This window comes from Neobacillus niacini (genome assembly GCF_019749295.1).
GTDB lineage: Bacteria > Bacillota > Bacilli > Bacillales > Cytobacillaceae > Neobacillus > Neobacillus niacini_D.
In genome coordinates this window covers 173,015-230,685 of the sequence record NZ_JACWFG010000005.1, presented here as the reverse complement: position 1 = coordinate 230,685, position 57,671 = coordinate 173,015, and the positions used below count along the sequence as shown (strand labels likewise).

Annotated in this window: 56 protein-coding genes, 13 tRNA genes and 1 riboswitch (2 of these 70 running past the window's edge); of the genes, 10 read left to right on the top strand and 59 right to left on the bottom strand. The window is 37.9% G+C overall.

Features of this window, described 5'->3' with window-relative positions; genetic code table 11:
• A protein-coding gene (locus H0184_RS27985; protein WP_221823939.1) for a hypothetical protein crosses the window boundary here: on the bottom strand, positions 1–107 show its 5' portion. It extends 88 nt beyond the left edge of the window; only the first 107 of its 195 coding nucleotides appear in the window; the start codon lies at positions 105–107; its stop codon lies beyond the left edge, outside the window.
• Between the two features lie 265 nt (positions 108–372).
• Between H0184_RS27985 and H0184_RS10000 the strand changes: the two genes are divergently transcribed.
• The 3 genes from H0184_RS10000 to H0184_RS09990 all read left to right on the top strand — a co-directional run bounded on the left by H0184_RS10000 (position 373) and on the right by H0184_RS09990 (position 2,130).
• Positions 373–834 (top strand): SRPBCC family protein, encoded by a 462-nt coding sequence (locus tag H0184_RS10000; protein WP_221823937.1) that lies wholly within the window; start codon positions 373–375, stop codon positions 832–834.
• A gap of 15 nt (positions 835–849) precedes the next feature.
• Positions 850–1,260, top strand: a complete 411-nt coding sequence (locus H0184_RS09995) for an acyl-CoA thioesterase (RefSeq protein WP_221823934.1) — start codon at positions 850–852, stop codon at positions 1,258–1,260.
• A gap of 138 nt (positions 1,261–1,398) precedes the next feature.
• On the top strand, positions 1,399–2,130 hold the full coding sequence (locus H0184_RS09990; protein WP_221823932.1) for a hypothetical protein: 732 nt from the start codon (positions 1,399–1,401) through the stop codon (positions 2,128–2,130).
• 69 nt (positions 2,131–2,199) lie between these two features.
• Here the strand turns inward: H0184_RS09990 and H0184_RS09985 are convergent, their stop codons facing one another.
• Positions 2,200–2,925 (bottom strand): CBS domain-containing protein, encoded by a 726-nt coding sequence (locus H0184_RS09985; RefSeq protein WP_221823930.1) that lies wholly within the window; start codon positions 2,923–2,925, stop codon positions 2,200–2,202.
• Positions 2,926–2,989: 64 nt separating this feature from the next.
• Entirely contained in the window at positions 2,990–3,823 is an 834-nt protein-coding gene (locus tag H0184_RS09980) for a deoxyribonuclease IV (RefSeq protein WP_221823928.1), read from the bottom strand.
• A gap of 160 nt (positions 3,824–3,983) precedes the next feature.
• Here H0184_RS09980 and H0184_RS09975 point away from each other — a divergent pair, with 160 nt between their 5' ends.
• Entirely contained in the window at positions 3,984–4,262 is a 279-nt protein-coding gene (locus H0184_RS09975; RefSeq protein WP_221823926.1) for a toxin-antitoxin system YwqK family antitoxin, read from the top strand.
• 1 nt (position 4,263) lies between these two features.
• On the top strand, positions 4,264–4,704 hold the full coding sequence (locus H0184_RS09970) for a YaiI/YqxD family protein (protein ID WP_221823924.1): 441 nt from the start codon (positions 4,264–4,266) through the stop codon (positions 4,702–4,704).
• 426 nt (positions 4,705–5,130) lie between these two features.
• Here the strand turns inward: H0184_RS09970 and dacB are convergent, their stop codons facing one another.
• The 7 genes from dacB to H0184_RS09935 form a co-directional block, all read right to left on the bottom strand.
• Positions 5,131–6,588 carry a D-alanyl-D-alanine carboxypeptidase/D-alanyl-D-alanine endopeptidase gene (gene dacB, locus H0184_RS09965; protein WP_221823922.1) on the bottom strand — a complete coding sequence of 486 codons (1,458 nt, stop codon included), beginning with the start codon at positions 6,586–6,588 and terminating at the stop codon, positions 5,131–5,133.
• A 216-nt stretch (positions 6,589–6,804) separates the two neighbouring features.
• The gene (locus H0184_RS09960) at positions 6,805–8,070 is read right to left on the bottom strand and encodes a glycosyl hydrolase family 18 protein (RefSeq protein WP_221823920.1); all 1,266 of its coding nucleotides are present in this window, start codon (positions 8,068–8,070) and stop codon (positions 6,805–6,807) included.
• Positions 8,071–8,169: 99 nt separating this feature from the next.
• Entirely contained in the window at positions 8,170–10,770 is a 2,601-nt protein-coding gene (locus H0184_RS09955) for a polynucleotide kinase-phosphatase (RefSeq protein WP_221823918.1), read from the bottom strand.
• Complete coding sequence (locus H0184_RS09950; protein WP_221823916.1) at positions 10,770–12,113, bottom strand: 3' terminal RNA ribose 2'-O-methyltransferase Hen1; 1,344 nt, start codon at positions 12,111–12,113, stop codon at positions 10,770–10,772. Before H0184_RS09950 ends, H0184_RS09955 begins: the two co-directional genes overlap by 1 nt.
• A gap of 139 nt (positions 12,114–12,252) precedes the next feature.
• Positions 12,253–13,296 (bottom strand): ATP synthase beta subunit C-terminal domain-containing protein, encoded by a 1,044-nt coding sequence (locus H0184_RS09945; RefSeq protein ID WP_221823914.1) that lies wholly within the window; start codon positions 13,294–13,296, stop codon positions 12,253–12,255.
• Positions 13,297–13,420: 124 nt separating this feature from the next.
• Positions 13,421–15,997: a helicase-related protein gene (locus tag H0184_RS09940; protein ID WP_221823912.1), complete on the bottom strand. Its 2,577-nt coding sequence runs from the start codon at positions 15,995–15,997 to the stop codon at positions 13,421–13,423.
• 74 nt (positions 15,998–16,071) lie between these two features.
• On the bottom strand, positions 16,072–16,263 hold the full coding sequence (locus H0184_RS09935) for a YbxH family protein (RefSeq protein ID WP_221823910.1): 192 nt from the start codon (positions 16,261–16,263) through the stop codon (positions 16,072–16,074).
• A gap of 153 nt (positions 16,264–16,416) precedes the next feature.
• On the opposite strand from H0184_RS09935, the gene H0184_RS09930 reads away from it, so the two are divergent.
• On the top strand, positions 16,417–17,814 hold the full coding sequence (locus tag H0184_RS09930) for a PQQ-dependent sugar dehydrogenase (RefSeq protein ID WP_221823908.1): 1,398 nt from the start codon (positions 16,417–16,419) through the stop codon (positions 17,812–17,814).
• Positions 17,815–17,879: 65 nt separating this feature from the next.
• On the opposite strand, the gene ppdK is transcribed toward H0184_RS09930, so the two are convergent.
• The 9 genes from ppdK to H0184_RS09885 all read right to left on the bottom strand — a co-directional run bounded on the left by ppdK (position 17,880) and on the right by H0184_RS09885 (position 24,480).
• Positions 17,880–20,549: a pyruvate, phosphate dikinase gene (gene ppdK, locus H0184_RS09925; protein ID WP_221823906.1), complete on the bottom strand. Its 2,670-nt coding sequence runs from the start codon at positions 20,547–20,549 to the stop codon at positions 17,880–17,882.
• A gap of 2 nt (positions 20,550–20,551) precedes the next feature.
• On the bottom strand, positions 20,552–21,367 hold the full coding sequence (locus H0184_RS09920; RefSeq protein WP_221823985.1) for a pyruvate, water dikinase regulatory protein: 816 nt from the start codon (positions 21,365–21,367) through the stop codon (positions 20,552–20,554).
• A gap of 18 nt (positions 21,368–21,385) precedes the next feature.
• Positions 21,386–22,027: a helix-turn-helix transcriptional regulator gene (locus tag H0184_RS09915; protein WP_221823904.1), complete on the bottom strand. Its 642-nt coding sequence runs from the start codon at positions 22,025–22,027 to the stop codon at positions 21,386–21,388.
• A gap of 180 nt (positions 22,028–22,207) precedes the next feature.
• The gene (gene mutM / locus H0184_RS09910; protein ID WP_221823902.1) at positions 22,208–23,017 is read right to left on the bottom strand and encodes a bifunctional DNA-formamidopyrimidine glycosylase/DNA-(apurinic or apyrimidinic site) lyase; all 810 of its coding nucleotides are present in this window, start codon (positions 23,015–23,017) and stop codon (positions 22,208–22,210) included.
• 98 nt (positions 23,018–23,115) lie between these two features.
• Positions 23,116–23,189: transfer RNA gene (locus tag H0184_RS09905), tRNA-Ile, on the bottom strand.
• A 13-nt stretch (positions 23,190–23,202) separates the two neighbouring features.
• Positions 23,203–23,276, bottom strand: a tRNA-Gly gene (locus H0184_RS09900).
• Positions 23,277–23,338: 62 nt separating this feature from the next.
• Positions 23,339–23,614 carry a DUF1450 domain-containing protein gene (locus tag H0184_RS09895; protein WP_396953587.1) on the bottom strand — a complete coding sequence of 92 codons (276 nt, stop codon included), beginning with the start codon at positions 23,612–23,614 and terminating at the stop codon, positions 23,339–23,341.
• A 132-nt stretch (positions 23,615–23,746) separates the two neighbouring features.
• A complete protein-coding gene (locus H0184_RS09890) occupies positions 23,747–23,869 on the bottom strand; it encodes an FbpB family small basic protein (protein ID WP_221823900.1) in 123 nt (40 codons plus the stop codon).
• A 140-nt stretch (positions 23,870–24,009) separates the two neighbouring features.
• Positions 24,010–24,480 (bottom strand): hypothetical protein, encoded by a 471-nt coding sequence (locus H0184_RS09885; RefSeq protein WP_221823898.1) that lies wholly within the window; start codon positions 24,478–24,480, stop codon positions 24,010–24,012.
• 202 nt (positions 24,481–24,682) lie between these two features.
• On the opposite strand from H0184_RS09885, the gene H0184_RS09880 reads away from it, so the two are divergent.
• Entirely contained in the window at positions 24,683–25,054 is a 372-nt protein-coding gene (locus H0184_RS09880) for a VOC family protein (RefSeq protein WP_221823982.1), read from the top strand.
• A 90-nt stretch (positions 25,055–25,144) separates the two neighbouring features.
• Here H0184_RS09880 and H0184_RS09875 read toward each other — a convergent pair whose 3' ends face one another.
• From H0184_RS09875 to H0184_RS09825, 11 genes are all read right to left on the bottom strand, one after another.
• A complete protein-coding gene (locus H0184_RS09875) occupies positions 25,145–26,251 on the bottom strand; it encodes a Ger(x)C family spore germination protein (protein ID WP_221823896.1) in 1,107 nt (368 codons plus the stop codon).
• Positions 26,248–27,345 carry a GerAB/ArcD/ProY family transporter gene (locus H0184_RS09870; protein ID WP_221823894.1) on the bottom strand — a complete coding sequence of 366 codons (1,098 nt, stop codon included), beginning with the start codon at positions 27,343–27,345 and terminating at the stop codon, positions 26,248–26,250. Before H0184_RS09870 ends, H0184_RS09875 begins: the two co-directional genes overlap by 4 nt.
• Complete coding sequence (locus tag H0184_RS09865; protein WP_221823892.1) at positions 27,330–28,829, bottom strand: spore germination protein; 1,500 nt, start codon at positions 28,827–28,829, stop codon at positions 27,330–27,332. Before H0184_RS09865 ends, H0184_RS09870 begins: the two co-directional genes overlap by 16 nt.
• 148 nt (positions 28,830–28,977) lie before the next feature.
• Positions 28,978–30,477, bottom strand: coding sequence for a malate:quinone oxidoreductase (locus H0184_RS09860; protein WP_221823890.1), 1,500 nt, complete (start codon positions 30,475–30,477; stop codon positions 28,978–28,980).
• A 272-nt stretch (positions 30,478–30,749) separates the two neighbouring features.
• Entirely contained in the window at positions 30,750–31,961 is a 1,212-nt protein-coding gene (locus H0184_RS09855; RefSeq protein ID WP_221823980.1) for an acyl-CoA dehydrogenase family protein, read from the bottom strand.
• A 299-nt stretch (positions 31,962–32,260) separates the two neighbouring features.
• Positions 32,261–33,097 carry a cobalamin-binding protein gene (locus tag H0184_RS09850; RefSeq protein WP_221823882.1) on the bottom strand — a complete coding sequence of 279 codons (837 nt, stop codon included), beginning with the start codon at positions 33,095–33,097 and terminating at the stop codon, positions 32,261–32,263.
• A gap of 21 nt (positions 33,098–33,118) precedes the next feature.
• Positions 33,119–33,667, bottom strand: coding sequence for a cob(I)yrinic acid a,c-diamide adenosyltransferase (locus H0184_RS09845; RefSeq protein ID WP_221823879.1), 549 nt, complete (start codon positions 33,665–33,667; stop codon positions 33,119–33,121).
• Complete coding sequence (locus tag H0184_RS09840; protein ID WP_221823877.1) at positions 33,664–35,043, bottom strand: cobyrinate a,c-diamide synthase; 1,380 nt, start codon at positions 35,041–35,043, stop codon at positions 33,664–33,666. The genes H0184_RS09845 and H0184_RS09840 overlap by 4 nt, the downstream gene beginning before the upstream one ends.
• A 28-nt stretch (positions 35,044–35,071) precedes the next feature.
• Positions 35,072–36,415, bottom strand: a complete 1,344-nt coding sequence (locus H0184_RS09835) for an ABC transporter ATP-binding protein (protein WP_221823875.1) — start codon at positions 36,413–36,415, stop codon at positions 35,072–35,074.
• The gene (locus tag H0184_RS09830) at positions 36,412–37,482 is read right to left on the bottom strand and encodes a FecCD family ABC transporter permease (protein WP_221823873.1); all 1,071 of its coding nucleotides are present in this window, start codon (positions 37,480–37,482) and stop codon (positions 36,412–36,414) included. Before H0184_RS09830 ends, H0184_RS09835 begins: the two co-directional genes overlap by 4 nt.
• Positions 37,445–38,443 (bottom strand): ABC transporter substrate-binding protein, encoded by a 999-nt coding sequence (locus H0184_RS09825; RefSeq protein WP_221823871.1) that lies wholly within the window; start codon positions 38,441–38,443, stop codon positions 37,445–37,447. The genes H0184_RS09830 and H0184_RS09825 overlap by 38 nt, the downstream gene beginning before the upstream one ends.
• Before the next feature lie 181 nt (positions 38,444–38,624).
• A riboswitch (cobalamin riboswitch) is annotated at positions 38,625–38,825 on the bottom strand.
• A gap of 294 nt (positions 38,826–39,119) precedes the next feature.
• On the opposite strand from H0184_RS09825, the gene H0184_RS09820 reads away from it, so the two are divergent.
• Positions 39,120–39,494 (top strand): rhodanese-like domain-containing protein, encoded by a 375-nt coding sequence (locus tag H0184_RS09820; RefSeq protein WP_221823870.1) that lies wholly within the window; start codon positions 39,120–39,122, stop codon positions 39,492–39,494.
• Between the two features lie 24 nt (positions 39,495–39,518).
• Here the strand turns inward: H0184_RS09820 and H0184_RS09815 are convergent, their stop codons facing one another.
• The 22 genes from H0184_RS09815 to H0184_RS09710 form a co-directional block, all read right to left on the bottom strand.
• A complete protein-coding gene (locus tag H0184_RS09815; RefSeq protein ID WP_221823868.1) occupies positions 39,519–40,295 on the bottom strand; it encodes a sulfite exporter TauE/SafE family protein in 777 nt (258 codons plus the stop codon).
• Between the two features lie 51 nt (positions 40,296–40,346).
• Positions 40,347–40,574, bottom strand: a complete 228-nt coding sequence (locus H0184_RS09810) for a sulfurtransferase TusA family protein (RefSeq protein ID WP_221823866.1) — start codon at positions 40,572–40,574, stop codon at positions 40,347–40,349.
• A gap of 28 nt (positions 40,575–40,602) precedes the next feature.
• The gene (locus tag H0184_RS09805; protein ID WP_221823864.1) at positions 40,603–41,730 is read right to left on the bottom strand and encodes an MBL fold metallo-hydrolase; all 1,128 of its coding nucleotides are present in this window, start codon (positions 41,728–41,730) and stop codon (positions 40,603–40,605) included.
• A 55-nt stretch (positions 41,731–41,785) separates the two neighbouring features.
• Positions 41,786–42,355, bottom strand: coding sequence for a sulfurtransferase TusA family protein (locus tag H0184_RS09800; protein WP_221823862.1), 570 nt, complete (start codon positions 42,353–42,355; stop codon positions 41,786–41,788).
• Between the two features lie 50 nt (positions 42,356–42,405).
• On the bottom strand, positions 42,406–42,702 hold the full coding sequence (locus H0184_RS09795) for a rhodanese-like domain-containing protein (protein ID WP_221823859.1): 297 nt from the start codon (positions 42,700–42,702) through the stop codon (positions 42,406–42,408).
• Between the two features lie 27 nt (positions 42,703–42,729).
• Entirely contained in the window at positions 42,730–43,092 is a 363-nt protein-coding gene (locus tag H0184_RS09790) for a rhodanese-like domain-containing protein (RefSeq protein ID WP_221823857.1), read from the bottom strand.
• A gap of 27 nt (positions 43,093–43,119) precedes the next feature.
• The gene (locus tag H0184_RS09785; RefSeq protein WP_221823855.1) at positions 43,120–43,599 is read right to left on the bottom strand and encodes a DsrE/DsrF/DrsH-like family protein; all 480 of its coding nucleotides are present in this window, start codon (positions 43,597–43,599) and stop codon (positions 43,120–43,122) included.
• Positions 43,600–43,722: 123 nt separating this feature from the next.
• On the bottom strand, positions 43,723–43,986 hold the full coding sequence (locus H0184_RS09780) for a metal-sensitive transcriptional regulator (protein WP_221823853.1): 264 nt from the start codon (positions 43,984–43,986) through the stop codon (positions 43,723–43,725).
• Between the two features lie 146 nt (positions 43,987–44,132).
• Positions 44,133–44,372, bottom strand: coding sequence for a rhodanese-like domain-containing protein (locus H0184_RS09775; protein WP_221823851.1), 240 nt, complete (start codon positions 44,370–44,372; stop codon positions 44,133–44,135).
• A 150-nt stretch (positions 44,373–44,522) separates the two neighbouring features.
• On the bottom strand, positions 44,523–46,472 hold the full coding sequence (locus H0184_RS09770) for a CoA-disulfide reductase (protein ID WP_221823849.1): 1,950 nt from the start codon (positions 46,470–46,472) through the stop codon (positions 44,523–44,525).
• Positions 46,473–46,727: 255 nt separating this feature from the next.
• A complete protein-coding gene (locus tag H0184_RS09765) occupies positions 46,728–48,284 on the bottom strand; it encodes a glycine betaine uptake BCCT transporter (protein WP_221823847.1) in 1,557 nt (518 codons plus the stop codon).
• Positions 48,285–48,801: 517 nt separating this feature from the next.
• Positions 48,802–48,883: transfer RNA gene (locus H0184_RS09760), tRNA-Leu, on the bottom strand.
• An 8-nt stretch (positions 48,884–48,891) separates the two neighbouring features.
• Positions 48,892–48,965 (bottom strand) — tRNA-Trp (locus H0184_RS09755).
• 32 nt (positions 48,966–48,997) lie between these two features.
• Positions 48,998–49,082: transfer RNA gene (locus H0184_RS09750), tRNA-Tyr, on the bottom strand.
• Between the two features lie 30 nt (positions 49,083–49,112).
• Positions 49,113–49,205: transfer RNA gene (locus H0184_RS09745), tRNA-Ser, on the bottom strand.
• Positions 49,206–49,235: 30 nt separating this feature from the next.
• Positions 49,236–49,312, bottom strand: a tRNA-Met gene (locus tag H0184_RS09740).
• A gap of 72 nt (positions 49,313–49,384) precedes the next feature.
• A tRNA-Ala gene (locus H0184_RS09735) sits at positions 49,385–49,460 on the bottom strand.
• 17 nt (positions 49,461–49,477) lie between these two features.
• A tRNA-Pro gene (locus tag H0184_RS09730) sits at positions 49,478–49,554 on the bottom strand.
• Between the two features lie 7 nt (positions 49,555–49,561).
• A tRNA-Arg gene (locus H0184_RS09725) sits at positions 49,562–49,638 on the bottom strand.
• 42 nt (positions 49,639–49,680) lie between these two features.
• A tRNA-Leu gene (locus tag H0184_RS09720) sits at positions 49,681–49,769 on the bottom strand.
• Positions 49,770–49,774: 5 nt separating this feature from the next.
• Positions 49,775–49,849, bottom strand: a tRNA-Gly gene (locus H0184_RS09715).
• Between the two features lie 27 nt (positions 49,850–49,876).
• Positions 49,877–49,958: transfer RNA gene (locus tag H0184_RS09710), tRNA-Leu, on the bottom strand.
• 279 nt (positions 49,959–50,237) lie between these two features.
• Here H0184_RS09710 and H0184_RS09705 point away from each other — a divergent pair.
• A complete protein-coding gene (locus H0184_RS09705) occupies positions 50,238–50,384 on the top strand; it encodes a hypothetical protein (RefSeq protein ID WP_221823845.1) in 147 nt (48 codons plus the stop codon).
• A 46-nt stretch (positions 50,385–50,430) separates the two neighbouring features.
• Here the strand turns inward: H0184_RS09705 and H0184_RS09700 are convergent, their stop codons facing one another.
• The 7 genes from H0184_RS09700 to H0184_RS09670 form a co-directional block, all read right to left on the bottom strand.
• Positions 50,431–51,201 carry a class I SAM-dependent methyltransferase gene (locus tag H0184_RS09700; protein WP_221823843.1) on the bottom strand — a complete coding sequence of 257 codons (771 nt, stop codon included), beginning with the start codon at positions 51,199–51,201 and terminating at the stop codon, positions 50,431–50,433.
• A 94-nt stretch (positions 51,202–51,295) separates the two neighbouring features.
• Positions 51,296–52,051: an exodeoxyribonuclease III gene (locus tag H0184_RS09695; protein ID WP_221823841.1), complete on the bottom strand. Its 756-nt coding sequence runs from the start codon at positions 52,049–52,051 to the stop codon at positions 51,296–51,298.
• A 187-nt stretch (positions 52,052–52,238) separates the two neighbouring features.
• Complete coding sequence (locus H0184_RS09690; protein ID WP_221823839.1) at positions 52,239–53,024, bottom strand: divergent polysaccharide deacetylase family protein; 786 nt, start codon at positions 53,022–53,024, stop codon at positions 52,239–52,241.
• Between the two features lie 51 nt (positions 53,025–53,075).
• Complete coding sequence (locus H0184_RS09685) at positions 53,076–54,719, bottom strand: recombinase family protein (RefSeq protein ID WP_260631517.1); 1,644 nt, start codon at positions 54,717–54,719, stop codon at positions 53,076–53,078.
• A 300-nt stretch (positions 54,720–55,019) separates the two neighbouring features.
• Positions 55,020–55,460: a peptidylprolyl isomerase gene (locus H0184_RS09680; protein ID WP_221823837.1), complete on the bottom strand. Its 441-nt coding sequence runs from the start codon at positions 55,458–55,460 to the stop codon at positions 55,020–55,022.
• Positions 55,461–55,680: 220 nt separating this feature from the next.
• The gene (locus H0184_RS09675; protein ID WP_260631516.1) at positions 55,681–56,130 is read right to left on the bottom strand and encodes a CBO0543 family protein; all 450 of its coding nucleotides are present in this window, start codon (positions 56,128–56,130) and stop codon (positions 55,681–55,683) included.
• The gene (locus tag H0184_RS09670) at positions 56,057–57,193 is read right to left on the bottom strand and encodes a DUF2515 domain-containing protein (RefSeq protein WP_396953586.1); all 1,137 of its coding nucleotides are present in this window, start codon (positions 57,191–57,193) and stop codon (positions 56,057–56,059) included. Before H0184_RS09670 ends, H0184_RS09675 begins: the two co-directional genes overlap by 74 nt.
• A gap of 80 nt (positions 57,194–57,273) precedes the next feature.
• Here H0184_RS09670 and shc point away from each other — a divergent pair, with 80 nt between their 5' ends.
• Positions 57,274–57,671: the start of a squalene--hopene cyclase gene (shc, locus tag H0184_RS09665; protein ID WP_221823836.1), read on the top strand. 1,468 nt of this gene lie beyond the right edge of the window; the window shows 398 of its 1,866 coding nt (coding positions 1–398); its start codon is at positions 57,274–57,276; the stop codon falls past the right edge of the window.

Genomic DNA, 57,671 nt, shown 5'->3' with positions numbered 1-57,671 from the left:
TCTTCCCCTCCAATTCCAACCAAAGGCGAAGCTATTCCACCAAAGGCAAATGAAATGACACCAAGGAGTGCGGAGGCACTGCCGGTATTTTCACCTTGCTTTTGCATGGCGAGAGAGAATCCAGCGGTATTACAATACCGACACTGGATACGACAAAAAATAATGGGATTAAAATCATCCATAAATTCGCTTGAAACAGCAATAGAATTAGCAAGGCAATACAAAGCTCAGAAAGGTCAAAATATTCCCACGCCTATTCTTAACTTTAGATATGATAATATAGACAGGGTTTTTATCATAAAACTAGAATATGTATTTACCAGTTATTTTTTTCATAAAATTACAATAATTATATAGAAGAGGTGTAACTAATTGAAAGAATGGACAAAAGAAATTGAAATTGATGCTCCCATTGAAAAGATTTGGGCGTTGTTTGATGGTTCTTTAGAAAACATGCAAAAAATTATGCCACAGGTGATTAGTAATATACCTGTAAAAGTGACTGAAGAAGGTGTCGGCAGTATCTATCGTCAGCAATATAAAGAAGGTAAAAGGATTGAGGAGTATGATGTTGAAACATTAGAATATTTGGACACACCCACTCACAAGAAAATGAAGGTAGGATTTAATTTAGCTAACTATTTTGAGATTACCGCTGGCTATGAGGCAACAAAAATAACTGAACATAAGACACTCTTCAAATACACAACCACAAATAAGCCATTAAAAGCTATATTTAAATTATTCTTATGGTTCGCCAGTGATAAGGTGGTAATAAAATTTGTTGAGAAGGTTAAAGAAGTGGCGGAGAAAGATACTGCACTAGTAAAATAAAGAAAGGAGTTTGGTATGTCAGAATTTCGTTTCTCACATCGACTAAAGGTGCGTTATTCCGAAATTGATGGGCAAAAAATTGTTTTTAATTCGCATTACTTAACGTATATTGATGTTGCAGTGACAGAGTATTTCCAGCAGCTTCTACGGCACGATGAAGAGTTTGATTTTGTGCTGGCTAAATCAACAATTGAGTATAAACGATCTGCTTATTTAAATGATTGGCTTACCATTTGGTGCAGGATGGATCGAGTCGGCAACAAAAGTATGACCATGAATTTTATGATTACGAAAGAAGATGAACTGGATCCCGTCCTTCTTGCAGATATTGTTTACGTAAGTGTTGATCACAAAACTATGATGCCATGCCCAGTTCCTGATTTTGTTAGAGAACGAATCGAGGAATTTGAGCTTGAATATAAATGAAGAAATTCCCCATTTTAAAAATGAGGGAATTTTTTCTTTTTAAAGAATCCATGTTTTAACAAAAAAGCATGGATTAAACATATTAGTTAACATGTTGGAGATAATAATTTCGATTACCCTAGAAAGGATGAGATGTTAATGTCGTTAGAATGGTTTGACAGAGTTTGCGGCGAGCTTCAGGATCACCTAGAGTCGATATGTGAAGAGTATGATCAGGTTGGTCAAATGTCAATTGAAAGAGCTGCCAAACACCCGAGGATCGAGTTTTTTGTAGAAACAGAAGACGTCAATACAGAAGAAATCGATAGAGACTATTTTTGCACATTGTTCTTTGATCCTGGGAACGAAGAATTTTACATCGATACCTTTGATGTTGACAGCGGGCATACTGCTAAAGTCATCCTTTCGGACATAGAGGATATAATCGATGAAGTCCACGCTGCACTTCATGATTATATGAACGATGATGATCATTACACTGATGATGGAGTCTACCTAACTTCAGATGAAGTGTATGAAGACGATGAGGACTGTTATGAAATGGACGATGACGATGGTGTAGAGTATTACGAGGCTGAGCAAGTTAATGATGATGATATTTTTGAAGAGATTGATGTGGAATGGAACACGCCTGAGGTAACTGCCTTCAAGCATGAGGATGAAGTCGAAGTAACTTATCAATTTGGGGTTGTGCCAGAAACCGGCGATGGCGTTCTGAAACGTGTTAATCGAATCTGGACAACTGAGGATGAATTAATTAAAGACGAATCCCATTTCATTTTCAGCAAAGAAGAAGCAAGTACCATTATCGCAATGATTGCCAGCCATATGGACCAATTAAGCGAATTCAACTTTGATGACATGCAATAAAAACACTTTTGAGCTGCAGGTAGATAACAAAGGAAGGAGCGTCCCTATATCGGGATGCTCCTTCTTTTATTACTCCACCGTATAATCGATTTCAATTAAGTCCCAAGGTGTAATAATTCCAAGTGGTGTTTCATCTTTTTTTCCATTTTCGGTAATGATCACGGCTTCTAACTTCTTTTTAACCTTATGTGATTTTTCAAATATAGTTTCAACATCAAATATATTCGTACTTTTCGCTACAAAATCAATCGGATGTTCTTTTTCATATTTCATAATATCGAAAATATGGGTATCAGCTAAATTAACAGAGCTGCTTACCATATTTTGTGCCATCCATTTCACGATAGAACCTGCTGTCAAAAGACCAGCAAATTCCTTGTTCTTATATATCGGAAATTTCGAATAATTATACTTACGAATCGCCTCAGTCACTTTTAAAACACTATCATTATAATCAAAGTAGAGTACATTCTTAGTGGCAATCGATAAAGCATAATTAGGACGGTTGAAAACATTGGCAATTTTCTCTATATGCTCCACAACCCTAGCGTTTGGTTCAGCAATATAATAGCCTACTTCCATTTTTTCATGAACAATCGCATTTCGCAGCTTTGCATATTGCTCCAAATCTTTCTTAAACGTTTCGATAATTTGATACTTTTTTGCCCCAACCTTCACCAAGACTACAAATCTCTCATCATTAATTTTAACAATATCTTTCATTGCATCGTGCACCTTATTGAAAGCCACCTCAAAACGTTCTGATAGGATTTGTCCTTTTTTTACTGGTTTCATTCTCTACCCCTGCCAATATTATTACTTATTTATCTCTAATTATATATTCAATGTAAAAATTACACTATCCCCATTTTTTATTGAGCAGGCTTATTTCCTCCTTATGGGTGATTCCTTCATCATCCGGAGTCTCTAACACAAATGGAATATGTTTGAGAATAGATGAAGTAACAATATCCTTGAGAAACTCGTCCCTTATTAAACCATTTTGAAAAATATTAGCGTGACGATCTTTTTTTGACCCTGTGGGATACTTTGAATTATTTAGGTGAATGATTCTCAGATGTTCAAAGTAGTCAAGTTCCTGACCTTTGGAAAAAAACTCGTCTGTATTCTCCCCAGTCCAAAGACCACTTGCAAACATATGACAAGTGTCGAGGCAAAACCCTATTTTCTCGGGATATTCAGCTAGGTTTCGAATCTGCACTAATTCTTCAAAGGTTGTTCCAAGAGCACCCTTCGTACCGGCATTATTTTCGATTAGCAGCAAACAATCGCCTTTCCACAGACTGAGCACAGAATTAAGCATCTCAAGCATTAAATGATAACTTGCGAGCGGGTCAGTTTTGCTAATTTGACTTCCAAAATGGACTACTACGCCAATGGAACCACAGGAGTCTGCAATTTCAAGGTCATTCAATAGAGAGGCAATCGTTAACTCTTTTTTATCCTCTGCAGGAGTTAAACTCGTAGAGTAAGGAGTATGTGCGACAGAAACGATGCCATTCTCTTGGCAAAATTCTTTACAGCTTTCCGCATCTCCTTGGTCAAAATCCTTTACCGAAAGGCTTCGCGGGTTTTTCGGAAAATATTGAAATGCACCTGCTCCAAAAGATGCTGCTCGTTTTGCTGCTCCCGAATAACCATTTCTAATACTAACATGACAACCAAAAATCATTTAGTCCCACCGCTTTTTTAACGTTAGATTTTGCTTTAATTCTATAATCTATTCTTTTTAAAGTGGATGTTGTAAATAATACTGATACCGGATTAGGCTAGCTTTAATCTTATCTTGCAAATGTGATACATTTAAAGAAACTATTTATCGGAGGTAATTCGTGAAAAATGAAAAATGTGACTTGATACACGAAAATGGTGTCAGGGAAAAGAAACTAGATGTGATTGATGACTACACGATCAAGTACCACGCAAACGGAAAAACAATATGGTCAAAGGGAAAAATAATTGATGATAAGCCTGAAGGCTATTGGGAATGGTATCGTCTAGATGGAACAATAAAGCGTTCAGGTTATTTTGACAAGGGCGAGCCTGTTGGTGAATGGATCACCTATGACAGCAAAGGAAAAAAGTATAAAACTACCAATCGGGAGAAATAAGATGAAAATATATGTTGATGCAGATGCATGTCCTGTAAAGGATATTATTATCTCTGAAGGGACCAATGCTGATATTCCTATTATCCTTGTTACTAGCTTCTCTCATTTCTCAAGTGCTGACCAACCCTCAGGAGTAGAGACCATTTATGTTGATTCTGGTGCTGATGCTGCAGATTATCGGATTATGATGTTAGCAGGAAAAGGAGACATAATCGTAACACAGGATTATGGACTTGCTTCGCTAGGCTTAGCAAAGGGGTGTACGGTTCTTCACCATAATGGGTATAGCTATACCAATGAAAACATTGACCAATTATTGCAATCACGTTATCTAAGTGCTATGGCTCGAAAAAGCGGAAAGCGTACAAAGGGGCCAAAGCCATTTACATCTGAAGATAGGGAAAAATTCAGGGAGCATTTTCAAATGATTCTCGGTCGTTAATGACCTTTCGCCCATCTTTTATATAAATTGGACATTCTAGGGCAGCCAGCAAGCTGCCTTTTTACCTTTTTACAACCTTGTGTACCTTTAGAAATAAATCTATATTTAACAGAAAGGCTCTGTTAAGACTGAATGTTGATTCACTGAGATTGGATAATAGGCGGAGTTTTTCCGTTTAAATTGGGAAATACCCATATTTCCTTAAAAATAGGCGGAGTTTTTCCGCTTATTGTATCAAAATCATTGTAATTTGTCTTATTTATAGAAGTTAATCGGAATATCTCCGCTTAAACCTGCTTCTTAAGGTTCCTCTATAAACAATAGCCGGAAATTCTCCGCCTATGAATTCTCACCCTGCACGAAAGTCAACAATGAATAATGACATATCAACAGAAAAAAGAGTTGTATCTAAACGATTACAACTCATCATTGATTGGCTATTACTGTAATTAATTTGTCTTCTATACTCTTTCCTTTTGAGTCATCCACTAGATTATTTAACATGATTGAAAATATCATGTTTTGTCCACTTTTAGTGTTAACATAGCCTGAAATAGTGCTAACGGTAGAAATGGTTCCCGTTTTCGCAAGTACCTTCCCTCTTACTAAAGGACCTTTCATCCGGTGGCGTAACGTACCGCCTTCCATTTTTTCATGAGCACCTGCGATAGGCAGGGATTGAAGAAAGGCCGGAAACCAACTTTGCTGCTGGGCTGTGAATAGTAATTGTGACAGCTGAGAAGCTGGTACTAAATTGACATGAGAAATGCCTGATCCATCCCTCAACACCAACGATTTTGGGTTTATCCCTAATTTGATTAACTCTGCTTCCATGACCTCCAAACCCTTTTCCCAGCTGCCTTCCCCTTTTACAACCTTCCCCATCTCTTTTACCAGAATTTCTGCATGGCCATTATTGCTCAGCTTCATAAAGGGTACGAGTAGTTCAGAAAGTTTTATCGAACTATGGGTATGTAAGATTTCAGCGTCTTCTGGAGTTTGCCCCGTTTTTATCTTTCCGGTAAGATGTATTCCTTTTTCTGCGAGTGATTGTTTGAAGAGGGTTAATGCATATCGCGTAGGATCCCAAACACCAATCCATTCCTTTACAACCTTGGATTTGACTGGCAAGGTGCCCCTTATAGTGACCGTGTTTTTTGCATGTTCCCGCTCAAAAGTAAGTTTCTTGTCCCCATCTTCAGGCAACGTTTCAGTTTGATTGATTATTTTTACAAAGTCAGTATCAGGAGTGACCTTTACCTCAGCCTTATCACCTTTGTTATGTCCAGGTTTCACCTCAATCATGACAGAGCCAGAATCGTAGTCCTTTGTAGGTGAAGCAGTTAATGCAGAAACCTGTGCTCCATAATAGGTTTGTTCATCACTCCAAGGTAAATCCACCGAATATCGTACATCATCATACCAGCTATCATCGCCAATTAAATGGCCATTTATGTTCTTGATGCCGAGTTTCTTTATTTCATCCGCCAACTTATTGAAATCTTCTTTGAGGAGTGTCGGGTCACCCTTCCCCTTTAGGTAGAGGTTACCCCTTAGTGTTTTATTTTTGACTGCTCCGTCAGAGAGTATCTCCGTCTTGAAAGTATAATCTTCCCCTAAAACAGATAATGCTGCTGCCGCTGTTAATAGCTTCATATTAGAAGCAGGACGAAGGCGGACATCTCCTAAATGATCATATATAACTTCACCGGTATCCGCAGAACGTATGCTGATTCCTGCAATAGCCCCCTGTAAATCGGGATCTTTAATAAGCAGTTCATTTAACAGCTGAGTTAGATTATTTTCAGCATGGACTGGATGTGATTGTGGGATTAATCCTGCAATTAAAATAATTAGCACGAATAAATTCAGTCTTTTCAGCAAAATTCTTTTCCAACTTTCCCTTTTTTCATAAAGTCTTTCCCAAAAAACATACTTTTTTCCATTTTCCAATAAAGTTTTCTCGCTATTTTTACACAAAAAAATATATATCCGCGTTGCTGGACAATATATCCGCGTTAAATCAACTATATCCGCGATTAATAAATTATATCAGCGTTAATCTAAATATATCCGCGATGCCCACATAAGATAATTACCTTATTTCGAAACTGCAATATTCTTACTCAAATAAGCCCAATTCTGCGGTGCGGGCAGGCTGATTTGCCAAAATGTAGTCCCAGATAACTGGTACACATCGATTAGCCGATATTTTTCTATGAAGCTTCTAATATCCTCAAACCAAACAATCTGTTCTACCCCTGCGCTCCAATGCCGGTACCATGGGGACATGGAATGCTGGTCGAATTGAATCGGTGATCCTGTTGAAATGGCTTGGTTTTGGGCTGAGACCACTGACATGGCACGGGTAACGTTTGTCCCGACAACCTTGTCATAGCCATAAAGCGGCATCGCAATTTGTAGTTTACGAGGATTGATTTGAGTAAGGGAGTATTGAACAACCTGTTCTATCCACCATATTGGTGCGATTGGATCCGGTGGTCCGCCTGGATATCCATAATCAATCGTCATCACGGCCACGATGTCCGCAATGCTCCCGATTGAGGCATAATCGTAGGCCCCGACAATCCGATTCGTTGGTAAATCTTCCGTTTTCGCATGCACATTCACATGCAGAATCAAATCTCCCAAGGCAGTCTTCAACTCTCTTAAAAATAAATTAAAATCATTACGCTGTGGCGGCGGGATAAATTCAAAGTCGATAGAGACACCGCCAAATCCTCTCTGCCTTGTTAAATTCACAATACTTTGAACCAAATTCCTGCGATAGACTGGGTTCGCCAGTACATGCCCTGCCAGCTCTGCACTAAAATCTACTCCCGTAAAATTACGAATCATCAATAGAGGTGTGATGTTTAATTGTTTACTCCTCGCCACAATCGCTGTATCCTCAATCTCGTTATAAGCATATCCTTCTGCCGTGAACGAATAGGCCACTACCGCTAAATACGTTAATTGTCCGGCGAATGAATCTAATAACGAAAGAACAGCACTCCCACCTGATGGGACAAGAAACCCTAGTGTCGCGATTTTTAATTTTATTCTTGAGGGAATGTTTATGATTTGGCCAATAATAAGTTGGTTTGGATTGACCCCAGGATTTGCTCCTAAAATCGTTGAAACATCAGTATTAAACCTCTGAGCTATTTCCCAAAACTGATCGCCTGGTTTTATTTTATAGGAGCGGATTGGAGGCTGGTTGTCCGGAATATATAAGGCTAGACCTGGGACAAGCGAACTATCAGCCGGAAGTCCATTTAGCTCTACAATGCTTTTCATTGGTATTCCGTACCTATTGGAAATTGCCCACAAATTTTCTCCGGTACTCACCACATGAACACTCATACTCTCACACTCCTTTTATAACCATCATATGGGGATATTACTAGGAATATTGCTCTTAACCGAAAAAAACGAACTGGGTCCTCCAGTTCGTTTGTCCCACTATAATCGGGGGTCGATTGGTTCAGCCTCTAATGCCAAGATTCCTAACACACATTCATGAACACGTTCTAATGATTCTCTTTTGACAAATCGATTAACAGCCTCGACTCCAAGAGAAAATTCCTTCAATGCATTACGCTGTTTCTTGCCTGCATTTCGTTTCTTTAACCGCGACAAATTATCAGGAAGCAGATAATCAATTCCATAAATGATATGCAAATACTTTCGGCCCCTTACCTTTATCGCAGGCTGCAGCAGTTTACCTCTGTGGCGGGTAACATACGACACGGGTTTGACAACAAATCCTTCATGACCATCCTCCGTAATTTCTTCCCACCAATCAATTGCACCCTTCATAGAGGCTTCATCCTGTACAATTAGGTATTCCGTTTCTAAAAACAACCTAGAAATCTCACTGAATTCTTTATTTTTCTCCATATGCCATGTGTGCGGCTTATCAAAAAATGTTTCCGAGCTGTGAGCCAATGTGTGGAATGGTGCAATTTGAATTCCATTCAATCCTTCCGTTTCCCAGCAGTATTTCTGATACACTTCATTGAATACTTCAGCATTTTCAATTCCTGCATCCACTTCCTGAATCCAGTTCAACACATCCCTGCCGCTTTCAAATGCCTGTTGAAGTAAATCCTTTAACTTTTTCCGGTCTAGAAGAGCCGTCTCACCCACATGTGCATATTGGTTTAAAATAAGATCTTTCGCCTTTAAATTCCATGGCAGAATTTCTGCATCAAGCAAGACGAAATCTGTATTGTATTTCTCGAAATAACCACTCTTCACTAAATCCTCGTTCAAAACACTTACAATTTGATCTTGCAATTCTTTTTGAAAAAATGCCCTGCCTGTCCGGGTATAAATGGTTCCTAATGTTTCTCTGCCAATATACTCCTTAGCAATATCTTTATTTCTAAATAAAAATAAAATTCCCCTGCTGCCCATATGCTTCTTTTCGACTACCATCGTTTCTACACCATTCGCTTGATAATAATCAAAAGCTTCCATCGGATGCTCCAGGTACCCTTCTAGTCGGGAGGTTTTTGGTGTCGGACTCATTGTTGGCGGAAGATAGACGATCTCCTCAAGCGGCACGGTATAATGAGATAAATCATCTAATGCCGGTTTCACGCCATCATCATAAATCATGATCTCACCGTACTGTTCCGTTAACACGGAATAACCGTCTAGGAACTTCATGATATTCGGGGGTGCCAGCCTTTTACGTTCCCATTCCTTCAATGGATTGTCAGGAACATTTGCATAATCTTGTTTTGCTATAACCGAAACAAATTGCCTTTCTGGATAGCGGTAAGCAGTTAAACTGCCTCCAAAAACCACTCCCTGGTCAATATTTAGTGTATTGTTGACCAATAAAGGCTGGGGCTTTGGATCGTGTCCCCAAAGAATGAGTTCACTTGATTTATGAGATATGGACCAATCTTTTCGAATGGGCTTACCATATTCATCGAGTCCCTCACTATCGCCGTACCGGCAAAAATCAGAAATCTGGTGAGACTGCTTTCCGATATAGTGATCCTTGATGCCGGCATGAACTGCTACCACTGCATTCACGCCATTCTTTTGAATGATATAGTGTGACTTTGCTTCTAAAAGTAATTCTTTTATTTGTTCCTTTAACACCTGATTAGCTTCACTGCCATATTTTTGTTCATACTCTTCAAACTCAGCAGCCACATTTTCATCACCATGAGCCAACTTTACATTTTTCCCGTCGAGCCAGCGGGCAATTTTCCAGCCGTGGTTGCTGTCAATCATATAGGCATGTCCTGCTGTAACATGCTTATGGAAAAATTGCAGTGTTTGTATAGACCTCGGTCCCCGGCTCAATACATCTCCTAATGAAAGAATTTTCCTGCCTTCTGGATGGATGTAATATCCTTCATCGTCTTCCTTGTATCCAAGTTTGATTAGAATTTCAAGGAATTCTTCAAAACAGCCATGAATATCCCCGATAAAATCGATTCCATTTTCAACATCAATATATAATGGATGTTCTAGACGCTTTACATTTAGCACTTGAAGTTCATCTTCTCCAAGCATGTACACACGGCGATAGGGCTTCTTTTTAATGAAGCGAAGCGTATTTTTAAAATGTTGATACTGCTGCTTGATTCGATTTCTGCCCCGAGGAAAAGTCCGCTCCATATCCCGCCTTAGCAATTCCGTTTCTGATATATTCAAAACCATTGCGATTACTGGGATATGATATTTCTTCCCCATTTCCAGATATTTGTCATGCTCTTCCTCACGTAAATGGGTAGCATCAATGAAGGTTAATTTATTTAGTTGGCAGCGCTTTGAAATTACATAGTCCATTGCATCAAACGCAGCACTTGATATTTGCTGATATTCTTGAAACAGCGCTTCACTTTCATCCTTTGGGCGGCCGTTCCAGCTAATAAATTCAATATCGCTGACAAGGACCCGGAACTGATCAGAACTTACCACTTCAGATGCGAGAATTTGTTCTTCTTGTATCAATTGATTTAATAAGGTAGTTTTTCCAGTATTAGAGGGACCGACTAGCAGGACGATTCCTCCGTGCGGTAAATGGATGGTTGTCATTATTCCCCCTCCCTTCTGAAGATTGCCATTTGTGTAGGATGACCGTATGCCTCATGCTCTTCTCCAATACCTTGAATACTCACTTGATATGGAGTTTGTTCGGTCCATGATTCAACATTTTGAACAAATTGGGCTCTTGTCCATTCAAAGCGATGATCGTCATGACGCATTTCATCATCCATTTCATAAAGCACATTATATTCCTGGTTTGGTGTCGTCACAATTAGTGTCTTTGGACAGTAATCATTTAAGATCGTATCAAAGATTTTTGGGAGCCTATCCTCTTCAATATGCTCAATAACTTCACATAACACAATTACATCTTTATTTTGTAAGCGGCTGTCAAAGTAAAATAAAGATCCTGATAATGACTGTGGTTCCACATACCCTTCATTGGTATTCACTTGTTGAAAGCGCTCAATGGCCCGGATTCGAGATTTGTTTGAAGGCTCAATGGAGAGAATCTCTTTAGCACCTTCTAAGAAACCCAGCTGTACCGAGAGTCGACCTTCCCCAGCCCCTAAATCCACAATTGTTTCTTTCTCGGGCAGCGTTTTTATATAGTTTAATATGTGTTCATAACGAAGATCGTTTAAGCGAACCTTCGGACTCTCATCATAGCCTGAGTTTCGTTGTTTCTTTTCATAGAATTGTGATTGTGAAATTAATGCATTAAAACGGAGTGCCCGTTTAACGATTAGCTGCTTCAATGGATGGTCCTCAAGCCAGCCTTCTCCGTATCGATCAAGCTTTTCAACTTCTCTTTCATCTAAAAAATAATGTTTATAGTTATCGATAACAGGAATGAGTATGGATATATGCTTTAATGCATTCTGAACGCTTTGCCTGCCTGATAGAGTGACATATCGAGCTGAGCTTACTTCTCGAATCGTACTGACTCCGCGCTCAACTTCCACTCTGTACCCGATGGGCTCAAACAAATCAGCAATCTCCTTGTCACTCAAATCCGTTGCCACTGGACCAAATGAAAGCTCAATCTCGAATTCGTGACCCACCCATTCTAGATATTCTTCATCCGGCTTACCATTTAAAGCGGTCCCTAACGCCTTGCGGATGGTAGTGATAAATAAGCTGCTGACAGCAAACTCGCGGTCATTTATGTAATGAGTAATATCATATAAATCGGATGAATTGCGTACTAAATCAATCGGGTCGGGCTTTACATAGATAACAAATTGAATTTCTTCCTTTGAGAATTTAGGATAAACCAGGCGTACCTTAAAGCCTTTCTCATCCCGTTCATATGGGTTATTAGGATTCTTCGCGATTAGATAAGAAACCACATCCGCATTTGAGCCCCTTACCGTTAATGAAAGCTGCATAATTTGCACTCCAATTCCTTATAGTTTTCTCTTATCTAATATGATTACATAAAAAGGGATATTTTAGAAATTTTATTAGATAAAATTTTAAAGGACGTAACTCCATTCAGTTACGTCCTACCATGAAAATAATTATGAATTAAATCGTTCCAATAAAATTTAGGGACGCAATTTCCTTTGAATCTACGACCCCGTCTAAAATTTTCTTAACGTCATTTATTGTATCCTTAAGACTTACCTCTTCACCTTTTATTCCAGTGAAGGTTTCGGCGACATAGAATGGCTGTGTTAAATATGCTTCTAACCGCTCGCCTCGATGAAATGTTTCTATTTCAGTTGAAGGTATCCCGTTAATGCCTTTTACATTGACGAGAGAACGTAATTCACGGTAACGGCGTAATAACTTTTGGGCTTTTTGTTGAATCGTAAGGTGAGTTTGTTCTAGATGTGCACCTTCCAACACAGAAGATGTAGAGTAGATTGGGTTTACTGCAGGGAAACGATGTCTTACTGCTAGATCCATGTCAAACTGCCAAAGTGTTTCTAGCGGTCCATACGGCAGGTCCTCATCCACTGAGGCTCCCTTTAAATCAAGTAAAAAGGTTGTAACTGACTTAATATCAAGATCCTGTAACTTTTCCTGAAGCTCATAGATTTCCCCTGTTAATACATGTGAACGGTCGGCAACGAAAATAATCTCCTTACTTTTTCCAACTACAGACATTTCAGCGATGGCCTTTTCAATGGTCTCAGCAACAATCTCTGTATCCTCAAGAATGTCCTCTAACTCGGGGTGATCATTTTCTGGTTTTAATAAAACCGTTGAGTACCCCTCTCTCTTAAAACGATAAAATAACTCCGCCAATACCACCAGCTGCCCCATACCTGGTCGAGCAACAAGTCCCACGGTTCCGCCCTTTACAATTGGTGCAAACAAATCCAACGCTTTAATTTTCGTTTCAATCATCTCTACATTCTCCCCTCTTAATATCAATTCATCTAGACTACATTGTGCTAATTCTGCTAAAGCTGCGATTGTACGGACTTCAGCGCGTCCCACTGGTATTTTCCCCGTACATAAATTGCTTACGGTTGCCGGCCGCAGCCCTACTTCACGTGCAGCACTTGTCAGGTTGGGCACCCTTCTCCGCAATAATGGAACATTTAATCTTAGGTTTTCCATTATTTTCACCTCCTTACTTTATATAGTAATTTATATTACTTTAAAACGCAACATAAAATTACTCTAAGACGTAATTATTTTTCCTCACAACGTAAAAAAGACGATATGAATGGATCTCATATCGTTAAAAATCATCTGCATATCGAGTTCTTCTATATTTAGCACTATGGCAGGCGTCACAAGTTGGAAACGAGTGATCCCACGGAAGATTTTTACCACAGTTTTTACATTTTTTCACAAATTTCCTAATATCCGTTTTTAACTTATCTTGAACCTTGTCACTCATTTCCTCGCGCAGCCGTTCCCAGTAAATCGCCTCCGTCCGCTCTCCTAATCTATACAAGAAAAGCAGATGCAAGCCGAGCGCTTTGTAGGCTAACTCAAGATCCTCTAAACTTCGTTCCTTGTATGGCGGCTCCGGAAGAGGTGTCCCTTGGATAATTGCATACATGGTATCTTCCCATTGTCTTGTTAAGGCCGGTTCATTTTTTGAAAAAGGAAGGTGCAGGAATCCATATAGATCCATTAACGGTAAACGCGCCTCTATTTCTGTACCGGCTATCAAATTGTAAAGTGATCGCTCCTCTGTTAATGAAGCTTTCTTTGTTCCTGGCGGGCTGTTAAATTTCCCCCAAAGCTCAAAGAATGTTCCTAAATCACGATAATAACGTTGGAACCGCTCAAATACAGAATTGGTTGGAGCGATTGCAAATGTATGAACAGGCTCATCTTCTTGATTAAGCAATTTCTTCATCATTCTAATGTCTTTTGTAAAAGCAACTTTCCCCACATCATATATTCCTTTACGGCCTGCACGTCCGGCAATTTGTTTCACTTCCTGCGAGGTTAACAAACGCCTTCTCGTTCCATCGAATTTCTCATTTTCCAGAAACACAATCCTGCGGATGGGCAGATTTAAGCCCATACCAATTGCATCGGTTGCTACAATGACCTTTGTTCTTCCATTATTGAATTGCTCAATTTGCTTTTTTCTAGTTTCTGGCGGCATGCTGCCGTAAATCATACTGACAGAATGACCATCACTTTGGAGCCTAGAAGCTGTTTCAAGGACGCGTCGCCTAGAAAAACAAATAAGAGCGTCTCCTTTTTTTACATGTTTAATATGGAATTCCTTTGATTCCACTTCAAGAGGGGTATCCCGGCTGTATTCGTGGATTGTTATGTTCGATTCTCCCAACAGCTGCATAAGCATTGGTTTCGAGTTTCTGCTACCGATTATATGGACTTCACGTGCATTTGCTTTTGTAATCGCCTTATACCAAGAAAAACCGCGATCCTTGTCTGTAATCATTTGTGCTTCATCAATAACGACAACATCATAGTTTTCTTTTTCATGGAACATTTCCACTGTGCATGAAAAGTGATTCGCGCCATGTACGATTTTTTCTTCTTCACCTGTCTTTAACGAGCAAGGAGTCCCTTCAGCATTTAACTTATCATAAACCTCCAGCGCTAGAAGCCTAAGCGGGGCTAAGTATAAGCCGCTGTTTGCTTCCTTCATCTGCTCAAGAGCATGGTGCGTCTTCCCTGTGTTGGTCTCCCCAATATGAAGGACATAAGAAACCCGTCTTCCTAACGATGGATTGTATTCCTGGCCGAATATATCCTCCATCATTCGGTCTTCTTCTTCTCTTTTTCTTTGTAATTCAGCCTCTTCTTCAGCCTTCTTACGTTCTCTATCAGCAAAGTCTTTTTCAAAAATTTCCTGATGTACGGTGAAGTCAAATGGAATATCAGCAATTTTCAATAAATCAGATAGGTACTCGTCTTGTATATCTTCAACAAAATAGTCTTCCACCTCATAAAGAAGCTGAGTAATGCTGCCTTTTATGAAAGAAGCTGAAAGTTTTTCTCCGAACGTCTCTTCATATTGCTTTTTCATTTCAGCCGGAAGCTTCTCAAGCACTCTTTGTGGAATCATTTCTGATAGGTAGTCTGAAATTAAGCTTTCGTACACAAAAAAATAGGTTTGATATTCATAGAGGCTTCTTCCCCAGTTGACCGTTTTATGAATATCTCCCGTTAATTCCTCAAAAAACTTACCTACTGTTGTGTAGGATTCTGGGTTAAAATGACCTTCATCCTCTAATTTCTCTTCCAGTGCAAAGGTGTCAACATTTTTAAATTTCACATTATTCTTGATATCTGCAGCTAATTGCTTGGCAGTAAAATGACGAACGTATAGATAAAACTGCGCATATTCCTTCTCAAGTAAATCCCCCGCAGTATCTTCTATCATTGTGCGTATAGTATGCCTTGCTTCCTCAAGACGAGATACTTCTTGTCTTTTTATATAAGCTGCTTTCGCTTGATGGTATCTTTGTTCCCATTCCTCATCATGATCTGCAAAAGTTTTCTTGGTCCATTCCACAATTTGAAAGGGCTGAAATTCTCTCATTTCATCCCGAAAGAGTTTATTAATAAGCTTGCGGTCGACACCTTGGACCTCAAATCCTTTTTCCCGTAAATACTCTTTTTTCTCATTCTTTGGAACATCATTGGTGACCTTATTTAACCAAACATTAATCCAAATTTGCTCAAGATAATGTCCACGATCATTTAAATATTGTTCAAAAGAAGGCAGACTTTCTTTTGTCTCTAAGTAGTGGTTCATATCTTCGATTACCTTATTCTTGGTATGTTCGATCGCTTGAGGGTAAATGGCGTTTAATTTACTCAACTTTTTCCCTCCTTTTCCATTTTATTGCTGTTATAGTATATCAAAAAACAAGAAATCGAACGAATATTCGAACCCTAAATTTCACGTTTATTGCAATATTCATCAACTAAATCCTCAATTTGATCAAGTTCAGGAAAGTCTCCTGAAAACTGGAATTGAATTTCTTCTATTAATCGATCCTTGTTGTAGACATGAATCGCACCATTTTGATGACTGACACTATATTCGGGTACAAAGCGAAATCCGTTTCGTTCAATGGCTCCCATAATATTCTCCTTTTTTTGAGTTTTTTTTAGTATTTACTATTATTCAGTCGTTAATCTCCTAAAAGTGGCACTTCAATCCATAATCGGTACTAATAGAAAAGTTTTAGTCATATTCTTATAGGAAAAATGTACTCAGAAGGGGTGAAAAGTTAGGTGGTTAAAGTTCGTTTGCGGCCCGTTGTTAGTAAGATAAATTTACCCACTGTTATTAAAACGGCAATACTGCCTGGTGATTCAATAGAGAGATTATTTATTGCAACTCAGCCAGGGGAGATTTTTTACATAGGAAACGGAGTGGTAAGAACTTTTTTGGACATTCGCCACCGTATAATAAAACTAGGTGCAACTGGCGGGTATGACGAACGGGGATTACTTGGGCTGGCGTTTCATCCTAAATTTTTTTATAACGGGCTATTTTATCTTCACTATTCAGCAGCTGGATCACAAGGTCCAGGTGCTCTTCCTGAATCTTTTAAACCTGATCCTTGTGATCCCACAACTTTACACCTTAGGTGGACTAAAAGAGAAACTCAATATGACCATATTGATACAGTGGAAGAATGGATTTTACAATCAAATGGTCAACCTCAAAAACGTCGGACATTAATTAACTTGAGAAGACCATTTTCAAATCATAATGGTGTCAATAGCTTAAACTTTTCACCTGAAACAGGAAAACTAGTTTTAACAACAGGAGATGGCGGTTCAGGGTATGATCCTTTTAATTTAAGTCAGGATAATATGGAAATCGCCGGAAAGATAATTGAACTTGATGTAGATATGAATACAATCCTTTCTAATCCACCCGCAGTCACACGTTTTAATGAACTTCCTGTTCCTATTCAGGAAACACTTACTGTTATAGCAAAAGGTGTTCGCAATATATCAGGCATTTCATATCAAAGGTTTTATCATCAGTATATTAAATATGCAGGAAATGTCGGACAGGATTTGGAAGAAGCGATTTTTTCATTTGGACAGTATAAACCGATCCCGGTAACTCAACTTACTCAACCATCTTACATAAATTCCGAACCAGAGGGGATGATTAACTTTGGCTGGAGAGGGTGGGAAGGTGCCTCTCCAACATCCAAGACGCGGGCTTGCTCTACAAATCAAAATTCAGATGAGAAAATAATTGTTTACTACGATGAGGCTATAAAAACATCAGTAAGACGTCTTCACCCTTTAACTAGTTATTATCATAAAGATCCAAGACCTGAAAAATTTAGCGGAACGGCACTTACAGGAGTGCAAGCCTATATGGGCAATAGCATACCTGATTTAACCGGAAGTGTTGTGTTTACCGATCTCGCCCGGAAAGAATCTCAACCCCAGACAAGAGGGGCTTTAGCTTTTACCACAGTAAGACCAGATGGAAAACAAAATGATTTTAGTGTAATTAATACCAATTATGACTTCGGAACCCAGTCTGCTTATTACGTTGGTTTGGGATGTAATCTCGACCAATCCAAACTATATTTAGGAGTCTATGGTTCTATGAAAGTGACCGACCTACACAAAGGTACTATTTTTGAAATTGTTCCGTGACTTGTAAACAGTGAAAAAGCATATCCAATTACAAATGGATATGCTTTTTCATATATAATCTAAAATTAAGCTGTCGTATACACTTCTTTTTTATTGGACTCATGACGAATGGTCGCTTGTGCAGCAGCAAGTCTAGCTAATGGCACACGGTAAGGTGAACAGCTTACATAATCAAGTCCCGTTTTGTAACAGAAATCAATAGATGTCTTTTCGCCGCCATGTTCTCCACAAATACCTGTTTTTAGTGTTGGCTTTGCTTCACGGCCAAGTCGTACACCCATTTCTACTAACTTACCTACACCGTCTTGATCTAGGACAGCAAACGGATTATCAGCTAGCACCTTATTTTCAATATAGTTTTGAAGGAATTTACCTTCTGCATCATCACGGCTGTATCCGAATGTTGTTTGTGTTAAATCGTTGGTACCAAAGGAGAAGAAATCTGCTTCTAGTGCAATTTGATCAGCGGTAATGGCTGCACGTGGTATTTCAATCATTGTTCCAATTGTATACTCAAATTGCTTTTCAGTTTCTTCTTGAACTTTTTCAGCTGAATCAATCACAAGCTGGCGCATTTGTTTTAACTCATTCACATGACCAACGAGAGGAATCATGATTTCAGGTTGAACTTTCATCCCTTTGTCAGCAAGCTTAGCAGCAGCATAAAAGATTGCTTTTGCCTGCATTTCATAAATTTCAGGATATACCATACCGAGACGGCATCCGCGATGACCAAGCATTGGATTGTATTCATCTAATTGGCGGACCTTTTTCAATAGCAATTCCTTTTTCTTCAGCTCAGGTGAAGCAGGATCAAGGATTTGCAGCTTAGTTACTTCAACTAATAGCTCTTCCTTATCTGGTAAAAATTCATGTAATGGCGGATCTAATAAACGAATTGTAACCGGGAGACCCTGCATAGCTTCAAAAATTCCTTCAAAGTCACCTTGCTGCATCGGTAATAGCTCTTCAAGAGCTTCCTTACGTTCGCCATAGCTTTCAGCTAAGATCATTTTTTGAACGATTGGAATCCGTTTTAAATCCATAAACATATGTTCAGTACGGCACAATCCAATGCCGCCTGCACCAAATTCAAAAGCTTTCCCGGCATCCTCTGGATTATCAGCATTCGCACGAACCCCGATTTTTCTTTCTTGGTCTGCCCAAGCAAGTAAAAGCTGGAACTCATCGGAAAGCTGCGGTTCAATCATTGGAATTTCCCCCAGCATGATTTCTCCTGTCGAACCATCAATGGTAATTACATCACCATAATTGATAACCTTCTCTTTTACTGTAAATTGTTTCGCTTTTACATCGATTTTCAGGGCATCACATCCGCAAATACATGCTTTACCCATACCACGAGCCACCACTGCAGCGTGACTTGTCATACCACCGCGGCTAGTTACAATTGCTTGAGCTGCCACGATTCCGTGAATATCATCTGGAGTTGTTTCAGGACGAACGAGAATGACCTTTTTACCAGTATTACCGAGTTCCTCTGCTTCATCTGCATCAAACACGACTTGACCAGTGGCCGCACCTGGAGAAGCTGGCAGACCTTTCGCCAATAATGTCCGTTCATATTTATCATCAATTCGACGGTGTAGGAGCTGATTTAATTGATCTGGATCGACACGAAGCAAGGCAGTCTTCTTATCAATAATTCCTTCTTCAACCATCTCAACCGCAATCCGAATCGCAGCTTGTGCTGTACGCTTTCCATGACGCGTTTGAAGAATAAACAATTGACCACGTTCAACCGTAAACTCAATGTCCTGCATTTCTTGATAGTGCTGTTCAAGACGTTTACACGTTTCAGCAAATTGCTTGTAAACAGCTGGCATTTCATCCTTTAAAGTTTGAATTGGCTGTGGTGTACGAATACCAGCAACTACATCTTCACCCTGTGCATTAATTAAGTACTCTCCATAAAGTACATGCTCACCAGTTGAAGGATTTCGAGTAAATGCCACTCCTGTCCCTGAATCATTCCCCATATTACCGAACACCATGCTTTGAATATTAACGGCTGTTCCGAGGTGATCTGGAATTTTATTTAAGCGGCGATATACAATGGCACGCTGATTATTCCAAGAATTAAAAACCGCGTTAATGGCAAGAATTAACTGTTCCTTCGGATCTTGAGGAAATTCTTTTCTCGTATGCTTTTTAACGATCCCTTTGTACCCTTCAATGACTTCTCTCCAATCTTCAGCAGTCATTTCTGGGTCAGCACTATATCCTTTTTCCTCGCGTGTTTCTTCTAATAATTGTTCAAAATAAAACGTATTGATATCAAGGACCACATTACTAAACATTTGGATGAAACGGCGGTATGAATCATAAGCAAAACGAGGATTATTGGTTAATTTTCCCATACCAACAACTGTCTCATCATTCATACCTAGGTTTAGTACCGTATCCATCATCCCTGGCATAGAAAATACAGAACCAGAACGAACTGAAACTAGTAATGGATTTTCCGGGTCACCCAGCTTTTTCCCCATTTTCTCTTCTAGGGTGCTTAAAGCTCCTAACAATTGACTTTCAACGATAGATGGAATAGTTTTACCTGCATCATAATAGGCATTACAGGCTTGTGTTGAAATGGTAAAACCATATGGCACAGGTAAGCCAATACGCGTCATTTCTGCTAGATTTGCCCCTTTTCCACCAAGCGTTTCCTTCATATTTCCATTTCCTTCATGAAACAAGTAAACAAATTTTTCCATCATCATAAGCTCCTCTCTTTTTTCAACACTTCTAAAATTAATCCAGCTGTTTCTTCTATCGCTTTATTTGAAACATTGATAATTGGACAGCCTACACGCTTCATAATTTTTTCTGCATAATCTAATTCATCTAGTATTCTTTCGAAGCTTGCATAACTTGCTTTGGAACCTAATCCTAATGCCTTTAGCCTCTCAATACGAATCTCGTTTAATTTATCTGGAGAAATGATTAATCCGATGCAATTCTTTCTAGGAATCTCAAACAACTCGTCTGGTGCTGGAACTTCTGGAACCAGTGGAACATTGGCAACCTTAAATCGCTTATGTGCCAAATACATCGATAATGGTGTTTTCGAAGTTCTCGATACACCAATTAGGACGATATCTGCCTTAAGAATTCCGCGGGGATCACGTCCATCATCATATTTAACGGCGAATTCAATTGCTTCAATTTTTTTAAAATATTCTTCATCCAATTTCCTCATTAAGCCAGGCTGATGGTGAGGCTTCTTATCGAAACTGGTCGTGAAGGCATTCATCAATGGACTTAGTAAATCCACCGCCATAATACTTTCTTCTTTAGCTCGTCGATCTAAGTAATCCTTTAACACTGGAATGACAATTGTATATGCGATAATCGACTTTCTTGATTTTGCTAGAATAATAACATCCTCAATGTCCTCAAAATCCTCCACGTAGGAATTGCGCCGGATCTCTATATTTCCTCCATTAAATTGTGTTGCTACCGCTTTAACAACAAACTCAGCTGTTTCCCCAACCGAGTCTGAAACCACATAGACAACATCCTTCTCTCCCAATATCACTGCCACTCCCCTTTATAACAAATTTTGCTCCATCATTTCTAGATATGCTTTTGTAATCGTTGTTTTCGTAATCCGACCGACAAGTAAATATGTATGGTTTCCCGGATTGATTTCTTTCACTACTGGTAAGGAGTCAATGTGATTCGTAATCATCTTTTTAGCAGCTTCTAATAATGTTTCTTCGAGTGTGATGGTGATAATGTTAGGCATTCTAGTCATAATTACACTGCATGGCAACTCTTGCAAATCTTGATTGCCAATAGCTGTTCTAAGTAAATCTTTTCTAGAAATAACGCCTGCCAAATATCCAGTACCATCTACCGCATAAAGTGTACCGACATCTTCTAAAAATAATTGAACAATTGCGTTATACACAGAAGTGGATTTATCAACAACAATTGGGTGGGCTTTATAATCAGCAACTTTTTGATTGATAAATATCTCGGCCTGTTGCTTAACCTCATAATTATGATTAAAAAAATATCCAACCCTTGGTCTGGCATCTAAATTACCGGCCATTGTCAGGATCGCTAAGTCTGGCCTTAATGCAGCTCTGGATAATGAAAGCTTTTCAGCTATCTGCTGGCCAGTGATGGGACCACTTTCTTTCACTATCCTAAGAATTTCGTCTTGGCGTTTCGACAGTTTAATCACATTGACCCCCTTTTCAATTTAATTATGTTAAATTTTTTAGAAATTATACAAATGTGCTATACTTATTTATAAATAGTATATTACATTTATACAAGAAGCGAAACAATAAGTTTGAATTATTTTTGACAAATTTTCTAATTCTTCAAAAAAAGAATCCTACCCAGTAAGATAGGATTCTTGCTATTTTTGACAGTTCGGACAGAAAAACGTTTTCCGAGATGAAATCTTCTCTTTTATGATCGTGCCCCCGCATCGTTTGCAATTCTCTCCTTCACGATCATACACAAGACAAAGATTATTATAGCCGCCAGTAAGGCTGTCACCTTGATAAAAAGGATTATCCATGTAGCCTCCATGCTTCAAAGCATCAAGAAGAACATGTTTCATCGAATCATAAAGTTTCCCCCGTTCGGGCTCACCTATATCCTCTATACTCCGTTTCGTCAAAATTCCTGCGTGATAACATATTTCATCGGAATAACAATTCCCAATCCCTGCAATAAACTCTTGATCGAGAAGTTTTGTTTTTATTTTCCCCCGCCTATCCTCCAGTAACTTTAAAAAGGATTGTAAACTGAATTGAGGCTCTAATGGCTCTGGGCCGAGTGATGATAATTCTTGTTGTACATCCTGTTCACTGTATAAATGCAAATAGCCAAGACGCAGCCCAATAAAATAAAGATGGCGGGTTCCAAACGATAACCGAACTTGAATGGTTCGATTTGGTTTGTCTTCCTCTGTCCCATAATACATCCAACCGCCAAGCATTAAATGAAGCAAAAGTACCTGTCCATTCTCTAATTGAAATAATAAATGCTTCCCTCTACGGTTGACTGTCAGCACCTTTTGGTTTGCAACACTATTAGTGAATAACATAGGGTTTACATTAATGGATTTTTCTCGATTGATTTGTACTTGCGTTATGACTTGACCTGCTATTTTTTGATTTAATAATAATCGGTAATTTTCCATTTCTGGAAGTTCAGGCATGTATTCATTACCTCTCTTTTTCTTTTTTCATATCATTTCCCTATAAACGCAAAAAAACCGAACTATTTAAGTTCGGTTTATGTATCAAATTATTGAAGTGGGCCTAAATGGACTCGAACCATCGACCTCACGCTTATCAGGCGTGCGCTCTAACCAGCTGAGCTATAGGCCCATTTAGAGTAATTTGGAGCGGGTGATGGGAATCGAACCCACAACAACAGCTTGGAAGGCTGTGGTTTTACCACTAAACTACACCCGCATATCAAGGGCACAAAAAAATATTACATGAAGAATTATACCACCACACCAATGCATTGTACACTACTTTTTATTACCTTGCATCTGCTTAAGTTTTTCCAATAATTGTGCTGTGTCATCAGCTGCAATAAATTCACCATTTACAATCGCATATGGAGATATTTTGCATTCCTCGCATCTACTTTGACATTTATACTCTTTATATTCTATATTCTTTTTACCAAAAAAAGCACTGTAAGCATTTTGCAGTTCTTCAGGCAAAAAACGATCTAGGTTTTTTTCACAAAAATCTATTTTCAATTTTGTTTCTTTTGCAAATAGTTTCGTAATAAAGTTCAAGTTGAACATCTCCATGCTTGTCATTTACCTTAAGTATATCAATTTTAATCTAATTTTTCTTCTATTAAAATAATTAAAGAGCATCCATTTTACATTATGGACTGCTCCTTTTATTGGCTATATATCAGAAATTTACCTTTTTGAATGTTTATTATCAATTTTTGCCTCGATTCTCTCCATTGCTTTAGTATCACTTTTCAATTCCTGTTTATTATCATTCACCAATTTTTTAAAGCTAACATTTCGTTTTCTCATTACTTTCTCCACCTTTCTATGTTTTTATTATACATAAGGTAGAAAGGTTAAAATCGTCATAAATATTACAATTTTTCGAACTTTACTGACTTATTTTATAAAAAAATCACCACCCCCTATAGGATGGCGCTAAAAAAAGATTACCGTCTAAATACCCTCTTATTCTCAACCAAGTATTGTACTCCATATAATATGTATGCTTTATAATGCAGGTAAATAAAAAATTGTATGCGGTTTAACCGTTTTAATCTGATTATTTTTAGCTTTTTAAGTATGTCCATCAATAGAAAAGCAAATACTCCATCTGCTATGACATTAAGTCCTACGAACTTCTTAAAGTTACCATATGAGTATTTTAGTAACCAAATGGACATTGGCATATATGGACCTATACTGAAAGGGAGTTCATTTTTTATGAATGAATTTCGTTTGTCGTAAAATTTCCACCAGTTTCGCTTATGACCAATCAAGTGATTGATGATTTCAAAAATGACAATGACAACGCCCGCAAAGGAGAAACGTTTTACTTCACGCTTTCTTAGAAATAACAACGATAACCACGGAATCACTATAATGGCTACATTAAATAATTTGTGTCTTTTGGAGAGCATAAAGTATTCACCCGAACCTTCTTCAAATTTCCTCTACTAGTTAAAATATCCTACTTCTGAATTTCATATTCCATAAATTAACTTTTTTTCTTTCGGATTGTTCATACTACAGTTATTTGGTAAATATTGTACATTTAATAGTAGTAGTTTATACTTTACTTGATATCATAATTTTTCATTAAATTAATAGGAGGTAGAAATGGTGAAACTTGGCGCATTTTCTGTAAGTCTAACGGTTAAAGATATTCACGTATCAAAATCATTTTACGAAAACCTTGGATTTCAGGTTTTTGGTGGAGATATTACTCAAAATTGGCTGATTATGAAGAATGAAAATTGCATTATTGGTTTATTCCAAGGGATGTTTGATAAAAATATTCTTACTTTTAATCCAGGCTGGAATGAAAATGCCGAAAATCTTGAATCTTTTACAGACATTCGTAATCTACAAAAGCAGCTAAAAGAAAAAGGGATTAATTTAATCACTGAAGCAGATGAGTCCAGTCAAGGTCCAGCACATTTTACAATTGAAGATCCAGATGGTAATCAGATTCTAGTGGATCAGCATAGATAAGTGAAAATACATTCCACATTACATAGTTCTCAATATTTTTATGGCGATTCCCAAATAGGAATCGCCTCTTTTTGATAATAGCTCCTGCTTCTAAAAAACGTTCCCCGTCTTAATGATGTTTACATTCACTTTAGGCACAAATTCTACGTTTTTATATTCCTTATCCCAATCGATTTTCTTCCATAGTCCATGGTGAAAGCTTGAAATACGCTGACCAATCCCCAGAGCATCACAATTTGCCTTCAGTAAAGTGCTGGTGATTCCCCTTGCTTGTTTCGTTAATTCATCAGACAAATCTTGATTTAATTTTTCTATATTTAGTGGTTCTTTAAAATCCTGAGGAAAGCTTAACACTTCAATATCCATGTTGAGATCAATCTTGCACGTTATTTGATCATCCTTATCCACCTTAACTTCTAGATCTCGTCTTAAATCTCTAATTGAAAAAGAAATGGATTGTCTCTTACTTTTTGGATTTAGGATGAGTGCCATTCTGTTCGACTTTCCTAATTGATTCATCATCGACAAAAGTATACCGCTTTTTTCTTTTGATAAAGTTGTACCTGTATAGATATCACCGTTAAATAACGCCACGCCGGCGACCTCCACTTTATTGGACTCTACTCGCTCAAGGTAGGGCAAAACCATATCTTTACCTGGATCCAATATGTTATTCCATACTGTAAAGGTATTTTTTTTCGGGATGACCGTGTCTGCTTCAGCACTATTCAGCAATTGCAAAATAACAAAGGCAATGGGACTTTTTTCTTTTTCAACTGAAAGAATCTCTTTTCCCTTCCCTTTACTAATGACAATTTTGGAAGAAATATACGAATCTCGATTCCGGTAAAAAAACTCAATGAACGGATGAATTCCTTTTTTCGCTAGTTCTTCACCTATGATTACAACATGAGCTTTACTAGCATCAATCTCTCCTGAAATTTTACTGTCCAAGTCTAACGCCAACCCAGCAACGGTTGGTCTCTCTGCTTTTACGAGTTCATCAAATAATTCAAATTGTCCTCCTCCCATACTTTTTATATATAAGGCTCGAACCGATGCAGCAATTTTTCCTTCCTTCGTAAGATCGAAACTAATTCCATTCACAAGTGTTCGATTCACGAGAAGCCGCTGATCCCAACAGCCAGTTAATAGGATAGGGATAATAAATAAAATCATCAGCGATATTTTTCTCATGTAGATTCACTCATTTCATTCTTTTTCAATAAAATAGAAAGAATTAATAACAAAGTTGGAATCAAAAATACAACCACATAACTTAAGTATGAGACATATTTGTTAAATAGCGTAATAATCGCATCATCGTGTGGAATTAAGGTAATTAAAAAAAGGATAAGCCCATTTAATAAAACAACCTTTGGGTATTGTTTCTTTTTTGCACCCACACTTTTGCTCGCAAAATACAAGTAACTAATGGTCGAGGTGGCCATTGGGACAATCCATATTGACAGAAAGATGAGATCCACACGATCGATCATATTATAAGACATGCCTCTGAGTAAGTTTAGAACCGGTTCTCTCATTTGTGCAAGTTGATTGCTGCTAAAACTAATGACTGTAATAAAAACAAAATAAGTATAAAATAAAGTGATAAACAGATTGGCCATTGATATCGTCTTAAAAACTCCCTTTTTATTTTCGATAATGAAGGGAAAGAGAAAGAGCAGCCCTTCAAATCCTAACATTGCAAGCAGAGAATTCTGACTTCCCACTATGATATTTTTTAATCCGGAACTGCCAAGGGGAAGGATGTATTGAATCTCTTTGGTTGTAAACCATCCGAAAATTGAAGTAACTGCTAATAACAGGATTAAAGAAGAGGCCAGAACAAAAAATCTGGCGATTATTTTTAAATCGCTGATTGCTAAATAAACACATGATGTAAGGATTAGTAACGAGATGATCCAACTGGGTGTTAACGGCAATAACCATAATTTTACGAGTTTAACAAATAATATTGTCGCTAGACCTCCAACTAGGATGAAATTTAGATAAATCAATAGGTTAAGAACTTTTCCTAAAAAAACGCCAAGAATCTTTTGTGTAATTTCGGTGTAAATGAGCGTAGGAAATCGTCTTAGTAATTGCCAATAAATGATTAGCATCAATTGAACTGCCACTCCCGCAATCAGGGTAGAAAGCCATCCATCTCCTTTCGCACTTTTTTGCACATCATGCGGCAAGGATAATAGAGCGACTCCAATTTGACTTTGGATGAAAATAAAAAATAGCTGAAATTTTGTAATGTTGTTTGTCATTTCTTTTTCCACGCCCTTGTCCGCCCTAGTTGTTTAGCATAGGCAGGCCTTGCGTCAGTCGGACGAGTTTTTAATTGCAATATATGAAGCCTGATGAACGTATCCTTTAAATCTTCTTTCTTAAATGGAGCTAATGGTGCAAAATAGGGCGTTCCAAATGAATCTAATTTACTTAAGTGCATAAAGACCAGCATCAGCACAAATACAATTCCAAAGAAGCCAAACAGTGATGCAGCTATCATGGTAGGAAACCCCAATAATCTTACACTTGTCCCCATTTCATTGATTGGTGCCACAAAGGAGGCGATGGCGGTAAAGCCAATGATGACAATCATCATATTTGACACGATATGGGCATCAACGATTGCAGTCCCAATCACTAACCCCCCAACAATTCCGATGGTTTGGGCGATAGGTGAAGGCAGACGAATCGAAGCTTCTTTTAAAAGTTCCAAAATGATTTGCATCGCAACGGCCTCCACAAATGGGGGAAATGGAACATACTCCAAAGAAGTCCTGATGGTGTAAAGAATTCCAATTGGAAGGACCTCTGAATGGAATGATACGATCGCGACATAGATTGCCGGCAAGCTAATCGTGACAATAAAACTAAAAATGCGAATGATGCGAAAAAATGAACCAATCATCCACCTGCTGCTATAGTCATCAGATGCTTGGTAAAAGGCAAAAAAAGTAATAGGGGCAACCAGCACACGAGGATTCCCGTCGACTATGATGGTAATTTTACCTTCTGTTAGGTAGGAAACTGCTCTGTCTGGCCTTTCTGTAGTCAAAATTTGTGGAAAGGGAGAAAATGGATGGTCTTCAATAAGCTCCTCTAACTCACCTGTTAAATAGAGCTGATCGATTTCAATCGACGATAATCTTCGTTCCACTTCTTCAACAAGCTTTTTATTGGCAAGATTCTCAAGATAAACGATACCCACTCTCGTATTCGTAAGGCTTCCAATTGTATAATATTTCACCTTTAACTGCGGGCTTTTGATTCTCTTTCGTAAAAGGTGCAGATTCGAACTAAAATCTTCAACAAATCCGTCATGAGTACTTTTAATGGTACGCTCGCTATCTGGTTCTTGAGTCGCCCTTCCTTCAATTCCTCCGACAGAAGCCAAATAGGCTTGGTGATTATTCTCTATTAAAATCACACAGAATCCATCTAATAATTGTTTCCCTGCTTCTAAAATTGCGGAAGTCGTTTTGATTTCTGCTGCGTGAACTGTTTTTTCAATCTCACTCGCTTGCATTGCTAAAATTGGCTCAATAATTGAAGATTGAAGTATTTCCTTCTTCACCAACGATTCAAGATAAAGAAGGACACACTTCTGATCTTGAAATTGCAGTTCTTTTTTCATTAAATCTTCTGTATGGAAAAAATGTTCTTCTAACATATTTATATTTTTCTCTATATCATCACAAAGCTGCCTGCTATCATTTGAAGAACTAGTTAATGTTGTTTTCTCTTTATAGAAACTCATACCCAAAAACCCCTTAGAAAACTAGATAACATTATTATTTCCTTAATATTTCCACATATTCCAAGAAAGCGTATTGTATGCCTCTATGAAAACAAATAAAAAAGCTGAACCTATGAATGGTTCAACTTTTTATAATTGGTAGAAAAAATCAACTAAAGACAAGCTCTTTTTCGCTTAGACCAAGTGTTTGGGCTGTTGTAGTATGAACTTCCTTCAGAAGCTCTGTGTTTTCCATTAATGACACACCGAACGAAGGAATCATTTTTTTAATTTTTGGCTCCCACTCTTTCATTTGCTGCGGGAAACATTTAGCCATAACTTCAAGCATAACGTGAACAGCAGTAGAAGCACCCGGAGATGCGCCTAGTAAAGCTGCGATGGAACCTTCAGCACCAGTGATTACTTCTGTACCAAATTGAAGTGTTCCTTTTCCGGCATCTGTATCTTTGATCACTTGTACACGCTGGCCGGCTACAACAAAATCCCAATCCTCGCTTTTAGCATTCGGAATAAACTCTCGCAGCTCTTCCATCCGCTGTTCTTTTGATAACATGACCTGCTGAATGAGGTATTTGGTCAACGACAGTTCTTTTGCACCGGCAGCCAGCATCGTTAAGACATTATTTGGTTTAACAGAGGTTACTAGATCGAGCATTGACCCCGTTTTCAGAAACTTCGGCGAAAAGCCGGCAAATGGACCAAATAGCAGCGATTTTTTGTTATCAATAAATCTTGTGTCAAGATGCGGTACAGACATTGGCGGAGCCCCAACCTTCGCTTTTCCGTATACCTTTGCATGGTGCTGTGATACAATATCGGGGTTATTACACACCATAAATATACCGCTTACAGGAAATCCGCCAATATGTTTACTCTCTGGAATACCAGATTTTTGCAGTAAATGCAGGCTTCCGCCCCCGCCCCCGATAAAGACAAACTTTGCTTTATGACGTTTGACCGTACTACTAAAACGATTCTGCACTTTCAATTCCCATAAGCCATCACTCGTACGTTTAATATCATTAACACTATGATTGTATTTAACTTTTACATTTTTACTCTCTAAATGATCAAATAACATCCGCGTTAAAGCGCCAAAATTCACATCCGTACCTGTGTCAATCTTTGTTGCCGCTATCGCTTCACTCAAATTACGTTCTTCCATGATAAGAGGAATCCAATCCATCAACTTTTCAGGGTCATCAGAAAATTCCATCCCTTGAAATAGGGGGTTTTTTGTTAACGCTTCAAACCTTTTCTTCAAAAAGGTTACATTTTCTTCTCCAAGTACTAAACTCATATGAGGCAGCGGTCTGATAAAATCCTGTGGATTGTTTATAAGCTTGCTTTTTACCAGATAAGACCAAAACTGCATTGATACCTGAAATTGTTCATTAATTTGTATAGCTTTACTAATGTCTACTGATCCATCTGGAGTTTCCTTCGTATAGTTAAGCTCACACAATGCTGCATGTCCCGTTCCAGCATTATTCCATTCGTTTGAGCTTTCTTCACCTGCTTTATCAAGCTTCTCAAACACAGTAATTTCCCATTTAGGGACTAATTCTTTTAGCAGGGTCCCTAAAGTCGCACTCATTATTCCTGCACCAATTAAAATGACTTCTGTCTTCGTTTCACTGCTATTCATTATTACCAACCTTTTCTTCTAGAATTTTCTCGCAAAAGATGCAGTTGAGGCACGATTAAGCGTGATACCATATTACGCATCTTTTCTGTCTCAAAAATAACCATATAGGATTTATAAGAATTAAATATAGATTCAAATATCTACATTATATGATAATTATAAATTATTTAAAAGCTTTAATAAGCTGGATGTCCATTTTTCCCTATTATTCAGAAAACGAATTCATTGTAAAAACCGGTCAAATGACCGGTTTCGCTAATTCACATTTTATTTTAATTATTCGTAACAGAAACCTGCTCAAATGGCCATGATGGTAATTGTTTACGAAGAGTCTTATCTTCTCTATAACCCAAAGCGTACTCACCTTGCATAATTGTATGAATTTCTCTTGTTCCTTCATAGATTACTGGGGCTTTAGAGTTCCGCAAAAAGCGTTCTACTGGATATTCGTCTGAATACCCATAAGCACCATGGATTTGAACCGCATCATTTGCTGCATCAAAAGCAGCATCACATGAAACCCACTTAGCTAGAGACGTCTCCTTTGTATTTCGTTTGCCCTGATTCTTTAACCACCCTGCCTTAAAAACTAGAAGCCTGGAAATCTCAAGATTTGCACTCATTTTTGCAATCATTTGTTGAACAAGCTGATGTTTTCCAATTTCTTTGCCAAATGTTTTCCGTTCGCGGCAATACTTAAGACTTGCTTCAAGGCTCGCTTCTATTAAACCAACAGCTCCTGCAGCAACTGTAAATCGACCGTTATCAAGGGCCGACATCGCAATTTTAAACCCTTCCCCTTCTTCCCCCAATCTGTTCTCAACAGGAACCTTTACTTCGTTCAAAAATACTTCTCCAGTATTACCTGCGCGAATACCCAGCTTCCCTTTAATAGCCTTTGTTTCTACTCCTTCAAAACCACGTTCTACAATAAATGCAGAGATTCCTTTATGCCCTATATCATGATTGGTCTTGGCAAAAATCAAGAAGTGGTCAGCAACATCACAAAGAGAAATCCATGTTTTAGATCCGTTAAGAATATAGTAATCTCCGTCCCTCACAGCTGATGTATTCATAGCTGCTACATCTGAACCCGCATCTGGTTCTGTCAATCCGAAGGCACCTATTTTACGACCCTGTGCTTGGGGGACTAAATACTTTTGTTTTTGCTCCTCTGTTCCCCATTGCATAATCGTCATGCTATTTAGTCCAGTATGTACAGAAACGGCTGTACGATAAGCAGTATCTCCTCGCTCTAATTCAGCGCACACGATAGCTAATGTATTATAATCCATTCCGGCCCCGCCATACTCTTCAGGAATACAGACACCCATTACTTGCAAATCAGCCAATTTCTTTAAAATCGAAGGTTCGAAATGCCCTTGGCGATCCCACCCCTGAATGTTTGGAATAATTTCCTTATCGACAAATTTCCTCACCATTTCCTTTACACTTTGCTGCTCATTTGTTAATTCAAAGTTCATCAATTAAAGATCACTCCTAACATTATTTGCATTTTCTAGAAATCCCTTCCTACATATCCCTTCTGTCTGACAACTCTACATACAAAAAAAGAGCCAGCAAAACAAACAAATGAGTATCCCATTGATTGCATTACTGACCCTAATTTAGAACTCGTCCTCCTCCGCCAAAGGAAGATTAAGTGAAAATAGTCATTTTGATTAAGTTTTTATCTACGGGTCAACTTTGGCCACAGTGCTATGGCGTTGTTTCACCCAGTTGTTGTAATCATTATATGTTAGTAATCAGAATATTTCAATAATTACCATAAAAGAAATTCTTCGTCATCTAATAAAGGATCTTTATTTTCGTTAAATGGCGGGTAAATATCAGGATGAAGGATACTCGCTATCTTAAATAGTCCGAGCAGCAATCTAGGTGAAGGCCTGCAGAATAATGGCTCATCTAAAATATATAATTGATTGTTTTTAATAGCACTCATTTTTTCCGTCCCAGGACGTTTTAGGATGACCTTTGGATTTACTTTTTCTTTCTGTACACCCACCCAAATAACACAAATAACATCGGGATTTCTTTGTACAACCTCTTCCCACTCCGTTTTAACACTTGATTGTGCCATATCTTCAAATACATTTTTTCCCCCTGCAAGTTTACTAATTTGTGTTAGCCAATTGGTTGCTCCAGGAGTAAAAATAGGTTTCGCCCACCATTCCCAATAAAGGGTTGCAGGCTTTTGTACTGACTCAGATAAAGATTGATAGTTTTCGAGTATTCGATTGTATTTTTTAAATAATTGATTCGCCTTGTCAGAGGTGTTCGTAACTTCTCCAACAAATAATAAACTTTCTCCTACCTCTGTTAATGAGGTAGGATTAGGAACAATGACAAAAGGGATGTTTCGTTTCTTCAACTCTTCGATATTGCGTTCCATTCCTGGTACGGAGAGAGAGGCTAGTACTAAGTCAGGCTGTAAGGCTTCTACTTTATCCATATCAATATTCAAATCAGGTCCCAATCTAGGCAATGATTGAATATCCGCCGGCCAATCCGAATAGTTATCCACTCCTACGAGAGAAGATGTTAATCCTAAGTATGCTGCTAATTCAGTATTACTTGGACATATGGATATTAATCTCATATAATAACCCCCTTCAAAATTTTAAAATTCTATTCCCTTTACAGCTGGAATGCCTTCATTGTAATAATGTTTTTCCGCTTCAATAACTGAAACTAAATCTGCTAGGTCTTTAATTTCTTGCTTGGCATCTCTTCCGGTTATTACTAAATGAACATGCGAAGGTTTACTTTTGATTAAATCGATCACTTCGTGTAGAGGCAAAACATCATCAATTGGAAACTTATCAATGGCTAATGCATTATTGAGTTCGTCTAATATTACCAAATCATACTCGCCGCTCATTACCGCTTCCTTTGCTTTCGGCCATCCTTTCTTTAAAGCTTCTCTATGTTCCTCTGGTGTTTTTGTCCAAGTGAAACCGATTCCCAGTTGCACCATCTCCACCCCTAGCTTATTTAGTGCAATTTGTTCTCCATATGTACGTTCAGGTGATTTAATAAACTGATAGATTTTCACTTTAAACCCTCGACCGATTCCACGAAGGGCTAACCCTAAAGAGGATGTTGTTTTTCCTTTTCCATGACCCGTATAAACAAGTGTTAAGCCATTTCGATTTATTTGTTTAGTCATATGTGTTTCCCCCTATTCTCCAGACATTTTTTTATCCAATTCTCAACCATTTCTGGACATGAGGCAAAATGAAAATGAGTGTACCCGGCTACTAAATTATGCAATAAATACCCTTCTTTATTTATCCCTCCCATGCCTTTTGTTTCATAAGCATAAGGTATATCCTCTTCAAGTGTATGGAAATTTGAGTAATGAAATTCATGTCCCCTGGCACACATTTCTTCAAGAATAAAATTAGCATTTTGTCCAGTAATTTCTCGATAACCTAAAGCCGCTAATTTTGTTTGCATGTGTACATTACCAGGAATAACACCTGCCATTTCGTATTTTTTCCCATCCGTAGATTCTATGAACTCAGTTAAATACATGAAGCCTCCACATTCGGCAAGTGTAGGCAATCCACTTTCTATCGCTTGCTTTACCGATTGCTTTGCCTTTAGATTACAAGCTAGGTCTTGTGCGAACTCTTCAGGGAATCCGCCTCCAATATAAAGTCCATCAACATCATCAGGTAACTCCTCATCACCAAGCGGTGAGAAATACACTATTTCAATTCCTTTTGCTTCCATGATTTCTAGATTCTCAGGGTAATAGAAATTAAAGGCACTGTCTTTTGCCACCGCAATTTTCACTAGATGGTCCCTCTGCTTTTCAAAAATGGATGGCTTTCGACAACCCTTTAACGGTTCTGCAACAGCTAATTCTAGTAATTTCTCAATATCCACAGTTTCACTGATAAGCGTACCTAATTTATCAAAAAACGAATCCAATTCCCCTCTTTCCATAGAAGGAATAAGTCCAAGATGTCTCTCAGGAATCTCAATATCTATTTCTCGTTTCAAATAACCGATAACAGGAATGCGACATTCCTGCTCAATTGCCTTTTTTACAAGCAGGAAGTGACCCTCACTTCCGACTTTATTGACAATGACAGCTGCAATATTAGTGCCCTCAGTAAACAATTGAAAGCCCTTTACGATTGCAGCAGCACTTCTCGCCATACTTTCACAATTAACAACAAGCAAAACCGGACTTTTCGTAATCATACTAATTTCTGCTGTACTACCCTCATTGGTTTCTGGACTTTTCCCATCAAAAAAGCCCATAACCCCTTCGATAATTGAAATATCAGACCCCCGGCTTCCATGAGTGAAAATATCCAGCACAAGATCTTTTGTCAGCATCCAGCTATCTAGATTACGGGAGGCTCGTTTCGTTACAGCAGAATGATAGGAAGGATCAATATAGTCTGGTCCGCATTTAAAACCCTGGACGGTTAAGCCCTTTTTCATTAACGCCGCCATTAACCCAATAGTTAGAGTGGTTTTCCCCACACCGCTGCCAGTTCCGGCAATTACCATACGTCGCTCTGTCATCTGCCATTCCCCTTTTCAATCTATAATCTTAGTGTATCTTTTCTGCATATTTGCTGAAACATTCCTTTATGGCACCATGCACCATTTGACCGATTGCTTTTCCGACAAGTGTTCCTGAACCTGCGTGAGCTATATTTGTTCCTTGCTGTGTAAGGGCAAGTAGAAGGGTATCTGATGATTCACCACTCTCAAACATTTGAAGATCATGCATGGTTTTTACTTTCGCTTCAACAGCTGACATGTAACCATCAATAAGGGCACCATCCGTAAAATGGGAATCAATAAACAACATGATGTTTATCGATTTACCTGTACCTCCTGTCACAATTACCATCATGTGGATATCTTCTATTACTTTCGTTACCATCACCATATCCTCGAGTTTTGCGGATGTCACGATTCCAGCATCATAAGGCAATTGCTTATCAGGTTTTGGTCCCTCAAACTGACAAAATTGCTTTAACCACTGTATTCCTGCTCCAACGGCAGTATTGGAAATGGTACGTAAAGGCCGATTAAAATGAACATGAAGATAATCTTCACTTTGTATTATTTTATAAGAATCTTCAAAGTTAAATAACTGACTGGATGAAAAGTGGTTTGGTGTCATCAGAAGCTGTGGTTTAGGAACAGTTGGATGTGATTGAGATTTCACTTTCACCTCGTAAACCTTCTTTAATTGATCTTCTTTCCTTAACAAATCCACCTCTCCTGCTTCTAAAAAGCTCCCATTGTGTAGTAAAGCTACGCGATCTGCATAAAGTGAAGCAACATTCAAATCATGAAGAATCGCAAAAATGGTTAATCCGGTCGTTTTTTGTCGTTCTTTTAGTAGATTCAACATTTGAAATGTATGTTTAATATCAAGATGATTGGTAGGCTCATCCAATAATAAGATTTCAGGCTCTTGTGCTAAAGCCTTGGCCAATAAGACTCTTTGCTTTTCTCCACCACTAATCATTCGGAATTGAGTTTTTCGAAACTCACCTATTTGGGTTATTTCCATAACCTCCTCAATAACTTTACGGTCCTTCTTCGAAAGTTGCTTAAAGATTCCCTTTTGATGAGGATAACGCCCAAGGCTAATGATTTCTTCAACGGTATAATCAAACGATACTTGAACTTCCTGTGTTAAAACAGCCATTTTTTTCGCTTTTTCCAATTTTGAGAGAGTTGAAATTTCTTCACCACAGATTGATATGTTACCGCTATATATCGGCAATTGCCCTGTAATGAGCTTAAAAAGGGTGGTCTTCCCACTTCCATTAGGTCCTAGAAGGGCAAAAAACTCTCCTTTTTTCACTTCTAAATCTAGCCCCTTTATGATAGGGAAATGGGTATAGCCGCCAACTAAGTTTTGAACAGTGATCATTTATTTGCCCCCTTCCCAAATCGTTCTCTAATCAATAGTAGAGCAAATACAGGTGCTCCTATTAAGGCAGTGATTACGCCAATGGGCAGTTCTTTTGGAGCAATGATCGTTCTTGCCATTAAATCAGCTAATATGAGAAAAGCTCCTCCTACTAGCATGGATAGTGGAAGGACATGGCGATGATTCGGGCCGGTAACAAGTCTGATTAAGTGTGGAATTACAAGACCAACAAATCCGATCGACCCTGACACAGCTACAGCTGCTCCCGTTAATAATGATGCACCTATCAGAACAAATGTCTTTCCCTTTTTAACATCAACTCCAATATGATCTGCTGCATCCTCACCCAGTGCTAGGGCATTTAATTCTCGATAGTGGTAGATTAATATAAATGAACCAATGAGCATAAATGGCAGGATTAGTTGGATATGACTCCATCCTCTCATTCCAACACTCCCATATAGCCAATAGATAATTTGGGTCATAGATTCTCTATCACTTAATGAAATAATGAGAGAAACAATTGAGCCAATAAAGGCACTAACAATAATTCCGGCAAGAATAATAGTTTCAATCGCTAAACTTTTACTGCTCAATCGAACGAGTCCAAATACAATGAATAATGAAATTAAACCAAATATTATCGCGACAACAGGAAGTGTAAAACTACCCAATCCGACAATACTTACTTGGAAAAACAATACCAAAACTGCGCCCAGGGAGGCACCAGAGGATACTCCTATCGTATAGGGGTCTGCTAATGGATTGCGTAAAAGGCCTTGAAAAGCTGCACCTGCTAATGCGAGGGATGCTCCTATGCAAAATGCTAGAAGAACTCTTGGCAGACGGATATTCCAAATAATCATTTCTTCATTTTTGGCTACATCGGACAGCCAACCCATATTTAACGTTTTATCTAATATGATATGTAAAATAGTAGGAACAGTAACGGTTACACTACTATAAAACAAGCCAAGAAGGCAGATTCCAAGTAAAAGCCCTCCGCTTATTACATACAACCAAGCTATTTTATTGTTTGAAAATTTCCGGATAGATAAGTTCCGCAAGTGTCTCGACTCCTTCAATTAAACGAGGTCCAGGTCTCGTAACGGTATCACTATCCACATCAAATATGTCTCCATTTTTAATAGCTGGCACTTCTGCCCATCCTTCGCGTTTTAGCACCCCAGCTGTTGGATTTTCTACATAGTAGCCATACGTTGTGATAATCACATCAGGGTTTAATTTTACTATTTCTTCTTCCGTCATCTTTACCCAACCCTCTTGATCCCCCGCAGCATTCTCGGCTTGAATGGATTCAAGCATCTCATGCATAAAGGTGTTTTGGCCTGTCGTAAAAATATCCGGGGCCGGTGAAACTTCTACCCAAACTTTCTTTTTATCAATGACTGCCCCTGCCGCTTTGTCTTTAATTGTTTGAAGCCGCTCTTTCATATCCGTAACGATTTCTTCTGCTTCGGTCTTACTTCCGGCAGCCTCACCAATCATCTCAATTTTGCTATACACATCCTCAAAAGACGCAGCACTGCCAACAACTATTACTTCGATCCCAGCTTCTTCAAACTTTTGTAATACATCCGGGTGTGTTTTGTAATGATAATCCGTTACAAGCGCCATATCCGGAAGAAGTGAGAGAACAAGTTCTGCATTGATATCTTGTGCTCCAACCTTTTCTATTTTTTCTACTTCAGGTGGATAGTTATCATAATCGGAAACACCAATGATTTTATCGCCTAACCCAAGGGCAAACGCTATTTCTGTATTACTTGTCTGAATCGAAACAATCGTTTCTGGTGCTTTCTCTATCGTTACCTCTCGATTAGCATCGTCTGTGATTGTTACCGGGAATTGATCTACACTTTCCCTTTCGACTTCTGTCTTGTTGTTTTGGGTAGCAGCTGCTTTATCTTTTGAGTCCTGTCCCTGTGTACCACAGCCTACAATTAAACCCATGGTTACCAGAAGAACAACACCGAATAAACCCCACTTTTTTACCTTCTCTTTCATAACTTTTTTCCTCCTACTTCTTTTTGACAACAAAAAAACGCTTTTCCTACGGAAAGCGTGTAAAAAGGCAGATTTATAATACTTAGTCTTATAGACAGCGTATAACATGCAATCTTCATAATTAATAATAAATATTACGTAATCGATTACCTGCACTTTAAACATTCCTTTCCTCGAGGAAGCTTAAAAAACATAATAGGCAGGTCTCCTGACTTGCGAATCATCGGTCGATTATTCCTTCCCATGTTAAAAAACACAGTGGATATCTATAACCTTCCTTCTCGCTTACAGTGGCGGGACCGTGTTGGACTTTCACCAACTTCCCTCTTAGTCTTAAATAAATCTTGCTGATTATTTAAGAAACCTATTTGTCTAGTATTCATTTTTTTGTTATAAAAGCCATTATAGTAGAGTATTCCTCCTTTGTAAACTATTTCAAATTTTATTAAATCCTACACTTACAAATGAGCATAAAAAAAGAAGCAGAGATCATTTATCATGAACCCTGCTTCTTTTTTTTTGCCCCTGCCAAGGAAAATAATTATATCATACCTAAGGTCTAGAATTAATATTGTTGTTTTTTAGTCAAATATCAGTCGAAAATAACGTTACCCTATGAGGTATAATAAGACTTACAAATGATTGAGTATTTATTATAAAAAAGGTGGTTATTTTAATGAATCGATTCAGGCTCATATTTGTAATAGCATTCCTCTTAATCCTTGCTGCATGTGGAATAAGTACCGAGGGATATCGAAATATATCTTCAGATGAGGCAAAGAAACTCATCGATAACAAGGAAGTTGTTGTACTGGATGTTCGAACACCTGAAGAGTATCAAGATGGCCACATTCCTAATGCCCTATTGGTACCACTTCAAGAGCTAGAAAATAAATTGAATGATTTAGATAAAACTGAACCTTACCTAGTGGTTTGCCGTAGTGGAAATCGATCTACACAAGCTAGTGAGATTCTAACAAGCAATAGCTTTACAAATATATATAATATGACGGGCGGGATGAATAGCTGGGTATACGAAATTGCAAAATAGCCTCTGGTATATTATTACTTGAGGCTATACTATTTCCATCCAAATTTTTGTAGCTGTTGCTAAAATTAATAGGGCCAATACAACTTGTAAAATCTTTGTGTTTATCTTTTTACCAGCCATGGCACCTAATGGGGATGCAATAAGACTGGCAATAATCATAATAACGGAAGGTAAGAATTCTACTTGTCCAGTAGTAATTTTTCCAACGGTGGCACCGATTGAAGATAGGAACGTAATAGCCAAAGAAGATGCAATCGTCATACGTGTAGGTATTTTTAATACGACTAGCATAATCGGAACTAATAAAAACGCACCTGCAGCTCCAACGATTCCGGAACCAATTCCAACAATTAATGCTAGCGATGCTGCCAGCCATTTATTAAACTTCACCTGATCAAGAGGAATATCATCAATACCCTTTTTCGGAACAACCATCATGACTGCCGCTATTAATGCTAATATACCATAAACTAAATTGATAGCTCCTTCTGTCATTACCCTTGAACCATAACCGCCAACAAAACTTCCAATTAAAATGCTGGCTCCCATATATCCTATAAGTGTTTTATTTAGGTACCCACCTTTACGGTACGCCCAAACACCACCAATTGTTGCAAAAAATACTTGAACAGCACTTATTCCTGAAACTTCGTGGGCACTAAATGCTGCTAAACCAAATATAGGTGGAATATATAGAAGCATTGGATATTTAATAATGGAACCGCCTATTCCTAACATTCCAGATATATATGAACCAATAAAACCAATTAAGAAAATAGTAATTATAAAGCTAATATCCATGGTACTGCCTCCCCCCTTAAGAAAAGGGAACCACAATCGGTTCCCTATTTCTTAACCTTTTTTTATCCAGAACTTCAAAACATCGTTCTCTACTTCATGATTCACTAGCTCGTGACCGCCTGATTTTGCCCATGCTGTAAGATCATTTTTTGCTCCCTTATCCGTAGCGTGGATTTCTAATACTTGACCGCTTTCTAATTCATTTATTGCCTTTTTTGTCCTAACAATCGGCATCGGACATGCTAGCCCTTTTGCATCTAAAATTTTATTTGCTTCCATTTCTTTTACCCCCTAGTATTTGTTGTTTTTATCGAACGGCACAGCGATTCGGCCCAATTTCCATTTCACGTTGTTTTTCTTCATCGGGATTGATTTTCCCCATATTCGTTTCACGAATCTCTTGATACGCATTAGGTTGTGGTGGTAAGTTTTCCGTTACCAATTTTCTAAACTCATTTTCGTCTTTAATATTCAAGCCATGATTTTTAGCATATAATGTTCCTAGTTTTTCTGATACACTGCCATCTTCGTTCAATTCTTCAATGATCATAAAGTGAGCGGGAAGAACGAGTAATTCCTCTGATAATTCTCTGTAGCGTTTATAAAGACTCTCTCTCAAATCTTCAACCCAATCTTGTGCCAATCCGGCTAAATCCGGTCTTCCAATTGAGTCAATAAACAAGATATCTCCAGATAGTAAAAACTTTTCATCCACAATAAATGAAGTAGACCCAATAGTATGGCCAGGAGAATATAAGGCATGAATATTAATTTCTACATTCCCAATTTCCACAAGATTTCCATCTTCTAATGGTTGGTAGGCAAATGTAACTTCTGTTGCATCTTTTGGAGGAAGCCAATACGTTGCGCCTGTCTTTTCTGCAATGTTTCTTCCACCCGAGATGTGGTCCGCATGTAGGTGTGTGTCAAAAACATGAGTAATTTTTGCACCGATACTGTCAGCAAATTCAAGATAGATATCTGTCATCCGAGTGGCATCAATAATAGCGGCCTCGCCGTTTGACACAACCATGTAAGATAAGCATCCTTTACCAATACGTACAAACTGATAAAATTCGCCAGCTTCTTTTAAATCGCCAACCTTTACAGGTTCTAGATGCTCACTCCAAGCTTTCATACCACCCTTTAGGTAAGAAACTGTCAGCCCTTCATCAGCGAGCATTTCTGCCACCATAATAGATGAGCCTTCCTTCGCGCACACTACCAAAACTTCTTTATCAGAAGGAATCTTATCCATAATACCTTCAACACCATCCAGCAATTCAAAATATGGGATGTTTAAATATTTGAAATTCTCACCTTCAATTTTCCAATCCTGAAAATCACTCTCATTTCGAACATCTAGAATAAATAATTCTTCCTTACTAAATACCTTTCTCGTTACCTCTTTAGAAGTCATTGCATTGACGGTCATGTTATTTTACCCCCTACGGTATATATCGTTTGAAAAAAATATGGCTAAACTTATCCTATAGTGTAGTTGTTTTCCCGCACCATTGAATCATTCCTGGGATTACGTTAATAACTTTAGTAAATCCCTTTTCTGCCAGCTTTTGTGCAGCCAGGTCACTGCGACTACCTGTCCGGCAAACAACATATATTTCTTTTTCTTTATCTAATTCACCTGAACGTTGCTCTAGTTCACCCAACGGAATAGAGATAGCATTAGGTATATGATTAAACACATATTCTGCTGTTTCTCTTACATCAAGAACAACAATATTTTCACTTGCTTCAAGTTTCCTTTCGAGTTCACTATTATTAATGACATTCGGATGTTTTCTTTCAATTTTTTCATCATTTGAAGACTTTCTTATATAATGTCTTAATACTTCTCCTTCCTCCAATGTCCCTAAATACTGATGCCCTGTACTTTCAGACCATGCCTTAATATCAGCTTTTGACCCCTTATCTGTTGCTTGGACTTCTAATACTTGACCAGCCTCTAATCCACTCATTGTCTTCTTTGTTTTAACAATTGGCATTGGACATGCTAATCCCTTCGCATCTAAAATTACGTTTGCTTTCAACTTCTCCATCTTAAAGCCTCCATTTTTACCCTAAGGGGTATTTTGTTTTTCAAAAAAATCTATTCAACTTTGCCTTCCCAGGACATCATTCCGCCTGTCATGTTTGTCACATTAAACCCTTGGTACTCAAGAAATTGTGTTGCCTGACCACTTCTTGCTCCAGACCGGCAAACCATGATATATTCTTTTGATTTATCTAATTCATGCATACGGAACTCCAATAATCCTAACCGGATGTTTACAGCACCAGGTATCTTACCGCCAGCTACCTCATCAACTTCTCGAACATCAATAATATTTAACTTTTTTCCTTGGTTTAGTAATTGTTCAACTTCCTTTGCAGTTAGAGCTTTCATATGAATATCCTCCTCTTTTATCTATTATTATGACCAAGCGTTCATGCCGCCTTTTACGTTTGTTATTTTCGTATAGCCTAATTTTTTTAATACCTTACTTGCTTGCCCGCTTCTCATACCACTTTGACAAATGACAATTACTTCTTTGTCTTTCGAAAGTTCTTTTTCCGCTTTTTGTGCAAGTTGATTAAGTGGAATATTCTTGAATTCCCTAATGTGATTTCCTTTATATTCTCCAGGTGTTCTTACATCTATAAATAATTTATTTTTATCCTTTAGTTCATTTTTTAATTCTGTAGTTGAAATATTTCGCACGCCTTTTGTTGGCACGAAACGATAGGCAATCAATAATATAAAAATTGCTATGAATGCGTAATTAATATATTCCAAATATAGTTCCTCCTTTGGTTCTCAAAATTATATAAACAGATTGACATTACCATTTTCAGCCTCTGCTAAATAAGCTGCTACACCGGCATATTCTATATTGTCTAAAAGTTCTTTTTCTTGCAAACCTAGTAAATCCATTGTCATGGTACATGCTATTAATTTTACATCCTGCTCTTTAGCCATTTCAATTAGTTGAGGGAGAGGAAGTGCATTGTGTTTCTTCATTACCTTCTTAATTAACTTAGGTCCAAAACCTGCAAAGTTCATTCTTGATAGACCCATGTTATCAGCGCCTCTTGGCATCATTTTTGCAAACATCTTCTCCAAAAATCCTTTTTCAACTGCAATATTTTCATCTTTTCGTAAAGCATTCAATCCCCAGAAAGTGTGAAAGATTGTTACTTCATGATCATAGGCTGCAGCACCATTTGCAATAATATAAGCTGCCATTGCTTTATCATAATCTCCGCTCAATAAGACGATAGTTGTTCTTTTCTTCTCTGTCATTTTAGTGACCTCCTATATTGTAATTACCTATATGGGTATTAATTACTTAAAAAAAATATCTTTATTACCTTTACCCCTATGGGTATCATAGTAAAGAAAATAAAAGAGGGTGTCAACCCTTTTTTATCGACTTTTTACTAATAGATCTACTGCTTCTTTAATTAATTCTTCTGCACTTCTTTCCTGCGTTTCCTCTGCTTTTTTGACACACTCGACTAAATTTGAACTTACAATTACCCCTATTGTCCGATCAATGGCTGTTCTAGCTGCAGATAACTGAGTTATAACATCTTTACAATCCTTTTCTTCTTCCATTAAACGTAAAATTCCTCTAAGCTGCCCTTCGATACGTTTCACCCTATTTTTTATTTGATCATTATAGTCCATGACTTTACCTCCTTAACAGTTCTTTATTTCTAATTGACGACATTCATTTATACTATTTTGCCTAACCAATGAATATCCAACAATTTTATATCCCTTGTGTTTAAGTGCACGGATTCCAACATTTCTCTCAAGTAAACTTGATACAACTAAATGTGTAAATCTTTTTGTGGAATCTCTTTAGTGTGCCTTTTAAGGTAGGCTATTGGGATATTTAGTGACCCTTCAACTGGGTTCTGATAGGATTCATTATAATCTCTTAAATCAATTATTTCTAATTTAGTCGAATCAACTTCTTCTAGCATAGTATATTTTACACCGATGACTGGAAAATACCTTTTATATAATATAATTAGTAATACTAGTAATACTAAAATTAAATATATCATTTATGCCTCCCGCAATGAAACAAATATCAATGACAGGATTAATAATATACCCCCACAGGTATAAAGTCAATAGCAAATAGTAAATAAATACTACATATAAAAGACCGCAGTTAATAGCAGTCTTTTCGGAAATAACGATCAATAACTCGCTTATTTCCTTTTAATCCAGAATTTAATCAGTTTATCATTTTGTTCAATTTTTAAAATCGTATGTCCAGCATTTTTTGACCAAGCTGGAAGGTCATTTAGTGCACCTCTATCTGTCACATGAAGCTCTAAAACTTGATTACTTTCCAATGACTCAATGCCTTTCTTAAGTTTAACAATTGGCATTGGGCAAGTAAAACCACTAACATCTAAAACAGATTCTACAATTATTTCATTGGCTTTTTCTTCAACTACCTTTGTCTCACCAAGGTCGTTTGTTTTCGTTTCAACATTTTTATTTATATTAGTTCCATATACAGAGGAATAGGTTTTCCAACCGCCATCCACATTTTTAACATGGTACCCATTATTTTTTAGAATCCGGCTTGCTAAATATCCTCTTAACCCCACCTGACAACTTACATAAACCACTTTATCTTTTGGGATATCAATTAATTTATTTCTTAGGTCGTTAAGGGAGATATTTATTGAACCTTCTATAAAACCAAATTCACGTTCCATTGGTTCGCGAACATCGATTAAAAGTCCACCCTCTGATACAATTTTATCAACCTCATGCCATTGGATATGTTCTAATTCACCCTCCATGATATTCGTTGCTACATAACCTGCCATATTTACAGGATCTTTTGCTGATGAAAATGGTGGTGCATAAGATAATTCTAAATTTGTTAAATCTTCTACCGTTAATCCGCCCTTAATAGCTGTTGCAATAACGTCAATTCGCTTGTCGACGCCGTCTGCACCTACAGCCTGAGCACCAAAGATTTTTCCAGTTTCTTTGTCAAAGATTACTTTTAATGCAATCGGTGCCGCTCCTGGATAATAACCAGCATGAGAACTTGGATGAATATGAACGACCTCATAGTTTACACCTAAACGCTTTAATGTTTTTTCATTGGCTCCTGTTGCAGCAACCGTTAAGTCAAACACTTTTGCGATCGAGGTACCTAATGTCCCCCGGTACTTCTCTTTTTTGCCCATCATGTTATTCGCTGCAATACGCCCTTGTCGATTTGCAGGACCAGCAAGTGGAATCATTGCCTTTGTGCCATTAATGTAATCGACAACTTCCACTGCATCTCCCACTGCATAAATATCTCCATTAGAAGTTTGAAGATATTCATTTATAATAATTCCTCCACGCTCTCCTAATTCCAGTCCTGCTGTTTTTGCTAATTCATTTTCTGGTCTAACACCGATTGAAAGAATAGTCATATCTGTTTGGATTTCCGTTCCATCTGATAAGATTACTTTCTTACCATGTTCAGCAAATGATTGGACTCCATTTTCTAATAACAGTTGAACACCTTTTTCTTTTAAATGAGCGTGTAAAATACTGGCCATTTCAACATCAATTGGTGCCATAATTTGATTGGCCATTTCAATAAGTGTTACTTCTATTCCTCTATCAACAAGGTTCTCGGCCATCTCAATTCCAATAAATCCACCACCGACAACAACAGCCCTTTTTGGATTATGGTTATCAACATGGTTTTTGATTTTATCCGTATCAGGAATATTTCTTAATGTAAATAATGACTTATTTTCACTTAAACCAGGAATAGGAGGAACGATTGGTCTTGCTCCAGGGGATAATAATAACTTGTCATAGGACTCTTCATAAACTTCTCCAGATTGTAAATTCTTTATCATTACACTTTTCTTTTCAGGATTAATGCTTATTACTTCACTTAAATTTCGAATATCTAGATTAAATCGTTCAGACATTCCTTTAACTGTTTGTACTAATAGTTTGCTTCTGTCTTTAATTGTTTCACCGATATAATATGGTAAACCGCAGTTGGCAAAAGATATATGTTCTCCACGTTCCACAAGAATAATCTCTACATCTTCACTGATTCTTCTTAGTCTAGCAGCAGCAGTAGCTCCGCCTGCAACTCCCCCTACAATGATCACTTTCTGTGTCATAATTTTCCCTCCAAGGTGATATATGTTTTTATTTGGATAAGTTTAATTAAATAGCTTAGGTATATCTACTGGGGTTCATATACCCATAAGGGTATTATATTACTTAAAAAATATATGTAAAGTCCATTTAGAGACTTTCACATAATCTTCACAAATAGCTTCCTTAACTAATATAGTTAAGGCATTAGACATCATTATTAATAAAAAAAACAACGTCCAACCGAAGTTGAAACGTTGCTGTTTTCCTTTATATCCTTATATAGCTTCCTTAACATCCTCTTTCCTTTGTTTATCCACCGTTTTCTTTCTATTCATTTGTAACTGACCTAGTCCTAACTCGATTGCCTCCCGTTTTAACGATTTAAGTAAGCTGACTACCATTAACACCATAATAAATGAAAATGGAAGAGCTGCAATGATCATTGTGTTTTGCAGCGCTTGCAGGCCCCCAGAGTAAAGAAGAGCGAGTGCAATAACAGAGAGAAAGATTCCCCAAGTAGCTTTAATCGCTGTACTTGGATTTAGCGATCCATTTGTTGTCATCATTCCTAAAACAAACGTACCTGAGTCAGCGGATGTAACAAAGAAGGTAACAATAATCAAAATGGCGAACAGAGATAACGCCATTCCGAAAGGAAACCCTTCTAACACGCCGAAAAGAGATTCCTCTGGTGCTAATGAAGAGATCGAAAGCAGCCCTGTAGATTCAGTGAAAATGGCGGCACTTCCAAAGGTTGTAAACCAAATGAATCCAATAAGTGTCGGAACAAGTAAGACTCCTACGACAAATTCACGAATCGTCCGGCCCTTTGAGACTCTTGCAATAAACACTCCAACAAATGGAGCCCATGCAATCCACCATGCCCAATAAAAAATTGTCCACCCATTAATCCAGTTCCGCCCCTCTTCATTCAAAGGAGCAATACGCAAACTCATGTTAATGAAATTTTGCAAATAAGCCCCTACTGTATCTGTAAACAAGTTTAGGGTAAAAAGTGTCGGGCCAAGAATAAATACAATCATTAAGAGGACCGCCGAAAGCCCCATATTCACATTACTGAGAATTTTAATACCTTTGCTTAGACCCGTTAATGCCGAAATCATAAACAACACGGTCACAACGAGAATGATAACAGTTTGGGTTGTCAGCGTACTAGGAACATCAAAAAGGTAGGTCAACCCACCATTGATTTGCATTGCCCCAAATCCCAATGAAGTAGCGACTCCCATAACAGTAGAAATGACAGCAATGACATCAATTGCTTTCCCTACAGCTCCATCCGCATGTTTCCCAATCAATGGTCGTAAAGTACGACTAATTAAGCTTAGTTCCCCTTTTCTAAAAGTAAAATAAGCTAAAACCATCGCAATTGAACCATAGATCGCCCATGCATGAATCCCATAATGAAAGAACGTAAATCTCATTGCATCTTTTATACCTTGATCTGTCCCCTCTTGTCCTGTAGGAGAACTAATCATGTAATGGCTTATAGGTTCATACGTTCCATAAAACATTAACCCAATCCCGACACCCGCACTAAAAAGCATTGCAAGCCAAGTTGGACGTGAAAACTCAGGCTTATCCTCCTGTTTCCCGAGCTTAATCCGGCCAATTGGACTTACTAATAAATAGAAGCACACAAACACAAACAATGAAACAAGTAAAAGATAATACCACCCAAACGAATCGGTTATTACTCCTTGAGTACTACTCGTGACTTTCTCTAACGACGATGGCATTGCGATACCCATAAAAACTATACCGACCAATAATACGATTGACACATAAAAAACTGTTGAAGCATTTTTCATAATTTTAACTCCCATCTTTGATAAATTCGCAGAGGGCTTTACTTCAATTGGTGAACATATTAAAATGCAAAACCATATGATGAACGTATTTTTTGTGAAGTAAAATGAATCTTAACCCTTAAAATTGCGTTCATGAATTAACTTTTAATACAACATGCTCGTAAAATACCGTTGTCCTTCTATTTGGGTATGATGGAATAAATAGTTAGATTGAATACAACAGAGGTCGAGAAACTGTTACAGGTTTATAGGGGAATATTAAAACTATAACAAAGTGGACTATACCAAGCAAAGTGGAAATAAAAGCGTATTTAAGGCTCTCGTCTTGTTACCGCTTTATAGAAGGAAGAATCTAGACATATTCTTAAAATAACTCCCAGATCCTCAATATACAGCCAGTTTTCATTAGTTTAATAGAAACACATTAAGCGTTTTTCCAAATAAATTAAACAAAAGAGCACTCACAAATGTTTATTTTCAGACATTTGTGAGTGCTCTTATAGTTTTGACATAGATATACCGGTGGTCGGGGTCGAACCGACACTCCTTGCGGAACACGATTTTGAGTCGTGCGCGTCTGCCAATTCCGCCACACCGGCAAATAAATTGGCAGGGGTAGTAGGAATTGAACCCACACCAAAGGTTTTGGAGACCTTCGTTCTACCTTTAAACTATACCCCTAAGTGATAATGATTTTGCTTTAAGAATAAATTTGGTGGAGGGGGACGGATTCGAACCGCCGAACCCGGAGGGAGCGGATTTACAGTCCGCCGCGTTTAGCCACTTCGCTACCCCTCCACATTGGAGAAATTAATGATTAAAATTTTATGGAGGAGGAAGAGGGATTCGAACCCCCGCGCGGTTTGACCCGCCTGTCGGTTTTCAAGACCGATCCCTTCAGCCAGACTTGGGTATTCCTCCGAAAAAATATGCACAAAGATTTTAAAAACTTGGTAGCGGCGGAGGGGATCGAACCCCCGACCTTACGGGTATGAACCGTACGCTCTAGCCAGCTGAGCTACACCGCCAAATTCTAATTACATGGTAAGTTATTTTCAAAAAGGTGAAAAAACCTGATTATTTTGCTTCGCAAAAAATCTTGGTGGAGCCTAGCGGGATCGAACCGCTGACCTCCTGCGTGCAAAGCAGGCGCTCTCCCAGCTGAGCTAAGGCCCCAAGTTGTTTATTGAAGATGGTCGGGAAGACAGGATTCGAACCTGCGACCCCTTGGTCCCAAACCAAGTGCTCTACCAAGCTGAGCTACTTCCCGTAAAATATGGCGCGCCCGAAAGGAGTCGAACCCATAACCTTCTGATCCGTAGTCAGACACTCTATCCAATTGAGCTACGGGCGCATTAAATTATACTGAATGTTAATTTCACCATCGCAAAAAACTTGGTGCCGAGGACCGGAATCGAACCGGTACGGTAGTCACCTACCGCAGGATTTTAAGTCCTGTGCGTCTGCCAGTTCCGCCACCCCGGCAACATTGGAGCGGAAGACGGGATTCGAACCCGCGACCCCCACCTTGGCAAGGTGGTGTTCTACCACTGAACTACTTCCGCATATTATTTCCAGTTAGAAAACATAAGTGCGGGTGAAGGGAGTCGAACCCCCACGCCTTGCGGCGCCAGATCCTAAGTCTGGTGCGTCTGCCAATTCCGCCACACCCGCATGTTTTTCAAAAAAGCTTACTAGAAATCTAAGTTACTAATTTCGCCACGTCGTAGCGGCGACATTGATAATCTTACAACGAATTGCGACAAAAATCAACACCAAATTTCAAAAGATTTTTTTGGAAGTAAAAAAACACAAATAACTTATCCAATAATACTTTAAAATCCTAAAAGCATGCAAAGATTTTGTCACGATAAAAATAATAATGGTTTAGAACCTTTTTAATGGGAAAAAATACATTATAATTCATTCCCAAAAAAAGGAGATGATGTAACCTTGAGTTATATCCAGAAAAAAGACGCTGACAAAATTCTAACGAATCAGGAAAAGAAGGAAGAAAACTCAAGTAATGGTGAGAAATCACCTGAATTTGATGTTTTTGGAACAGCTCTTAATGACCTGCATAGTCCTTTTGAATTTTAAAACCGATAGTATAAAAGAGATTTTCCTCTTTTATACTATCGGTTTTCTACCTTTTTATCGCCTTTAAAACAATAGCTTCTCCAACAAATGAAATAATTTTATCATTCTCAATCAGAATACTAAATTTTTGTTTGATTTCTTTGGAGGATTTAAGAATCAATTGAGTTAAATTATTCTTTTCAGGTTCTGGAAGCTTCATGTTTGCACACCATGGTTCAAAACGAAAAGTTTTCTCAAATCGGCGCCATTCAAATATTTCCAAACCACTTTCCTCAAGCTTTTTGATCCATTCAGTTTTTTTCCAAGCTCGAAAATGACTATAATCACGTAGTTTTTCAATTTTATTATAAAAATGATCATATTCTTCATTTTCAGGAACAACATTATCGTCCAATAAAAATTGTCCATTTGGCTTTAGTACTCGATAAACTTCCTTAATGAATAAATCCACATTTGGGAAATGATGTGGAGCAATCCTACAGGTAACAATATCAAATGAGTCATCAGGAAAAGGCAGGTTTTCTGCATCTCCTAGAACAAATTCCACATTTGAATGGCCATTTCCTGTAATAAAGCTCTCAGCCGCTGCCAACATCTTTGCAGTAAGATCCAATGCCGTTACCTTCTTAACTAATGGTGCAAATGCGTTGGCAGTATGCCCGCCACCAGTTGCAATATCGAGCAGTATTTCCTGTCCTTTGACTTCCGCCATCTTAACCATCATCAATAAGTCTTTTCCATCTTTATGAATAGGACTAGACACGTAAGAATTTGCATTATTCCCAAATTGCTGCTGAACATCTTTTTTTATATCCATATCAATTCACCTCGTACTTCTAATTTATTCTATTCAATTAATAATTAAAATTACGAGGTTTTTATGATTCATCATAAGAAGAACTTATAGAACTTTACATTTCAAATTCGAGAACTACAGGACAATGATCACTACCCATTATTTCACAATGTATATCTGCAGAGGTCAGAGATTTGCTAAGTCTTTCTGAGACTATAAAATAATCAATCCGCCAGCCAATATTCCGCTCACGAACCTTTGCCATATAGCTCCACCATGTATAGGCTCCTTCTTTTTCAGGATTAAAATAGCGATAGCTATCAACAAAACCTGACTCTAGCAAAGATGTCATCTTTCCACGTTCCTCCACTGTGAACCCAGAATTACCCAAGTTAGACTTAGGGTTTCTCAAGTCAATTTCATGGTGGGCAACATTTAGATCACCACATAGTACTACAGGCTTAACTTGATCTAAATCTTTTAAATGTTCGATGATTCTGTCTTCCCACTCTAATCGGAAACCTAGTCTTGCCAAATCTCTTTGTGAATTTGGTGTGTAGACATTCACAAGGTAAAACTTTTCAAACTCTAACGTAAGAATTCGACCTTCATCTTGAGAATCCTCATCCCCCAAACCATAGCGGACTGAAATTGGTTCAATTTTCGTAAAAACAGCCGTACCTGAATATCCCTTTTTGACTGCGTAGTTCCAGTATTGATGGTAACCCTCTAGTTCAAGGGAGATTTGACCTTCCTGTAATTTTGTCTCCTGAACACAAAATATATCTGCATTAACTTCTTTAAAATAATCTAAAAATCCTTTATTCACACAGGCTCTAAGCCCGTTTACATTCCAAGAAACTAATTTCATGATTTTATTATCCTTTCCCCGATTATTCTCAAATCATTCATAGTTTGATAGGAGACATTGTATCAGCTTTAGATAATGATGGAAAGCAGTTCGTTTTTTGAATGTTATTTTTCAAAAGTCAGGCGCACATTGAAAGTAAGAAAGTCATGCGATAAGACAAAAAAGGCAACTGAATAGTTGCCTTTTTTCATGGGATTAGGTATTGTTCGGTTAATTTTGTTGCAAATAGCTGAGAAGCTGGAACGATTTTGATGTTTCGTCTTTTAAATTCGTCCATTGATTGAAAAATCCCTACAGAACATACTTTACCTGTAACACCAACATGACCAATGGCGATTCCTCTGCCTGTGAATTCAGTGATTTTAGCTAACCGATTCATTTGTTTTCTAACGTGACTTGAAGAAGAGATATCATCTAGGAAAACGTCTCTTTTTAAAAGCGGCACATTCATTTCCTTTGCAATTTGTGGAAACTTCGATTTAGGGCTTGTCCCGCTGTCGACAATATACAACTTTTTCTCCTTCGCCACTTCAACAATGGCTCTTACTACTTCCTCATCCTCAACAGCAAGGGACCCCATATGATTATTTAAACCTACTGCATACGGAACAGACTTTAGTGCTTCCTTCACCCTTTGCTTTACCTCTTTGTGTGAAAGATCTACCGTTATCGGTTTTGGGCCGAGCCAGGAACGTTTCCCTTTTTTCGGCTGCATAGGTAAATGAACCATGACCTCGAATCCATTTTTATGTGCCCATTCAGCATGTTCTTTTGAATGTTCAGTAAAGGGCATAACCGCTGCGGTAATGGGAATGTCTCCTTCTAGAAAATCTCTAACTCCCCCCGTTCCTCCGCCAAAATCATCAATAATAATAGCAGCCTTAAGCTGCTTATCATTATTCTTTTCAGCTGAAGCTGGGGTTTGCATGGTAAGCAATAGGAATGGGATCAGTATTAATGCAAATCGTTTCATAAAAACCTCCATAGAGATGTTTTTACGTTAATTTGCCCTGTGAGGTTGGATTCATTCTTGAGATGTAAATGTATCTTCTAAAGCCTTCGCAATACTGTTGCTAAATTTTATAGCAAAGGAATTCTTAGAGATAACTACCTCCCTAACCACTTTAGCCAGCATGACTTTTTTCTCCTGTAAATCTATGGAATTCTTATAGGTTTCTTTCCAATCTTTAAGCTGGTAATTTAACTTGTCAACATTAGAGCTATCGACTTCAGCATCCTCAATTTCTTTTTTGTACTTATCAATTCTTTCTAACAAGTCAATCTTAATGGCTCCATACTCCTCCATCTTTTTTGTTACAAATTCAATACTCATTTTTGACTTACCCAGCATTATATCATCAAAGTATTTTTCAACATCAATCAATGCATTACTTACGTCCTCGTATTGCTTTTCAAACTCTTTAACCTGTACTTTTCTTGCATCAAGTTCCTCAAAATCATATGAAATCTTCTCTGTATAATAACAATCAAACTGAATAGAGGTAATTACCTTTATGACCTCTTCCTCAACCTGTTTATCGATTGTAACCGCTCCAAAGTATCTCTTTTCATGACCAATAGGATTATTTCTAGCATGATGACAACTATACCTGTAAGTTCTGTACTCAACCACAGTCCCATCTTTATTGATTCTTTTCTTGTTAGTGAAGTCAGACTTTAGCTTATGACCACAATATGCACAGATAGCCAAGCCAGATAATAATACCTGTGATTTAAGTGGAACTCCAGACTTTGTTAAGCCACTATTCTCTTTTGCTCTATTATCCATTAGCTCCTGAGTTTTTTTAAACTGCTCTTTAGATACAATGACTAAATCGGGATTAAAAGGCTGTATTAACCATTCATATCGTTTGGTCTCTTTTCTTTGCTTACTTCTAGTTCCAGCAAACTGCGAAGTGTTGTACTTTTTATGGCCCATGTAAATAGGATTTCTCTGCATCCTAGTTATAGTGTTATGTCGCCATAACTTGCCTCTGTTAGTCAATCCCAAACCATTTAACCATTGAGCTATTGTAGATCCTCCCATAAGCTTATTGGTAGTCAAATCAAATATCATTTCTACAACCTTTGCCTCATCAGGATTAACAACAATCTTTTTTATGTTTTTTTCCTTTTTGCTATTCCTTTTCACCCCTGTGTCAATGAGCTGATAACCATATGGAATAGTACCTCCAAGATAGTAACCTTCCTCATTTAGCTGTTTCATTGCATCCTTTACTCTCATGGAAGTTTTTTTACTTTCTCTCTCGGACTGCCAATATCTGATAAAGTTTTGTGATGCATTTGAATGTTCCTTATTTATTAACTCTCCCTCCTTGACTGACCATACTTGTTTTCCAAGATTATAAAGGGATGCAATCCATAAGCTATACTCAATTCTTCTGCCTAATCTATCTGAATGGTAAACTAGCAAAATATTAAAATCATTATTTATAGCGCCCTGCTTTAATATCTTTAAGGTCTCTCTGTCCTCTATAGCTGTTTTATATCCTGACAGTTTTTCTGTTAACTCTTTTGTTATATGCCATCCTTTTTGCTCTGCAAAAGAATGACATTGAGCTTTTTGCATGGGAAAATCTTCACCATCTGGCACCTGTCTATCAGAAGATACCCTGTATAATGCCCAGACTATCATTATATTTTCCATATGTATTCCTCTCACTCAGCTTCATTTTATTTTGTTGTTACCTGAGATTGATTAGTCCAAAAAACATAAATCTAATATCCGAGAGATAATTGTATTTTGTAAATCAAAATAACTGCCTTCTTGCTGTGGTAGCTAATGTAGAATATCTGGAAGTAAATTAATGGGATTTTATAAAGTCAAAAGGGTACGTATGTTCGCTTACTACTTAAATTATACCATTAAATGAAGGGGAGTACAATTTTCAAATAGCCCAAACAGGCAGAAAAAAAGAGAGCATAGCTGCTCTCTCCTTACTGATGATTATTCCGCGTCAAATACTCTTACTTCTTGCATTTTATCACCATTTCTCATTTTAAGAGCAGTTTCAAGACCTGATGTTACTTGTCCAAAAACAGTGTGAACTCCATTTAAATGAGGCTGTGGCTCATGAACAATAAAGAACTGAGATGAGCCTGTATCTTTACCTGCATGCGCCATTGATAAAGAACCTGCTACATGCTTATGAGGATTTCCTTCAGTCTCACATTTGATGTTCTTTCCGCTGCCGCCCATTCCTGTACCAGTAGGATCTCCACCTTGACTAACAAAACCTGGGATTACTCTGTGAAAAACAACTCCGTCATAAAAACCTGAATTTGCTAATTCCTCAAAGTTTTTAACTGTATTAGGTGCTTCATTAGGGTAAAATTCTAACTCCATCTTTTCTCCATTTTCCATTACTATGTATCCTTTTTTTGCCATTACAAACATCTCCTTTATGTAAAAAATTCATTTTTATCATACACTTTCCAACGAAGAAAAGAAAGTTTCATGGATTAAATCTTAAATTTTGTGGTATTATAACAGTACCCCTTCCGAACATTCGCTTGTTGCGGGACACTTAACCACTGTACGGACGGAAGGGGTACCTAGTGTCGCTTAGGCGGCATTAGGGAAAGCCAAGACTGCGGTCTTGGCTTTTTTAATGCTCTTTATTTGTCAATCGATAAAATAAAAAAATAAACGAGAAGAAAACCAAATAGCCAAAAAAGCTATAGATATGCTTCCACTCACTCGAGTGTGCAAACAGTCCAAACAGCTCCGAAAACCTTTCAAATATGGGCATTAATAAGCTTAAAAATAACAGTATCCCTACTTTCCCCCATTTTGTGACCTTGTTCATCATAGTCAAGTACACCAAAACCAGCACAGGCAGACCTAAAAAGGTAAAAGCAATATTGAACGATAGCAGCTCAGGAAATGGCCTAATCGGGAACATGTACATATTCTTTCCAACAAAGTAAAGATCCAGCGAGGTACCAAGTAATACCGCTAACATGAGTGCAGGACCATATTCTTTAATCAAAGAGGTTAATGACTTTTTTTGCAAAGGCGGCAAGTTCAAGCCTTTCAAGCGTTTTACAGTATTCATATTCAATCTCCCCATTAATTTGTGCCTCACTAAGTTCAGAGAGATCATCGGCAATCTGCCAATCATGAAACCAGTCTCCCTTTTCCGCTTCTTGATGTTGAACATTTTTCCAAGCAGAGTTTAAACCTGGACTATAAATCCTTTTAGCTCCCCATTTTAGTTTGCAGGCGTTTAGACGAAGCTGATACGGAATTCCAGGAAAACCTTCGTTTACATTATTAAAAATATGCGGCCAATAATCTTTTCTTGACCCTGTATGATGATGCGCTTTTGCCCATTGTACAAACTGATTTAATAATTCCTTTTTTTGAAAGAGAACAGCATACAATCTTTTTCCTACTAAGATTCGTTCATGTAAGGACTGAAATTGATGGACCGTATGCCCAGCAAGACTCTTTTTTCGATAGGGAAACAAAATATGGTTAAATGACAGTATATCCTGAAGCTTAAACTCCAACGTGTCTAATACACCTTTTTGATAGATAGGGTTTTGGATTACTCTTTTTTCCAAATAATTTTGTTCATTTATAACAAGAGCAATTGATAAGAAATAGGAGTCTCGTTTCCTCCAAAAATAATTCCAAATCGTCTCCATGAAAATGGATATATTCAGGTAAGGCAGCAAATAAAATAATGGTTTATTTCTCTTTAAGCTCTCACTGTATAGTAATAATTGTGGATAGGCGTCCTGGAATATCAGCCAATTACCGCGCTCTAAAAAGGTGAAAAAGTCATTTCTTTCTTTTTTTGTAAGCAAGCGGGTAAGGAGCTCACCTTTTAAGTCGGTCATGTTCCAGCCGCCGTTTCTCGATACCATATGTCCTAAGAACGCCCAATGAATTTCAGGGTGCTTTTGGTAAATATCAAAATATGCCTTGGTCCGAGTGACATTATTCTGGTTAAGTTCATGTGTTGTACTTTTTATCCGATTTAAAAGATCTTGGTCCTCTTTTGTTAAATGATTAGCGTCGTTACTCGCCGCCTTTTTCATTTTTACCTTTAATTCATCCTTAATAGTTTCAATCGGCGTTTTTTCCCAATTTCTGATAAAAATAATAACCAAACCTCCCTTAAGAATTCTCCTCCTGCTTTCTGAATATGTATAGATGAGAATATTCAATTGGGAGAGGACTGAACGGTACGATGATCAATACAAGTAAAGGCATTGATTGGCTGATTGAGACAATTAGAAGGGATCAGTCTCCCGATGGCTCCTGGAATTATCCATTTGAAACTGGATTATCGACAGATGCCTATATGATCATTTTATTACGGACATTGGAAATAAATGATGAAGATTTAATAAAGGGGCTTTCCAAACGGATATTAAGCAGACAAGAAAAAAATGGTGCCTGGAAACTTTTTTATGATGAACGAAATGGTAACCTCACTGCAACAGTTGAATGCTATTACGCACTCCTTTACTCTGGATATTATGAGAAGCAAGATAAACGTCTTCTGGCTGCAAAGAAGTTCATCTTATCTAAGGGCGGGATTGAAGAAGTTAGTATGTTTACAAAAGTGATGTTAGCCTTAACAGG

Coding starts and splice junctions, on each gene's coding strand:
- H0184_RS09680 (WP_221823837.1), bottom strand. CDS start 55,460: ATGGCAAAAAAAGGATACATAGTAATGGAAAATGGAGAAAAGATGGAG.
- H0184_RS09885 (WP_221823898.1), bottom strand. CDS start 24,480: ATGCTCTCCAAAAGACACAAATTATTTAATGTAGCCATTATAGTGATT.
- mutM (WP_221823902.1), bottom strand. CDS start 23,017: ATGCCTGAACTTCCAGAAATGGAAAATTACCGATTATTATTAAATCAA.
- H0184_RS09845 (WP_221823879.1), bottom strand. CDS start 33,667: ATGACTAAACAAATAAATCGAAATGGCTTAACACTTGTTTATACGGGT.
- H0184_RS09820 (WP_221823870.1), top strand. CDS start 39,120: ATGAATCGATTCAGGCTCATATTTGTAATAGCATTCCTCTTAATCCTT.
- H0184_RS09780 (WP_221823853.1), bottom strand. CDS start 43,986: ATGGACTATAATGATCAAATAAAAAATAGGGTGAAACGTATCGAAGGG.
- H0184_RS09980 (WP_221823928.1), bottom strand. CDS start 3,823: ATGATTTTTGGTTGTCATGTTAGTATTAGAAATGGTTATTCGGGAGCA.
- H0184_RS09890 (WP_221823900.1), bottom strand. CDS start 23,869: ATGAGAAAACGAAATGTTAGCTTTAAAAAATTGGTGAATGATAATAAA.
- H0184_RS09675 (WP_260631516.1), bottom strand. CDS start 56,130: ATGAATACTGTAAAACGCTTGAAAGGCTTGAACTTGCCGCCTTTGCAA.
- H0184_RS09835 (WP_221823875.1), bottom strand. CDS start 36,415: ATGATCACTGTTCAAAACTTAGTTGGCGGCTATACCCATTTCCCTATC.
- H0184_RS09785 (WP_221823855.1), bottom strand. CDS start 43,599: ATGACAGAGAAGAAAAGAACAACTATCGTCTTATTGAGCGGAGATTAT.
- H0184_RS09875 (WP_221823896.1), bottom strand. CDS start 26,251: ATGAGAAAAATATCGCTGATGATTTTATTTATTATCCCTATCCTATTA.
- H0184_RS09960 (WP_221823920.1), bottom strand. CDS start 8,070: ATGAGTGTTCATGTGGTGAGTACCGGAGAAAATTTGTGGGCAATTTCC.
- H0184_RS09970 (WP_221823924.1), top strand. CDS start 4,264: ATGAAAATATATGTTGATGCAGATGCATGTCCTGTAAAGGATATTATT.
- H0184_RS09800 (WP_221823862.1), bottom strand. CDS start 42,355: ATGGAGAAGTTGAAAGCAAACGTAATTTTAGATGCGAAGGGATTAGCA.
- H0184_RS09990 (WP_221823932.1), top strand. CDS start 1,399: ATGTCGTTAGAATGGTTTGACAGAGTTTGCGGCGAGCTTCAGGATCAC.
- H0184_RS09805 (WP_221823864.1), bottom strand. CDS start 41,730: ATGACCGTCAATGCAATGACTTCTAAAGAGGTAACGAGAAAGGTATTT.
- H0184_RS09950 (WP_221823916.1), bottom strand. CDS start 12,113: ATGCAGCTTTCATTAACGGTAAGGGGCTCAAATGCGGATGTGGTTTCT.
- H0184_RS09775 (WP_221823851.1), bottom strand. CDS start 44,372: ATGATATATTTAATTTTAGTATTACTAGTATTACTAATTATATTATAT.
- H0184_RS09855 (WP_221823980.1), bottom strand. CDS start 31,961: ATGAACTTTGAATTAACAAATGAGCAGCAAAGTGTAAAGGAAATGGTG.
- H0184_RS09955 (WP_221823918.1), bottom strand. CDS start 10,770: ATGACAACCATCCATTTACCGCACGGAGGAATCGTCCTGCTAGTCGGT.
- H0184_RS09935 (WP_221823910.1), bottom strand. CDS start 16,263: ATGGGAGCCATTGAACGAAACGGATTTCGCTTTGTACCCGAATATAGT.
- H0184_RS09810 (WP_221823866.1), bottom strand. CDS start 40,574: ATGGAAGCAAATAAAATTTTAGATGCAAAAGGGCTAGCATGTCCGATG.
- H0184_RS09985 (WP_221823930.1), bottom strand. CDS start 2,925: ATGAAACCAGTAAAAAAAGGACAAATCCTATCAGAACGTTTTGAGGTG.
- H0184_RS09690 (WP_221823839.1), bottom strand. CDS start 53,024: ATGAAACGATTTGCATTAATACTGATCCCATTCCTATTGCTTACCATG.
- H0184_RS09795 (WP_221823859.1), bottom strand. CDS start 42,702: ATGAAAGCTCTAACTGCAAAGGAAGTTGAACAATTACTAAACCAAGGA.
- ppdK (WP_221823906.1), bottom strand. CDS start 20,549: ATGGAAAAATTTGTTTACTTGTTTCATGAAGGAAATGGAAATATGAAG.
- H0184_RS09770 (WP_221823849.1), bottom strand. CDS start 46,472: ATGACACAGAAAGTGATCATTGTAGGGGGAGTTGCAGGCGGAGCTACT.
- H0184_RS09700 (WP_221823843.1), bottom strand. CDS start 51,201: ATGGATATAAAAAAAGATGTTCAGCAGCAATTTGGGAATAATGCAAAT.
- H0184_RS09685 (WP_260631517.1), bottom strand. CDS start 54,719: ATGGAAAATATAATGATAGTCTGGGCATTATACAGGGTATCTTCTGAT.
- H0184_RS09865 (WP_221823892.1), bottom strand. CDS start 28,829: ATGAGTTTCTATAAAGAGAAAACAACATTAACTAGTTCTTCAAATGAT.
- H0184_RS09995 (WP_221823934.1), top strand. CDS start 850: ATGTCAGAATTTCGTTTCTCACATCGACTAAAGGTGCGTTATTCCGAA.
- H0184_RS09850 (WP_221823882.1), bottom strand. CDS start 33,097: ATGAGATTAATATCCATATGTCCAAGTAATACTGAATTAGCAGCATAC.
- H0184_RS09945 (WP_221823914.1), bottom strand. CDS start 13,296: ATGGAAAACCTAAGATTAAATGTTCCATTATTGCGGAGAAGGGTGCCC.
- H0184_RS09860 (WP_221823890.1), bottom strand. CDS start 30,477: ATGAATAGCAGTGAAACGAAGACAGAAGTCATTTTAATTGGTGCAGGA.
- H0184_RS09815 (WP_221823868.1), bottom strand. CDS start 40,295: ATGGATATTAGCTTTATAATTACTATTTTCTTAATTGGTTTTATTGGT.
- H0184_RS09840 (WP_221823877.1), bottom strand. CDS start 35,043: ATGACAGAGCGACGTATGGTAATTGCCGGAACTGGCAGCGGTGTGGGG.
- H0184_RS09825 (WP_221823871.1), bottom strand. CDS start 38,443: ATGAAAGAGAAGGTAAAAAAGTGGGGTTTATTCGGTGTTGTTCTTCTG.
- H0184_RS09695 (WP_221823841.1), bottom strand. CDS start 52,051: ATGAAATTAGTTTCTTGGAATGTAAACGGGCTTAGAGCCTGTGTGAAT.
- H0184_RS09765 (WP_221823847.1), bottom strand. CDS start 48,284: ATGAAAAATGCTTCAACAGTTTTTTATGTGTCAATCGTATTATTGGTC.